Source organism: Alistipes muris, from assembly GCF_943193205.1.
In the GTDB taxonomy this organism is placed as follows: Bacteria; Bacteroidota; Bacteroidia; order Bacteroidales; family Rikenellaceae; genus Alistipes; species Alistipes muris.
Genome location: NZ_CALPDD010000007.1, coordinates 57,524 through 115,194, shown reverse-complemented (window position 1 = coordinate 115,194; position 57,671 = coordinate 57,524). Strand labels below are relative to the sequence as shown.

The window sequence follows — 57,671 nt, the reverse complement described above, 5'->3', positions numbered from 1 at the left end:
AGCATGAACATCTGTCGGATTGAATCAATTTGTTATCATACGGATTATTAAAAGTCACGGAAAGTATGATCGACGAGGCAATAAACCGAGTCAACGACCGAATTGCCGACAAATACTCGCTGTAAATTGCTGATAAACAATCGGGCGTCATGGAAAACATTGAATTCTATGATGCCCGTTTTTTTGTCCTCCATCTTTGCACTATCAAAAATTGCAAAGTATGAACGAGAACAGAGACGAACAGATTAACCGGATTCTGAATATCGTGATGGAAATTCTGGAAGACGTGCGCACGCTCCGCACCCGGCAGAACGTCCTGATGGGCGACCCGATGCTGGAGTTCCCCGAAGTGTGCGAGATGCTCAAACAGAGCGAGCGGCAGGTGCGGCGGTTGCGCGAGAGCGGCGAGCTGGTCGGCTTCACCATCGGCCGCCGAAGAATGTATCTGCAATCCGAAGTGGACGACTTCATTCAGCGGTCGAGGAAGCAAAACAAACACAATAAATAATATCGCTATGGAAGAGAAGAAAAAAGAGGCTTATGTCCTGATCGGCGTCGAACGAATGGAGGAGCTGCTGAAAACTCAATTCATGATGAGCCAGAGTGTGCTGCTGTTCGAGTATCTTTGCAGTCAGAGCCGATACCCGCTGTTTCTGTCGGCCAAGTCGGCCTGCGAGGTGCTCGGCCTGAACCCCGAGACGTTGGAGCAATGCCGCCGCAAGCGGACGATCCGTGCCCGGGTCGTCGGGCGGCAGTTCCTCTACAATGCCTACGACTTGGTTGCGCTGTCGTGCAAACTCAACCAGCGCAAGATTCAGCGGGTGCTGCGCAATATCCCGAAGGTTACGGTCCATTAGTCAGTAGGCCATCCCGGAGATCAGCTTCGGGATGTTTTCATTATAGACATGGGTCCGCAGCGACGGTCGGCCCTCGGGGCAATGTAGCGACCGGCTCCGATACACCTTACAAAATCTTTTCCGCACAATCTCCACCCCTGCGGGTCGTATTGCACGGAAAAGATTTTGCCGGTGTCGCCGGTCGCACGTGCTCGCCCCGAAGCCGACCGTTCACTGTCGCAGTGCATGGTCGGGAGATTGTTTAATCAAAACATGTACGACCATGAAAACTCGAAAATTCGAGATTGCGGTGGCGGGCTATTCCGACTACCGCTTCAAGACGCTGGCCCGGGACGGAGTGGAGGCTGTCGTCAAGATCAAATGCTTTCTGCGAAAACCGAATGCGGAGTGTACGATTCTGCGTCCTTTGTCGAACGACCACCTGCGGGAAAACGAATCCTGCCGCGGGCAGGTAGCTGCGCGATGATGAAGTGGATCGACCAGACGCTCTTCGACGACCTCATTCTTACGAACAGCGACCAGGCGGAACGAACAATACGGGACATTCAGCCGCTAATGGAAGAGGTCTTGCCATTTATTGCTGACGCTACCTTACAGTTCCGTGTCTATCACGACGAGACAGACCTCACCAACTATTTGGACAGCGTGAGAATCTGTTTCGTAAGAAACATGATTCTTTTCAGCGTATCCAAACAAACTTACCCGAAAAACACATACCGGATATTGTGCTGCAATGACGATGATCTGCAATATACCGACAACTATTCCAGGATGAAAGCACACGAGGGCCTCGTCGAGCCTCAGCGGATCGGGAAACTCTCGAAACGCAAGGTCGAGGAGTGGGTCGAATATCAGACGCAGTACTATCGGAATCTGGAACGGATCAATGAGGAAAACGTACGGGCGATTCGCGCGCATATCGCCCGACTGGAGCAGATTCCGGATGTGCTTTGGGGCAAGGACCGGCAATCCGGAACCATCGAACGCTATGGCCTCAGTTACTCGTTCCAGGTCGAGCGCACGGGGGTTTCTGAAAACATCAGGTTGTTGCGCTTCGGTCATTCGCTCGATGCATTTCTGGAGATGGCGCGCCCCTATGAATCGGAGCTGCCCGGCAAATCCGAAGCGGCGAATTAGATTTTCCGAAAAAAGCGATTCATGAAACGATTCGAAGTGAAGGTCCGATATACTTTCGACGGACATTATGTTGTACGGGCGGCATCCGAAGCGGATGCTGCCCGTATGGTTTCTAATCAATGCGGGCTGACGCTCGGCGGGGATATCCATACGGCCCTTGACGTTATAGCATGCCCGGATTGGGAGTTTCCTATTCGGCCCGATATGCGGGTTTTATCCATAAAAGACAAAAGTGATGGCACGTTATGATTTTTATCAGGACCGAAAATATACGGTCTGGGAGCGGACGCTTTTTACGGTGGAGGCCCGAAGCCGGGAAGAAGCTATTGCAAAGGCCGGTTCGATCATTCAGAATGATGTTCATACCGTCGACGACGAAACGATCTGCGTCGGTAACGCTGAAATATTATACGATACGCTTGAGGATTTGTCGGTTGAAGACAATGGCGGCAATGCTACGAGAGAGATTTACATGGTCGCACCGCACCAAGATGCGCTGCTTGCCGACAATGCGGATGAAGCTGTGGCGGCCGCTTCGTAGGGCGTAAGGCGGCGCATCGAGCCGCCAGCCTATGGCAAGGCTCCGGCATCGGTTCCGTAAGCCTAAAATTATCAACGGATTCGCAGGCCCGGTTTTTGCTCCGCATAAGAAAAAAGCATCATGCCGTCCGATCCGAAAATACTGAAAATCTTCCGGCCCGAGACCGACTCTCCGGCCCGGATCCCTTTGGCCGAAAGCCCGGTCCATGCGGGTTTTCCTTCGCCGGCCGAAGATTTCCTCGAAGGGTCGCTCGACCTGAACAACCTGGTCATCAAGCACCCCGAAGCCACGTTCTTCGCCCGTGTCGAGGGCGATTCGATGATGGGCGAAGGGATCGTCGAGGGCGACATCCTCGTCGTAGACAAAGCCGCCGAACCTTATGACGGCTGTCTGGCCGTCGCCTTTATCGACGGGGAGTTCACGCTCAAGCGCGTACGCATCGAACCCGGGCGCATCCGGCTCGTTCCGGCCAATCCGAATTATCCCGCCATCGAGATCGGTCCCGACGAGGAGTTTTCGGTCTGGGGCGTCGTGCGCTGGGTCCTCAAACAGGTCTGAGAATGTACGGGCTGTGCGACTGCAACAACTTCTACGCCTCGTGCGAGCGGGTGTTCGACCCCTCGCTCGAAGGTCGTCCGGTCGTCGTGCTGTCGAACAACGACGGCTGTGTCATCGCCCGCTCGAATGAAGCCAAACGGCTCGGGATAAAGATGGGGCAGCCCTACTATCAATTAAGGGAGCTGATCGGGCGCGAGGCGGTAGCGGTCTTCTCGGCGAACTTCGCGCTCTACGGCGATATGTCGCGCCGGGTCATGTCACTGCTCCGAAAATCGGTGCTCGCCATCGAGGTCTACTCCATCGACGAGGCGTTTCTGGACCTGACAAGTGTCGATGAAAGCCGTCTCGACGAACTCGGGCACGGGCTGGCCCGCACGATACGCCGGCACACCGGCATCCCGGTCAGCATCGGTATCGCGCCGACCAAGACGCTGGCCAAGATCGCATCGAAGCTCTGCAAGCAGTATCCGAAGCTGAACGGCTGCTGCTACATGCACCGCCCCGAGGACATTGAGAAAGTGTTGAGGCGGTTTCCCATCGACGACGTATGGGGCGTCGGGCGCCGATGGGCACAGCTGCTCGAAAAGAACGGGGTGAAAACGGCGTGGGACTTCACGCAGCTGCCGCAGGCGTGGGTCCGGCAACGCATGCACGTGGTGGGCCTGCGCATGTGGAGCGAACTGCGGGGAGAGCCTTGCATCGGCTTCGAGGAGTTCCCCGCCGACAAGAAGCAGATCGCCACGACCCGCACATTCGACCGCGACATCGACGACTACGAAGAGCTGCACCACCGTATCGCCCAATACGTTGCTTCATGCGCCGAGAAGCTGCGCAGGCAGCGAAGCCTTTGCGGGGAGATCAACGTCTTCATTCTCACCAACCGCCACAAGGAGTATCTGCCGCAGCACTACGAAAACGGGCTGGAGAAATTATCTGTTCCGACCGACAGCACGCTGGAGCTGACATCGCATGCGGTGCGGCTGCTGCGCCGGATTTTCCGGCCGGGCTTTGCCTACAAACGAGCCGGAGTAATACTCTCGGACCTGCGGCCGAAAAGCGGCATCCAGGCCGATCTGTTCGATGACACGGACCGCACGAAGCACGACCGCCTGATGGAGGCGGTCGATGCGCTCAACGACAAGTTCGGGCGCCACAGGCTCGGGACAGCGGCCGAGGGCTTCGAGCCGTTCAAGATGAACCAGAACCACCTGTCGCAACGATATACGACGGACTGGCGGCAGATTATAAAAGTAAAGAGTTAGCCTATCAAGGTCTTCTGTTTTCTTTCAGGAATTCATCTGCATGTTGCTTGGCCTCTTGGTAAACTGAATATTCTCCGTTGAACATGCCTTGCTTTATAGGAGCCCAATTATGCTCATTGGCAGATGCTGCGGAAAGAAATGTATCGAAAGGATTATTCGGATAGGTATAGTTTCGTCGTATTGACCGCCTGTCGAATATCCCCGTCGGAACCCAATAATGGCCGCAGAACATTCCAACTATATGGCAATAATTGATCCCTAAAAAATACTCAAAAATATCGAATGTACATTCGTAGTCTCGCGAGTCGGTGAAAAGATGCGCAAAGGTCTGTTTTAATTGTTTCTCGATAAAAATGCTGAAAGGACTATAGCGTCGTTGACTTCCGTAAAGGATGGGATTGATTGTGTTATCATCAGTCCACAAATTGCAATTCACTTCCTTGATTAGAAATTCCTTCCCGTATTTTGTTGGCACTTTGATATGAAAAACCTTATCAAGCAATGAATACTTTTCATAGAGAATACAGGAAATTCCGACTACGTACATCAGGTATAGCGAAGCCAGCTTTTGTAGTTTTATCGCATCTTCCGAATAATTACATATTGTCGGTAATCCGGAGGATAAGCGGATAATGGCATTAACGATTGCTTCTTCATGTTCGGGTTTGGCCCACCGCACCGCCGTAATGCACATCGGCATCAGTTTTTCGATGGCATCGAAATGCAGTTCATTGAACTTGTCGAATGTCTTTTTATCGAAATGATTGTAGTTCAATTCTTTTGCGATCTTCTCGAATGCGGCCTGCGCCTCCTGTTCGAACAAATCTGTGTATTGAATCACTCCATTGGGATCAGCGATATATTTTTTGATTCGGGCAATAGCAATATCTTTAGTCAACGGATGGTCGGAATCGCATCTGTCAAGCGCATCGACCCGCTCGTATAATTCGGAGAAAAAACTATCCGCACCTTCGATAGGAACAGTATTCCCTTTGCGGTATTGGGCTATATCGCGAAGTCCTTCCGGGAGTTCTCCGACATAACTGAAATACGAAGCATACCGAAAATTGTCAGAGTTGCGCATAATATTGACCAATCCTCGGTCCCACTGGGCGGACCATCCGCATGTTATCAATCCGAAATCGTCGAAAATGCGGCGGAGATATTCCGACATTTCGGCAGAATAGTTATCCAACTCATCCTCTGTGTTTCGGAATCGGCAATCCAAATAGTCTCCGTTGATTTTTACAATCGTAAGATCGCTATGCACCAGCGGCGTCGCACCTTTAATATCATCCTCGAAATAGATGACTTGGGGTGTTATTCCCTCTTCTTGGAGTGCGGTTTCCAATAAACGATCGAAGTTCGTTGTCAGAACAACTCTTATATAACCCTTTTTTGCCAGTTTGGCAATGGCGTAGTGTGCTTTGGTCGGTTTAGACTGCTCTTTCCCATTCGGTTCAAAGTAGGGTTTCATGAGGCCAACACGCTCGGTTTGAGTTTTCACGAATTTCTCTAAAACCGATGAATAACCGACCGGACAGCCGTACTTTTCTCTAAACCACTCTTCCAGATTATCGCTATCGGATACATGATTCTGCGCGGCCAACTTTTTCAGCAAATCGGTTACGATGTCCCAACCGGACGGCAATCCGGAGGCTTTGGATATCCCGGCCCCCAAAAGCAGGGCATAGGCTCCTTTGTTCGAGTAGATCGAAAACGCAAGTGTTGTAAGTATCGAAGAGTTCATTTTATCTTATTTTTCAGTAAAAGTAATCATTCTTTTCTGATTTTCCATTGATTTATTATCCCCTCCTCGGTTGCCCTCGGGGAAGATAGGTGCGCGCCCGGGGTGTCGGGCACCCCTCGCCGGCTGCGGGCGAAAAAATCATCCTCGGCGCGTTGCGCGCTGCGGTATTTTTCCGCCGCTGCGCCGCCGTCGCGCACCTGTTTTTCTCCCCGAGGCAACCGACCCGTTCGGGAGTAAGCCCTCATAACATATTCGATAATTTCCTGCACGACGAATAATAGAATTTGTGCAGGAGTTGAAACGTGAGACACACGGTAAAAACTGTTATGTGTTATGCAAATCGCACAAGTGAAATCGGAACGGTCGAAGAAAGAGAAGGCGCGCAAGGTCGCCGCAGAGCAGCCGGTCGGGGCACCCCTTCCGAAGCCCGAGCAGCATTCGGCGGAGCCGGAGCACCGGGTCGAGCGACCGGCCGAAACGGTTCCGGCAGCTTCGGGTTCGGAGCACGCAGCGAGCACTGCCCCGCAGCCGTACCCTGTGCTACTCCTCGATATGGAGAAAATCGTCAATAGTTCGTTCAACCCGCGCAAGAGTTTCAGTGAAGAGTCGTTGCAGGAGCTTGCGGACAGCATCGCGCAGGTCGGCGTGCTCCAGCCCATCTGCGTGCGGCCTAAGGACGAGGAGTTCGAGATCGTCTACGGCGAGCGCCGTTACTGGGCTGCCGAGCGCGCGGGGCTGAAGATGATTCCGGTCGTGGTCCGCGAGCTGAGCGACGCGGAGGCCGAGGACGCCGCCATCACGGAAAACCTGCAACGCGAGGACGTCAAGCCGCTCGAAGAGGCTGCGGCCTACAGCCGGGCGTTGGATTCGGGCCGGCATACGGTCGAGTCGCTCGTCGGGAAGTTCGGCAAGTCGGAGGCCTACATCCGCTCGCGGCTGAAGCTCTGCGCGCTGATCGACCCGCTGGCCGAGCTGCTCGACCGGGAGGAGATTTCGGTGGGCGTCGCCATCGAGATCGCCAAGTACGACGACAAGATCCAGCAGGAGGTCTTCGACGAGCACTTCTCGGAGAGCTGCCGCTCTTCGTGGAAGAACGCCCGCATCAAGGAGGTCGCGCGGCGGCTCTACCAGCGTTACATGACACAGCTCGATACCTACCGCTTCGACAAGTCGGAGTGCCGGAGCTGCATGAGCAACACGGCCAATCAGGTGCTGTTCCGCGACTGCACGGACGGCTGCGCCGGGTGCCAGAACATGGAGTGTCTGATCCGCAAGAACGAGGCATTTCTCACGCAGAAGGCCATCGACCTCCAGCACAACGACCCGCGCACCGTCATCGCGGGCGACGACGATGCCCCGGCTTCGGTCATCGAAGCGCTGCTCGAAGAGGGCTATCATGTGGAGCCGCTGGAGTATTCGTACTATGAAATGACGTCGGGGCCGCAGCAGCCGACGCCGCCCGCGCCGGAGGCGTTCGACGAGATCAAGACGTACAACGACGCGATGGCCCGCTACCAGCAGGCGCTCGAAGTCTTCGAGGAGGAGAGCCGCGAGCTGGAGTTTGGGATTTCCGAAGGTCGCATCCTGAAATACGCCGTGATCGGCGCCCTCGACGTGGCGATTCTCTACGCCGAAGCCGCGGGGCAAAACGACGGGGAGCAGACGCTGAGGGGCGACCGCACGGTCCTCGTCACACGGGTTCCCGAATCGCCGCGCGAGGGGCTGCTGCGGAAGGACCACCGCAACCGGCAGCTCTGCTACGAGCGCATCACGGGCGATCTGAAAAAGATGCTTCGGGAGGTGAAGGTCTCCAACAAGCCGCTGGCCAAGTCGGAGACGCAGCTGTTCCACTACGCGGTGATGCGCCAACTCGGCGACCGGCAGGTGCTGCAATGCGGTTTCAAGACGGAATCGAAAGGGCTGGTGACACGCGAAGAGCGCTACGCCGCAGCCGGCCGACCGACAGAGAAGCAGCGGGCGGCCCTCATGCGGCAGTTCATCGTGAGGTTCCTGTGCCAGACGGCTCCCGACTACAACTGTACGGACGAGACGCTCGACACGCGGCTGCTGTGCGAGTTCGTGGAGATGAATTTCGCCGAGCAGACCCGGCCGATCATGGAGAAATACAAGGAGCTGTACGACAAGCGCAAGAGCCGGCTGGACGAGCAGATCGACGCCCTCGATGCGCTGGAGCGCGAGCGGGAGCTGCGCGCGTCGCTGGAGGCCGCGACCGATTCCGAGCCGGCCGAGATTCCCGAAGCCGCGCCCGACGAGGAGCCGGCCGTCTACGAGCCTGCGGTAGTACCGTTAGAGCCGGAGATCGACTTCGACTTTAGTCTGCGACCGGCGCACGCCGAGCTTCCGGCAGCCGCATAGGCGGCCAATCAGATGTTTAACCGACGGGGCAATCGACAAGGTTGCCCCGTCCCATTTCCACGACCATGAACAAGACCATTGAGACGATCGCTCCGCGACTGACGGAGCTGATGATTCGAAAGATAGAGACCCTGACCGAGGAGTGGCACCAGCCGTGGGTCGCCGACACGTCGGGGCTGCCGCGCAACCTGCGCGGGACCCCGTACCGTGCGGGCAACATCCTGCTGCTGGCGATGCTGACCGAGCTGGAGGCCTTCCGCGCTCCCGTATTCATGACCTTCAAGCAGGCGAAGGAGAACGGGCTGAGCATCCGCCCGGGCCAATCGGCCTTTCCGATCTACTTCTGGAAAATGTACATCCGCCACAAGGAGACGCGCAAGCAGATCGACATGGAGGTCTACCGGCAGCTCTCCACGACCGAGAAGCTGCAATACGACCTGCGGCCGATTCTGCGCTACTATACGGTCTTCAATATCGACCAGACCGACATGGCGGAGGCGGACCCCGCTCGCTATGCGGAACTCACGAAAACGGCAGAGCCGGAGGACCGCTCCGACGGCTTCGTCTGCGCAGGCATCGACGCCCTGCTGGAGGCGGAGGGATGGCTCTGCCCCATCGAACTGGAATACAGCAACAAAGCGTTCTACAGCCGCATGCTCGACAAGATCGTCTGCCCGCTCAGGCGGCAGTTTCCCTCGGGCGTGGATTTCTACGACACGCTGCTACACGAGGTCGCCCACAGCACGGGGCATCCTGCCCGACTGAACCGGCCTGCGCACCTGTTTATCGGGGATTCGGCCTATGCCCGCGAGGAGCTGGTGGCCGAGCTGACCTCGGCCCTGTGCGGCGCGATACTGGGCTTCTCGGTCGCACCGAGGGCCGAGAACGCCGCCTATCTGAAGCACTGGCTCACGCAGCTCAAAGAGGAGCCGACCTATCTGTTCGACATCCTCGTCGACGTGAACAAGGCCGCGCGGATGATTATCGACCGCATCGAGCCGGACACGCGCCGGGAACCCTACGCCGCGGCGGCATAGGCGTCCGAAAACTGTTTATCAACCGGTCCCGCGGCATCGCTGTCGCGGGACCTTATCATTTGCATTATGAGCCATCTGATTATCAAATTCATCGGCATCACCCAGGACGACCGGGTCATTATCGAACGGGCATCGAACAACCTCCGGCCGCTGGAGTTCCGCACACTGGAGATCGAACCGCTGACCGCCCTCTACCGTGAAAAGGGGCTGAAGGCATTGGAAGAGGAGCTTCTGTGGCTCTTCTTTCAGGGCATCTGGCAGCAGCACCACGACGGACGCTTCGCCCGGGCCATCGAACGCTACAGACAAGCGGAGCAGGTCGATTCGTATCCGGAGTACCTGCGCTGTTCGGGAGACGACGCGTATCGAAAGCAGCGAATGAAATACATAGCGGATAACTATCTGCAAAACATCAACATAGAATGAAAGCAAAAGTATTGCACTATGCAGCGGATCGCGACGATAAGATCGTCGCGACCTATAAGGAGGTAACCTTCATCGGCAAGCACGTCGGCTGGTATGTGGAGGACAAAGACGAGAAGCACGAAGGGCGGGACAACATCGCCATCGTCGAGCGTGTCGACGGGATTTGTTTCGTCGCGGAGTTTCTGTCGAGAAACGCGGCGTTCGACAAGGAGCACCTTGCGGCCGTCGAGGACGAGGCCCGCAACCTGCGGGCGGCCATGCAGAAGCGGATTGCGCAAAAGCAATGGATTCCCCTGACCTACGTCGCGGCATACGAGGCGCTGGGATGGGACGCGCGGCCGCTCAAGGAGCACCGCGATCAGATGCGCCGATTACGCGAGGCGGCAGACCGGGAGCGGAAGCTCGCGCAAGCCGAGCAGGCCGGGCGAGCGCGGCAGGAGCAGGTGCAGCGCGCGGAAGAGGCTTTTCGACGCGGCGGGTTCATCCCGGCGGAACACTTCGTCGGCCTGTGCCGCAAGCATGGGGTCGAAATCCACCCCCGGACGCTCGGGACCTTACGAACCCGAATCAAAGAGCTGTCCCGAACCCAAATCCTATGCAGGGGCGGCGGCCGTGGAACACGCATACCCTCGGTGGACGGTTGCAGCCGGCTGATCGACCATTTGACGGAGAAACTGAAATAGAGGCTATCTGCCGAATACCATCATTCCAAAACCCGAATTATCTCATTATGAAAATCATGTGTCAGGAACACTACGACGAGGTAGTGCGTTATGCAAAAGAACTTGGGGATGAATCCCTGCAAGCGTGTCTGGCCAAACTGAAATCATGGGAGCAAAACTCCCGCCGGCCCTGCGAAATCGAATTGTACAGGGACTTCGCCCCTTATTCGGTTCTGTTCAAACAGCGTTACCCAGACGGCACGCTGGGTATCGTCGGTGGGCTGGTCTACCACGGCATGCCCGACCGGTCGGGGTGCTACACCATGAACCGCGAGGACCGCTGGCAGACGCATACGTAACAGCGGTGCGGAGATTGCAAATTAGCGGCAGTTTCCATATTTTTGTATCGAAAAAATGATCCGACGATGACAAAGCAGGAAATTGTAAAAGAGGTGGCCAAGACTACCCGGCATTGAGGGCGTGACGGTCGCAGCCGTCGTGGAGGAGTTCATGGAGCAGGTGCGCACGTCGCTGGTCGCCGGCGAGAATGTCTACTTGCGTCGCCTCGGAACGTTCTTTCTGAAGCACCGTGCCGAGAAGACGGTCCATAATATCACTAAGAATACGACACTGATCGTCCCGGCGCACGACGTGCCCACGTTCAAACCTTCGCCCGAGTTTAGATCGGAACTTCAATAAATGGATAAGTCCCGCCTAAAAAGCGGGACTTATCCATTTATTCATATTTATAAAAAAGAGGCTTTTTCTCTTTTTGCTTTGAATACGCTTTCCAATGTCCTGATTCGGCTTGGCGAAATAAAACTATAGTTATAGCTAATAACAAGATAATAAATGATATTACGATAACGGCAGGATGGTCTTTAAGCCATAAAAACTTACAATCGCATATTTTACACAATGAGAATATAAATAGTACTATCCAAACAAATGTCATTGTGCCGCTTGTAATTTGATTAATTTTGGATACGGAAAACGGATAGCCTCCCAACCCCCAAATCTTAATTTGATTGGGATATTTTAATATCTTAAATATGGGTCCATAATGTTCATTTATAAGTATTCCAATATGGTCTTCCCAGTTTTCCTGCCAATATTTACTTCCTCGATTTGCAAGATACCATCCTAACGAAAATATAGTTCCACACATTGCAAGAACAGCTAATATGGTAAATGTTGCAAGAGAGGCATCAGATTTAGTATATACCAAAGCAAATGCAGCAATTATTGCAGCACAAAATGCCCAATAATATGTCGTTCGTTTCCAATACAGCTCGATTTCAAAATTCCTTGTTGCAAGAGCAATCTCGCAAAGTTTATCATTAGGAAATGAATCCACTTTAGAACCACTGTTCCATTTGGAAAATTCTGTAAAATACGATTCTTTATTGAAAATGTCTTTCATCATTGTTTGAGTATGAAAAGTTTTTCAAAAATATGAAAAAACGACCTAATATACAAATTAGGTCGTCAGAACTATTACAACACTTTCGCCGTCAATAGTTCTTTTGCGCCGATCTCGACGGTCTGATGCCGTGCGCCATTCCTCTCGACGATTTCGAGCAGCAGGACCTTGTCGGCCGAAAGGGTCAGCTTCGGCAGGGCGAAGACCGCCCGCTGCTGCTGGCGCCCCCGGACGATTGCCGGATCGTTGCAGGCCCGGATGATGTCGAACGGCTGCCGCTGCTGCGCCGTGCGCTTGGCCAGCTTGCGGTCAGCGACGACGAATCGGCGACAGTCCACCTCGAACGAAATGTTCGTCTCGTTGCGAATCTGCGTGTGGACGTAGATCACGTCGCCGGAGATGTAGATGCCGCGCACCTCGACCTCGATGCCGTATTTTTTGGAGCGGATGCCTTTCAGGTCCTGCCGGTTCTGCCGGTAGATGTCCGACAGCATCCGTTTCACCGTCGCGGGCTTCTCGCGCCCGACTTCCTGCAACAGCACCCGTCCTTCGGCCGAAGCCTCGTTTGCGGCCGAGGGGTCGGATGCCGGGATTTCGAGCGTCGAGACGGCCGGATTCTCGGCATAGCACGCATCGAAGGTGTAGAAGCCTCCGTCTTCGGTGATGACGGTGAGGTTCGTTTCGGTGGCGAAGTCCCGCACTGCGGCCTTCACGCGCACGACGTTCTCGGCTCCGTCAGCCTTGCCGGCGAGGAGGTCCATCGAGCCGATGTCGATGTAGGTCACGGGTGCGGGGAAGAGCAGATGTACGGTCTTGGTGTAGCCGACCTCGATCCGAACGGGCCGAATCGGCTGCGGGGTGTCGCGCTCGATGGCGGCCGCGGCGCTCTGCACGATGACCAGCCCCGTCAGCAGGGCCGGATAAAAGAGGGTTCGTTTCATGGCTTATTGTTCTTTGGATAGTAACAACACTTGGTGGTTGGCTTTGAGCGTCACCTTGATCTCTTTGAGCTTCTCGGCAACGTAGCGGGACGAAGCCTGCAAGGCTCCGCGCGAGAGGTCGGAGACGATCTGCTGCCCGGCCGAGCGAGTGACGTTGATGCTCGTCCCGACGGTCTGGCCGATGGAGGCCAGCGCCTCCTTCATGGCCGCGCGCTCCTTCGAGTTGGGGACGTTCAGCCCCGGCTGGCCGTCCGTGTCGTAGGCGACAGCCTCCACGGCGAAGATATGCCCCGCATATTCGATGCTCGACACGACGACCCGCAGCCGGGCGTTGTCGATGGTCGCCTGCCCGTAGAGCGGCGTGTTGCGCGGTATGACGATGCCGTCGATGCGCACAGGCTCCGACAGCCGCAGCCGCACGGTGCCGCCCACGCGCACGACCTGCGTCTCGGCGATGCAGGCCCGGACGGTCGGTGCGGCGCGCGGCGCCTCGTCCCGGCCAGCCGTGATGAACCCGACGTTGCGCTCGGCCGAGAGGTCGAACGAGGGATCGAGCGTCGAGGCCCGCAGCCCGCCATCACGCACGGGACGCATGACCGACTTGCGGGTCTTGTCTTTTTTCGGCTCCGGCTCTGCCGCGTCGCCGCCCCCGAGGTACTTCTGTGCCAGCCGGTACTGCTGCTCGGCCAGCTCCAGCGCATCGGGCTGCCGCCGCTCGGCGTCGAGCTGCGCTTGCAGGGCTGCGACCTGCTCCTCGAGCGCGTCGACCTCGGCGTTGCGCTGCGGCGCGCGGTAGAAGTCCTGCACCTGCGCCTGCATGGCGCGGTTGGCCGCCTCGGCCCGCTGTGCGGGATTGTCGGCCGGAGGCTGCTCCGCGGCTTGCAGCCCGTCGTCGAGCAGCGAGAAGGTGTTGTCGCCGAGCGTCGAGAGACGCGCGCTGTGCGCCTCCTCCGTGCGGACCCGCTCCACGGCTTTCTGCTTGCTGCCCTCGATGGCCTGCGCCTTGCCGTCGGGCACGGTGACGTTGATGCCGCCCGCGCCCTCCGCCTGCTGCGCGGGCGTCGGACGGAATATCAGCCACAGGACGACCAGAAACAGGCTGCCCAGCACGGCCGAGAAGAGCAGGACTTTCTGCCGGCGCTGCCGCTCGAAGTCGGCGGCGGGGTTCTTCTTTTCTTCTTCCATTGCGATTCGTTTTTTAGCGGTCGAAGGTCGCGATGTCGCGGTTCTCGACGATGTTCAGCTCCTCGACCATGAAGCCTTGCGGGTTGTTGTCCGAGCGCACGGTGTTGACCAGGCGGCAGGTCGTGATGAGCGTCCGCTCGGTGACGTTGCTCTCGCGCAGGATGCGCTGCCGGGCGTAGGTCCTCACGTCGTAGGGGTACTTGCCGAAGTCGCACACGATGCTGTCGACCTTGACCATCTGCGAGATGTTGCCCGCAATCAGTCGGTTAAAGAACCCTTTCTCCTGTAAGACCTTGTAGTAGGACAAGGCGCTGCGGTCGGCCATCAGCAGCGCGCGGCCGATGTTGGATTCGATGGCCGCCTTGTCGGGCGAGAGGGTGAAGAAAAGCTCGTGAAAGCGCCGCACGTGCTCGCGCGCCTCCACGGGGCGGTTCTGCGCCAGGTCCTGCGAGAGGGCCACCATGAGCGAGCGCCCGTTGTCCAGCACATAGATCTTCTGCCGCTGCCGCTCGGCGAAGCGGTACGAGAGGACGACCGACACGACCGTCACCGCGGCGCAGATGCCGGCGAAGACGAAGCAGTAGAGCCGCAGCTGCCGGAACGAGGTTTCGATGTTTTTCAAACACTTGAATTCCATAAGAGGTCTATTTTTTAAGAATGAGTTTCACCGCTTTCGACAGACTGCTGCCTGCGGCGCCTGCCGCTTCTTTCGTTCCGGCCCACGCACGGCCGGCCACGGCTCCCGCGCCGCCGCTGAGGATGGAGGAGAACTGCGCCACGGTTCTGTTGTAGGCCGAGAAACCGTTGGCCTGCACGATCCATGTGGAAATGGAGGGGATGCAGAAAAAACCGCATATGCCGACCAGCATGAAGACCAGATAGATCGAGTTGCTCGCATCGAAGTAGTAGCTGTAATCCTGCGCCATCAGCTCGGCGTCGTGCCTGAGGGCGAGCGTCTGCAAGCGTGCGATGATGGCCGAGAAGAGGTCGGCGATAGGCAGCCACAGATAGATGGAGATATACTTCGAGATCCACTGCACCAGCGTATTCTGGAAGCCGTCGAAAACCGAGATGGCGAAGGCGATCGGTCCGAGGATCGACAGGACGATGAGATAGAAAGTGCGCAGCACGTCGAGAATCACCCCCGCGGCCGAGAAGAGCAGCTCCAGGAGCCATGCCACGGCTTTCAGCAGCATCCCCTTTACCGACCACGACGACCGCTCGCGGTTCATGTTGTCGAGCGTCGTCTGCGTCGCGTCGTCCATGCCCAGCTCGCCGAGCCGCCGCTCCATCTCCTCGTCCTCGGCGTAGTAGGAGTCGGCGGGAAAGCGGTCGCGGCTCTGCGCTTCGAGGTCTTGCCGCTGTCTCTGCCAGGCCTCCATGTCGAGCGTCTGTCCGACCATGAGCGAATGCGTGGCCTGCACCAGCGGCGAGAGGATGCCGTTGAGCGTGCCAAGCACCAGCGGCTGGAAGAACAAGATGCACAGCCCGATGGCGAAGGGCCGCAGCAGCGGAAAGAGGTCGATGGGTTCGGCCGCCGCCAGCGACTGCCAGACCCGGTAGGCGATGTAGAGCAGCGCCCCGATGCCGGCGATGGACGACGCTACGGAGGTCATCGGCTGGCACAGCACGAGCATCTCCTCGTAGAGCAGGCGGAGAATCCGATGTAGATTGTCCGCCACGGAAAGCATCTGTACCATTTACCAGTAGCGCTGTTCTTCAGTACCGTAGAGCGAGAGAATGCGGTCGACGTTGCCCCGCTCGCGCGAGCGCAGCAGGGAGATCGAAATCTGCTTGCGCGTGTAGTAACGCGCCAGGTCGCGGTGTCCGCGCAGCACGCCGTAAACCCGCTCCACCACGTCGATGCGGTCCTTGTCCGTGAGGCTCAGGTCCGTGGGGTTCACGATGTCCTGCAACTCGCGCAGGGCGCCCGCGGCGTCCTCGATGATCTTGGCGTATCCGACGGCGATGGCGCCGAGTTCCGCGGGCGAGAAGTTCTCGTCGGCGAGCATCCGGCGGTAGCCGTCCATGTAGATATCGGAAATCTCGCCTACGAGCAGGATGCACCGCTGGACCTTGCGGGCATTGCGAACGAGGTTGCTCACGGCTTTCAGCGCGTCGTAGTACTTCTTCGACTGCTCGTAGATTTTGACCGTCTCCTGAAAACTCTGCAACATCGTCTGCCCGTTCTTGGCGGCCTCGGCGATCTGCTGGGTGGAGTTGACGATACCTTGTGCGAGGTTCGAGGGGTCCGAGACGACCCACTGCGCGCGGGCCGCGCCTGCCCAGACGAGCAGCACGGCCAGCAGCGGAATGATTCTTCGGTTCATGGTCTCTATTCGTTGAAGGGATACTCGTCGACCGGGATGGCCTCGTCATCGGGCGCGGCAATCGTATCTTCGGCGACGAAGCGCCCGTAGCAGCCGATCGTGAGCGTGTCGCTCGCCGCGTCGTAGACGATTCGGCTGCCCTCGTCGGCGCCCAGCCAGAGCCGGTGACGGCGCAGGGTCACGAGGCCCTCCTGCACCACGCGCTTGTAGCAGAGCGCGTGGTCGTAGACGACGGCCCGCCACATGCCGGACCCGAGGCGCCGGATGACGGCCGAGAACCGGTTCTCCGTCGAGAGCCACGAGCCGCAGATGCGGTCGACGTCGAGCTGTTCTTCGAGGTCGACGATGGCTCGCACGACCTCCGTGCGGGTCTTGATCTCCCGTTGCAGAGCCGCGACGGCACTGCCGGGGGTGGTTTTGTTATCGTTCATGATTTCAGGTTTCGGTGATTCGGGTAAAGGTTCGCCCGCCCGGCATCAGCAGCAAGGCATCCGCCGCGGGGGTGTAAAAGAGATCTATGCGCGCTCCCGCATCGTCCGTGTAGTGGATGCAGAACGCGTAGCGCAGGCGGTAGGTTCGACCGCGGCGCGGGCCGTCCGGGCGCCGGACGGTGATGCGGTAGCCCTCCTCCGCCGGAAATATCCGCAGCAGCGCGCCGTCGGGCGCCGTGGCGCGCCACCACCCGACGAGGGGTTCGATCTTGCGCCGCTCGGGGTCGTCGCACAGCCGCCACACGACGAAGGGCGCGGCGATGAGCACCAATGCGACCGTCAGGGTCTTCAGCAGCTTCTTCATCGTCGCACGGTGTCGGTTTCACGCTCGCGGGCCAACTGCCGGATCGCCGCCTCGATGTCGCCGCCCAGCTGCTCGGCACGCGCCATGACCTGCATCTTCTCCGTCTCCTCGGTCGTGTAGCACAGATACTCTTCGGCCGAGACCTCCGTGGCGTAGACCGCCGACTGCACGCCGCCCAGACCTATCCACACCTCCTTGTAGCGGCGCGAGGGGTCGTTCGAGAGGTTGATGGAGAGAATCTGCGACTTCTCCTTTTCGGTCAGGCCCAGCAGCGTCTGAATCTGGTCGAACTTGTTGGCGTACTTGCGCTGGTCCAGCAGGATCTTGCAGTCGGCGTTGTTGATGATCGACTCCTTGACGACGGGCGACGAGATGATGTCGTCGACCTCCTGCGTGACGACCACCGCCTCGCCAAAATACTTGCGGACGGTCTTGAAGAGGTACTTCACATAGCCGGCCATGCCCTCTTTGGCGATTGCCTTCCACGCCTCCTCCAGCAGCAGCACCTTGCGGACGCCCTTCAATCGGCGCATCTTATTGATGAAGGTCTCCATGATAATGATCGTCACCACGGGATAGAGCACCTTGTTGTCGGCGATGTTGTCCAACTCGAAGACGATGAAGCGCTTCTGCAACAAGTCTAACTGCTTGGCCGAGTTGAGCAGATAGCCGTACTCCCCGTCCTGGTAGTAGGGTTCGAGGACGTTCAGGAAGTTTTCCAGATCGAAATCCTTCTCCCGCACGCGCTTCTGCCGGAGCAGCTTCCGGTAATCGCTCCCGACGAACTCGTAGAACGTATCGAACGACGGCGCGATCCCCGGGTCGGCCTTGAGCTTCGAAAGGTAGAGGTTCACGGCATTCGACAGCGCCACCTCCTCCGAGCGCGTCGGGGCTTCGTCGTCGCGCTTCCACAGGGTCAGAATCAGTGTCTTGATCGACTCCCGCTTTTCGATGTCGTACACCCCATCCTCCGTGTAGAAGGGATTGAATGCGATGGGGTTATCCTCCGTGTATGTAAAGTAAACGCCGTCCTCGCCCTTCGTCCTGCGGTGGATCAGGCTGCACAGCCCCTGATAGGAGTTGCCCGTGTCAACGAGCACGATATGCGCCCCCTGCTCGTAGTACTGCCTAACGAGGTGGTTGGTAAAAAACGACTTGCCGCTGCCCGACGGCCCCAGCACGAACTTGTTGCGGTTGGTGATGATGCCCCGCTTCATCGGAAGGTCCGAGATGTCCAGGTGCAGCGGGATGCCCGACAGGCGGTCGACCATGCGGATGCCGAACGGCGAGAGCGACGAACGGTAGGAGGTCTCCTCGCAGAAGAAGCACAGCGCGTGGTCGAGGAAGGTGTAGAAGGTCTCCTCCGCGGGAAAGTCGGCCTCGTTGCCGGGGATGCCGGCCCAGAACAGAACCGGGACGTCGACGGTGTTGTGGTGCGGTGTGCAGCCCATCATCGCCAACTGCGCGCCGACTTCGTTGCGGATGCGTTTCAGCTCCGCTCGGTCTTCCGACCACGCCACCACGTTGCAGTGGCAGCGCACGGCCTGCAATCCCTGCGAGTGCGCCTCGTTCAGGTAGAGGTCGATCCACTCCCGGTTGATGGCGTTCGCGCGCGAGTAGGCAGACAGCGAAGTCATGTTGCGCGCCGTGGCCTCCAACTGCCGCAGCACCTCGTCCGAATCCTCGATGAAGATATACTGGTTGTAGAGGTGGGAGCAGCCGAGCAGCAGCCCCGCCGGCGCGGCGAACGAAAGCCGGCAGTCGCTCCGGTCGGTTGAGAGCCGCTCGTAGCGCGCATCCGTGGCGACCGTCTGCGGCAGATAGTCCAGATCGGAGAGCGTATGCAGGCACAGATACTTGTCGCCGATGCGCATCTCGCCCGCATCGAGGCGGATGTCCTCGCTGACGGCCGCCTGCCGCTCGTCCGACAGCGCGAAGTAGCGGGCCAGCAGCCCCGCGTCCTCTTTCGTGCCGACGATCTCGTCCGCCGTGAGCCGTTCGAGGGTCAGCAGCCCCGAATCATTCAGGATGCGCTCCATCTGTCCTACGGCGTCCATGAAGCGCGCGACGGCATCCCCATCGCGCATCGACTTCGGAAGCATAACGCCCCGACACAGGGTCGAGAAATCGCTTTGGCGCCGCAGCTGCTCCCGGGTGGTCATCGTGACGAACAGGCAGCACGTATGCTTCAGGTAGGGCCGCTCGTTGAAGTGCCACTCGAAAGAGCGGTCGAGGAAGCTCCGCTCGCGCCCGTCGTCGGAGAGCGCGTAGCGCTCCTCGGTGAAGCGGTCCTGCTTGTGCACGACGGTATGGGGCGGCAGCACCTTCAGCGCCTTGAGCCACGCGGCATGGAGCGCCTCGTACTCGGCGCCCGTGACGGTGAACAGCTCGGGCAGCGTAACGCGGAACGCCACCGTGAGGTCGGCGTTTTTCGACAGGATGCAGTCCTGCTCGACGGCCAGAAGCGGAAACTTCGCCTCCAGCGTAGAGGTTTTCAATCGTCCTCGCATGGTCTTAGCGTGTCGGGATGAGACGCCGGATGCTGCGGCGGTGGATAATGCGGCGCGGGTGCCGCTTCGAGGCCCGGAGTTTCATCAGCCCGTGCGGCCCGAAGGTGCGGTTCAGGTAGAACGTGCCCCAGACGAGGCCCGTTCCGGCAACCGCGGCCAGGAGGATGCAGGCCGTCTGCGACACGCCGCTCATATACATGACGACGAAGAGCAGGAACACGCCGACCAGCCCGCCGACGAAGAGAAACAGATATTGCGCCGTGAGGCCCTTGAACTCGACCTGCCGGCCCACGCCCTTGTTGATCCGATACTCGGCCATACGTCAGAGGAAGAACGAGCGTAAGACCGTGGCGGCGACCACCAGAAAGATGCAGGCGAAGAACCACCCCGCAGCGGTCTTCGAGACGTCCGGGTCGCCCGACGAGAACTTCGAATAAACTTTAATACCGCCGATAAGGCCCAGCACGGCAGCAACGGCGTAAGCCAGCTTCGTGATGGGGTCGAAATAGGAGGTGACCATATTGGTCGCCTCGTTGATCCCGGCCATGCCATTGCCCTGCGCTGAGGCGGAGAGCGCGGCGAAGAGCGCCGCGAGGCTCGGAACGATTTTCTTTTTCATGTCGTAGTTGGTTTGGATAAGGGTATGAAAAGGGCCGCAGGCTGCTTTCCGAAAGAAGCTGCGGCCGGCTGTAACGTCGTTCGTATGTGCGGCTGCATCAGCCGTATTCGTTATCCCATCTCATGCGTTGCGGTGTTTTCGGATTTATACGTAATTGCGCATGTCGAAATTCTCGATCGCGCGCATCTCTTCCTGCGTTGCGTCGCCCGTCAGGAGCCGCTCGCCCTCCTCCAGCGTGCCGAGCAGCGAGACCACCTCCGGGTCGCGCAGCTCAGCCTTTGAGGTCGGAGGCTCCGCCGGGTAAGATGCCGGCTCTTCGGGTTCGATCATTTCGCCCTCCTCGCCGATGGCGGGGTGCACGACAAGATCGCTCCAACCCTTCATCTGCGGCTCCGAACGGGCTTGCCGTGCAAATATAGCGGCCCCTTCGACGGATTGTTTCCCGCCGGCCGCCGCCGGCCGCTTAGGGCCGTTCGCATAGCGGCGCGTGATGACCAGCGCGGGCGGGGGCATGGCTTCGGCAGGTTCCGCGCGGTCCGTTGCCGACGGGCGGCCCCTGCGGCAGAGAAAGGCCTGCGCCCCGTCGATGAAGATCGACAGTAGCTGCCCTTTGAAGAACATACGGTCGAGGCAGACCAGGCACGCGGCGATGATGATGAATGCGGTCATGGCTTTTCGTTTTTCAGATGATGTTTTTCGAGTTCTGCTCCTTGTGGATGCGGTTGATGTCGTCCTTGTAGAGTTCCAGATGATGCCGCAGAATGTTGTCCACGTAGGCTGTAACCGTCATATGCTCTTGTCCGATCTTCTTCACTACCTCGGTGATCATTCGCTTGATATGGGCGCTGACGTATATCGACGACCGGCTCGTGCGGGTATTGTCCTGCGGCAAGAGAAAGGTCTTCTTGAAGTCGGGCAAGGGTGCCCGGCGTCGGCGCGGCTCCGCGGCCGATGCGGCCTCCGGTGGCGGAGCATCCTCGGGCTGCGGCTCGGCGTCCGTGTCCACGACCACGTTCTCCGTCAGCGGGGCCTGCCCGCCGATCATCTGCCGCACCAGCTCCTCGTCGATGCGGGGATTCTGCTTTTTAACCATTGTCGGTCATGTTCAGAATCGAGAGTATCTCCGAGGCGAGGGCGTCGAGCTGCGCATCGGCGGCGAAGGAGCGTTCGGGAGCCAGCAACGTCGAGCGGCCGACGCCCGTGCCGTCCGCCAGCAGCTCCTTGTTGAACTTCGACCGATACGGCACATGGGTCCACATAAGCGGCAAGCCCAGCTGACGGATCACCTCCTCGTATTGCCCGTAGAGCGGCGTGCGCTCCCGGCGGTCGATCATCGTCCAGAACAGATGCACCCCCGCAAGTCGCACGGCGCCGTTTTGCACCAGCGTGAGGTGAAGCGTCCGCGCGAACGACAGCGTGCTCTCCATAACCACCTTGTCGGCCTTCATCGGCACGAACAGCCGGTCGAGCGACGAGAGGCTGCCGATGACGCCTTCGGCATTGACCGTGCCCGGCAGGTCGTAGAGGATGATCGACGGCCGGTAGCCGCTGCTGCTCAGAAAGCGGCCGACCTCCGTCCCGGCATCGGCAGGCATGCACCGCACCACGGGCCAGAGCTTGCGGCCCGTCTGCCGGAACTGCCGCACCATCATCAGCTTGTAGTAGTCGCTCTGCTCCACGGCCGCGAGTTCCCGTTCGCGTTGGGCGTGGATGCTCCACTGCGGGTAGTCGCAGTCCACGACCAGCACGTCGCGCCCCAGCGAGTAGTGCAGGTGGCTGGCGAGCAGGGTCGTGAAGGTCGATTTGCCGACACCGCCCTTCTGGTTGCAGACGGCGATGCGCACAGGCACGTTGGGTTGTTTGTTGTTCGATTCCATAACAGACAGGTTTAATGAATGATTGATCGCTATACCGGTCTACGTCGCCGTTTCCATACGGATACATTTGTCGGTTAACGGATTCGCAGGTGTATTTCTTCGGGTATTGGCTGATATATCGGTCGGGTGGTTTGGATATTTATCGGTGTATTGGTTTGCCGGTATATATATTCGTTGGTTTACATATACCAACAAACCATTCTTTGCATCCGCATAGATTCGCATGAACGCCGATTGAAATATCGGTCTGTCGGTTTGCATGCCGCAAGATAGGGCCCATTTCAACCCGCTGTAATCCATGTCCGCTCCGGGCCGTCTATGGCCGTTCGGCGGGCTTTTGCACCTCCCGGAATCGTCGTAATATTGCACCCGGAGCGCAGCTCGCCCTCACGACGGTACACGACCCGCATCGCCCTGCCGCGTCGCAACGCAGCGGCAACCATCGACGGGGAGAAACCCTTGATTTCGGAAAGCCGATTTTGAAGAATTTCGGAGGATTGTTTTGTGTCCGATCCATACCGTCGCCCGACGGTAGCGAGCTGTGTTTTTGTCCGACAAACTGCCGTTTGTCCGACAAAAACGCTCGCCCTGCGGGGCCGTTGCGGCGCTCCCGAGTCGCGCCACTTTTTGATTGATGATGATAATGGGAAAAAGAGATGAAACCAAGCCGCGGAGCTACAAGTACTCCTTCCGCCTGAACGAAGAACAGAACCTGCAATTCGGGCGGATGCTTACCGAGGCCGGATCGGAGGAGAACCGCAGCCGCTTTATCGCCCGCCGCATCTTCGGCGAAGCCTTTACGGTGGTCAGACGCGACCCCTCGAAGACGGAGTTCGTGGCCCGGCTGAACGACTTTTACTACCAATTCCAGCGCATCGGCAACAACTACAACCAAGTGGTCAAGGCCATCAACACGCACTTTTCGTCGGCAACCATACCTCGGCAGATTGCTGCGCTGGAGCAACGGACGAGCGAACTGAAGGCCCTGAGCGTAGAGATTCTGGACCTTGCCAAACGGTTGGCGAAGCAGTGGTAGCCAACATCCGCTCGGGCGCGACGGTCGGCGGCGCGCTCTACTACAACAAAGAGAAGGTCGACCGGGGCGACGCCGAAGTGCTCTTTACGCAGGGCATGCTGCCGCCGCTGGCGGACGACAGCCGGCTCGACATGGAGGCCTGCATGGAGAGTATCATGCCTTACCTCAAAGCCAACCGGCGCACGACGAACACCGTTTTCCACACCTCGCTCAACCCCGCGCCGGAGGACCGGCTGACCGATGAACAGCTCCGGGAGGTTGCCGCCGAGTATATGGAGCGGATGGGCTACGGGCGGCAGCCCTACATCGTTTTCAAGCACAAGGACATCCACCGCGAGCACCTGCACATCGTCTCGCTGCGCATCGACGCGGCGGGGCGCAAAATTCGGGATTCGCACGAAAGAGAGCGTTCGATGACGATTCTGCGCGATCTGGAATGCAAATACGGACTGCATCCCGTCGTGCCGGGACAGGAGCAGGACGCGGCGAACGAACTGCGGAAAGTGGACTACAAGGCGGGCAATATCAAGCAGCAGATTCAGTCCTCGGTGCGGGAGTGCCTGAAACGATACCGGTGCGCATCGTTCGGGGAATTTAGGACGCTGCTGGAGCTGTACAACATGCAGGTCGTGGAGATGACCGGGACGATCGAGGGCCGCGACTATGCGGGCATCGTCTACGGCGCGCGGGGCGACGACGGCTACGGCCGCGGCAAGCCCATCAAGTCGAGCCGCATCGGACGGGACGTGGGATATGAAGCCTTGCAGCGGTACTATGCCCGCTCGAAAGAGACGCTGCGCGAGCCGGGCGCCTTGGACGAGCTGCGGAGCAAGGTGCGCAACACCGTCCTGACGTCATGGTCGAAAGACTCCTTCTGCCGGCATCTGCGCGAGAAGGGCGTCGACGCCGTATTTCGGACCAATCCGACGGGCCGCATCTACGGCGTGACGTTCGTGGACCACCGCAGCGGCATCGTCGCCAACGGCTCGGCGCTCGGAAAGCTCTACGCGGCGAACGTCTTCAACGCGCTTTACGGGCGGTCGCAGCAGTTGGCTATGGACCCGTCGAGACGGCCCGAGGCACGCTCGTGGCAGGAGGCCTACCCGGCCTCGCACCCCGCCCGGGAGATACTGGAGCTGTTCGACATGCAAGTCAATGAGGAGCGCCAACTGGAGCAACGGAGAAAGAAAAAGAAGAGAAAAAACAGTTTTCGTAAAATCCAAGCTCCTTAACATATTAACCTCCTGTATTAGACAGGCGATTTTTGAGAATCATTGTCTCGAACTCGTCCCGAATTGTTATCCTTGTGAATAAGATATGCTTTTTGAGATAAAGAGAATTACATATAGATAGCTTTCAGCTGTTTATTCCGAATCCGAAATCGGGCTCAACAAGGCGCAATGTCTTATCTCCCGTGTCAACAATTTTTCGGGAACGACTGGACGGCAGAACCGCACTGCTATCCCTCTCTGGTAGGAGAAACGGGAAGCGACGATATGGCGAACATATTTATTACCTGTACGGATAATACGAAATCCCGGCTCGCCTTGTGGAAAATACTTAAACAAGCTCGCGAAATGAGCCTTTACGACCGGCAGAAGCCCCTCTACTGGATGGATTTCGGGAACGGTCAGACATTCGGTCAAGTACTGCTGGGAACGATCTCCCGAAAGATCAAACAACCGCACTCCGAAAAATACGAACCGGTTGCCGCGCTTCCGGTCATTACCGAATACACCGACCATGCTCGGGTGAAAGCCGAAGATTCGGGACCGAGCTGCTCGTTGGCCGAAGCACTGGAAAAACAAGACCTTTTCATCAATTCGACATTGGCACAGCTGGGCTGCAACATACTTTGGAAAATGTTCCGGAACGGCATGATCGAACACCGAGGTGCATATTTGAATCTTGATACTCTAAAAGTCAATCCGGTTTTGGTATAAGGATTCCATTATGAACCTTATAACGATAAAATGTAATCGGATGTATCGGCCTTTGTACAAAAAATATTATTTTTGTATAAATTCGATTCTTGTAGGAAATGATGAAATATCTTTATCTCGTAATATTACTATGTCTCTTTTATGGGTGCAATACGGCTTCGGAGATGGCGCTGAATCAGGCCGAAGTTCTGATGCAGGAAAAGCCTGATAGCTCATTAAATATTCTGGAGCAGATCGATCCCGACAATTTATCGCGTAGGAAAGACAAGGCAAAATACGCTCTGCTTTATTCACAGGCTCTCGATAAAAACTATTTTGACAAGACGAACGATTCCTTGATTCTCGTAGCAATCAACTATTATCAAGAGCATGGAACCGAGAGGGAAAAGATGCTTGCATATTACTATCTCGGCCGGGTGCAATATAATGCCCACGCCTACCAAAATGCCATTATTTCATTTCTGCAAGCCGAAGAATATGCTCTTCATGCAGGAGATTATCTTTATTGCGGTCTGATATATCGGAATATTTCCGATATATATAATGATACATACAACACCGCGGAAGAGTTGAAATATGCACAAAAAGCCTACGATTGTTTTTGCCAGGCAGACGCATCATTGCATAAAGATTATGCTTTATTGGCATTGGGAATCGCATATGGCAACGCATCCGATAGAACTAAAGAAAAAGAACTTTTGGAACAAACCATCGTTTTAGCTCAGGAGCGATGTGATACTGCGTTGTGGGGAGCATGCCTGAGTAGCTATGCCTTATGTCATGAAATCATACGAGATTATCGAAAAGCTAAAGAGTCCATATTGGCGATAAAAAACAGGTTAATGTTGCCGATAGATCATTCGGATTGGTCTACTCTCGCACATTGCTATGTTCAAGAGAATAAGACGGACAGCGTGGACTTCTGTTTGAATGAAGCATGGCATTCGGCCGCCACGTCGGCTGACAGCGCTAAGATTTCGCTTCGGATATATTGGATCGAGAAAATACGCAATAATCCGCAAAAAGCACTCAACGCATTGGAATATTGCAATGATTTTCAGATTACAGTATCTCGGCAAATGCTCCAGCAATCAGTAATTACTACTCAGCGAGACCATTTCCGCAGCCGAGCCGATGCCGCTACGTATAAGTTGAAAGCGAACCATCGCTTGGGAATCATTGTTATCCTATCTATCTGTCTTTTTGCAGGAGCAGTAATTTTTTGGCTGTACAGACGCATTCAACGGAAGAATACAGAAATAGAACGATATATGAATATCGCGAGCGATATTCAAGATGTATTGCAGAGCAAGAACACCGAGATGTCTCACTTGGTCACACAGCTTTTCCATGAAAAGTTTGAGCTTATAGACAGCTTGGGCTGCACCTATTACGAGCGTCGGGATACTCCGAACGAGCAAATCGCGATTTATAATGAGGTCAAACGGGCGATTCAGAATTTAGGCACCGACAAACAGACGAAGAGCGAATTGGAACGGATTGTGAATCTTTGCAACGAGGACATTTTGAAGAAAATCCGAGCGCAGATACCGGAGATAAAAATGGCGGACTACGACTTGTTCTGTTATCTTTGTGCCGGGTTTTCATACCGCGCCATCAGCATTTTCATGCAGACAAAAATAGATAATGTCTATAACCGAAAATCCCGTCTGAAAATGCTGATTGGTAATTCCGCAGCAGCATCCAAAGAAATATTTCTGCAAAACATCAGATAAACTTCTGATATTCAGTGTATCTATCAAGATACCCTTCCCCGTAAAGGAAAAGGTATCTAATAATCAACACGTTACGCATGTGATAGAAAATCGACATCTATCGCATGCGTAATTTATTTATTTTCAAAATATTACATCTGAACAATGATAGAATTTTTTAGCCCATTTTTTAGTCTTTATACTTTATTGTCTTGTACTTTTGTAGTATAGTAAATTAAATGCAACCCTAATGAAAAAAATTATTCTCGCAATTTGCCTGATAATGGGCATTGCAACTTCTCGAACTGTGCAAGGCGATGAAAAACAGGGCGACAGAAGCATTATAGTTCAAGACAAAACAAGAAAGTTAGGCCCCCGTAGTGTAGTATTGTTACCTGTCTGTTGGTACCATGGTTTCAGCAACTCGGTCGTGGTTGAATTTCCCGAGGATGATATTTCATTTACTGCAATGATCATCAATATTTCGACCGGCGAACAGTGGTTCGAGATGGGAAATAGCTCTATAGAGATAATCATCTCAGGTAATCCGGGTGATTATGTGATAGAGATAGAAACGGATTCCGACAGATCTTTTTATGGCAATTTCACATTATAGAAGTGTATTCAACTATGGCTTTGCCGGCCGTAGCAAATAAAAAGCCTTCCCGCGAGGAAGCCGAACCGAGCCTGAGAACTCACATGTCCAACAAAATCGTAGAAAGGCATCGCAAAGGTAGCAAATCTTTTCAGAATCGCAGTGCGATAATGAAAACGGCGGTTCCGGAATATCCGTCGAGAAGCAAAAGTCCGAACGAAATTAAAAACTTGAAAAACAACAAAAACTTACAACTATGAAATCGATGAAGAATTTCGCTGCACAGCAGCTCTCGAAAAAGGAAATGAACAACGTGAAGGGCGGTATGGAGCTTTTTTACTGCACATGGGGAAATGGAAATTCCAACTACTTTACAAGGGAACAAATTGTTCAAATCGCAATACGAGAAGAAACAATAAGAATGTCTTGTGTCCCTGCATGATAAATTTGCATCCGCCTGTTGACAACAACAGGCGGATGCAAAAAATCACAATTCCATGAAATCCATTCTTACCATTATTTTGCTGTTGTTCGGATTGCCGGTCTTTGCCCAGATCGACCCCGGGCAGATTTCGGGCATTACGGTGTTGAGCGATCCTTCCGAACTATATATATTCTTCTGGGATAAGGCGATCAGGGATACCGTCGATACGGCGCGTGTCGAAGTCGTCTACAACTTCCGTTGCAGGCAGGGGGAGCAGTGCCAGGATTATGTCATGATGCTGGAAGTGGGCGTCCGCCATACGAAATATTACAGTCCTCGCCTGCAATTGACCGACGACATCGCCATGAAGGTGGCAGCCGGACTCATCCGGGGCAGTTCGTCTCCGGGCCGTGATAATCGGGAGCAATATACGGCCGAGGAGCTCGCCATCGATTCGATGGCCGGCAAGAAGGAGTTCAACAGCGAGATTTGGGTCGATCTTGCAAACGGCGTTTTAACCGAGCGTTGCCATGATTACCAGCATCGCAATCTGAGTCTGGAATACAGCGAACATCGTCCGCAGTGGGAGTGGCAGCTGCTTCCCGAGTCGGATTCCATTGCGGGTTACGCGTGTATGACTGCCAAGGCGGTATTTCGCGGGCGGGAATGGAAAGTGTGGTTCGCACCCGAGCTGCCTTTCAACGCCGGACCGTGGAAATTTCTCGACTTGCCTGGGTTATTGCTCCGCGCCGAGGATTCGCAGGGCGATTATGTGTGGGAGTTCCACCAACTTTCGCAGCCGACCCGACCCCTTGTTTTCTATCGGGTGAAGTCGCGGGTGTTGCGTCGGAACGAGTGGCGCAAGTACATGCAGCGGCTCCACGATTCTCCTTTAGCCGTGTTAGGTGACAATGGAAGACATCTGTTTTACACGAAAGGCGCCAGGCAGCTGACCAATGATTGGACGATTCCCTACAACCCTCTCGAACTGGAATAGCGTATGATGCGTGCCGGGTTGTTTTTATAGTCGCTGCTCGTCTGCGGGGCACTCCATGTGCAGGTCCGTATCGTACCCCTCGAATTGGAATAATAATGAAGTATCGCCATGCGCCGTTTGTTCTCCTTGTTGTTTGTCTTGTCGTCGTGCGTCTCCGTTGCCTCGGCTCAGATTACCGTTTCGGGTACGGTCCGCAGTACTGGCAGCGGCCGGGCCGTGGAGAGCGTGAACGTCATGTTACTGGACACCGGGCGGCGCATCATGTACGGTTATGCGATTACGTCGGACAAGGGGGCTTATTCGATTCCGTGCAGCGCCAAGGTCGATTCACTGGTCGTGGCCGTCACGGGGTTCAACATCGCGGCACAATCCCGGCTCATCGCCGCACGGACACAGACGGTCGACTTCTCCGTAACGTTTTCCGAGTTGAGAATTCGTGAGGTCACGGTCAAAGCGCAACCTATCGAGCGGCATTCGGATACGTTGAGTTACAACGTCGCTTCGTTTGCCAACGTTACCGACCGCTCCATCGGCGACGTGTTGAAGAAGATGCCCGGCATCGAGGTGGCCAAGTCGGGCGAAATCAAGTACAACGGCAAATCGATCAACAAGTTCTACGTCGAGAACATGGATATGCTCGGCGGTCGCTACGGCATCGCTACCAACAACATACAGGCTAAGGACATCGCCCGGGTCGAGGTCTTCGAGAACCACCAGCCCATCCGGGCGCTGAACAAGCTCGTCAGTTCCGACCGCGCGGCCATCAACCTGCGGTTGAAGGATTCGGCCAAAGGCACCTGGAACGGTACGCTCCAGCTCGGTGCCGGGTACAAGCCGTGGATGTGGAATGCCGAGGCTGCTGCCATGTATTTCGGGCGTAAATTTCAGACGCTCGATACCTACAAAACCAATAATTCGGGCGACGACGTCGGCCGCGAGTTGCAATCGTTCTTCGATGGTTCGGATGCCGCGGCATCCCTGCTTGGCGTGCACAAACCTACACAGCCGGCTTTGGAGAAAGAGCGCTACCTCGACAATCAGGTGCACAGCGTCTCGGCCAACGCCATCGTCAAGCTCAAAAAGGAGTTGGAGCTGACGACCAACGCCTCCTACCTGCATGATTTGCAGAATTCCCGGGGAGGTTCGGTTACCACCTATTTCCTGCCCGATGCTCCTCCGCTCGTCGTCACGGAGCAGACACTCGCCGCACACCGCATCGACCGCACGGAGGTCGACTTTCTGCTGCGCTCCAATACCGACAAGCGTTATCTGCTTGAAAAGATTACTTTCGAGGGCGAGTGGAACCGCGATTGCGGCCGGGTACTCAGCGACGACGAGCAGGTAGACCAGCGCTTCCGGTTGCCGCGCATCACCCTGCGGAACCGTTTCTCGGCCATCCGGCGCATAGGGAAAACGTCGCTCAGTTTCAGCAGCGACACCGATTTCGGGTCGCAGCCCTCCTCGTTGCGCGTCACGCCCATGCTCTATCCCGAAGTGTTCGATTCTCCAATCGGTTATCCCGATGCCTTGCAAAGGCTCGACAGCCGCCGGTTCCGCACCCGCAACTCCGCCTATACGTCATATACCGTCCGGCGGTGGAGTTTCTTTCTGAGCGCCGGCTTCAATGCGCAGCTCGAACGTATGGATTCGGAGCTCTCGCCTATGAATGCCGACTGGCGGACGCTTCCCGCAGCGGACAGCATGCGCAACGACATCCGGTGGCGCAAGCTCGACGTGCTTGTGGGGCCCTCTGTCACTTACCGTGTCGGCGACAAATTCTCGGCCACGCTCTCCGTGCCGCTCGATTTCATGAGCCTGCGCGCCGAGGACAAGATAAGGGAGACCGTCGTTCGGAGCAACCGGTTGTTCGCGGCGCCGTCGTTCTCGCTCCAAGCTACCGTCACATACAACCTCAAATTCTCGGCCCGAGCTTCATACAACGAGTTGGTGGGTGGTCTGTACGATACCTACGGCGGTTATATCATGACCGACTACCGCATGATAGCCAGCAGACAGGGCGACGTCTCACGTAACCGGAGGCAGAACTACACCGCCTCGCTCTCTTACGGCAATGCCATCCGTGCCTTGTTCGGGTCGGTTGACGTCAGCTACTACCGTTCGAGACGCAATCTGATGTACGGTACCACCTACGAGGGTTCGTTGAGCCGCATCGAAGCTGTGGCGATGGACAACCGTTCGGAGGGCTACAACCTTGCCGCCAAGGTCAGCAAACGCTTCGACGGCATCGCCACCACGGTCAACCTTTCGGGCGGCTTCTCGCAGTCGTGGAACGAAGTGCTGCGGCAGGGAGAACTGCTGCTGACACGCTACGACCGTGCTACGGCAGGATTGTCGTTCAACACGCGCTTCACGCAGGCCGTGCGGTTCGATTACGGAGGCGAATACTCGCGCAGCGAGAGCAGGGCGGGCAGTGAGAAGCTGCGCCCCATCGATATGCTGCGGCAGCATGCAGCGCTCGATTTCATCATCCGCAAGAAATTCATCTGCCGTATCGGCGGCGAACACTTTTACAACGCAGCCATCGGAGGTCGGGACCGCAACATGTTCTTCCTCGATGCGTCGCTCTCCTACAAGAGCAAACGCGTGGAATACATGCTCGAAGGCCGCAACCTTTTAGACACCGGAACGTTCCGTTCGATCTCGCAAAGCGACATCACCGACTATGTCTACTCCTATAAACTCCGGCCGGCTTCAGTCATGTTCAAAATTAAGTTCAGCCTGAAATGATACTCCCTCATGAAGAATCCTGTACCTCGATTGCTTTATCGCCTATTCCATAGAGCGGGAATCAGAATAAGCCTCTTGAAAATAGAGGATGCTTATTCCCATCATCCGTTGCCGCATAGTCTGCGTTCGTTGAGCGACACGCTCGACGCACTGCATGTGCCCAACATGGTGTGCCGTCTGGAGTTCGGACAGCTTTTCGAGGTCGAGGGACCGTTCATTGCAGTTGCCGGTAACGGAGAATATCCGTTTTACCTCGTCGAAAAGCTGAATAAGGAGCAGCAGACCATTATGCTGTGTGCTGCATCCGGGAAGTCTGCTATCTTGACTTTCGAGCAGTTCAGAGCGGTATGGGACGGAACGGTGCTGTTGGCCGAAAAGGGCGAAGAGACGAAAGAGGAATCGCTCCCTATATACTGTATCAAACAAGCCTTAGCCTTTGTTGAACGAACCTCCGGCTATTGGCTGGCCGGATTGTTCGTCTTGTTGCTCGGCAGCGGAATGCTGCATGCCCTCGAATTTTCGGATCTGCGGTATGTTGTAAAAATCATCGGTATCGCGGTTTCGCTGGCAGCCGTATTCAAGGCTTCTTTCGACCCGCATCTCGCACAGCGTTTCTGCCGGCTTGGCAAACACTCCGACTGCAACGAGGTTTTCCGCTCGGCCGGGGCGAAGATTTTCGGCTGGGTATCGCTTGGAGAGTTGTCGTTGGTCTATTTTACCGTATCGCTTATTTGGGGGCTCTTCATAGCCCGAGAACCGGACGGTGTTTTTCCGTGGTTCGATATGCTGGCTTTGTTCTTTGTCGGCTACTCGTTCGTGTGGCAGATTTATCATCGCAAATGGTGTCCGCTGTGTCTGGCGATAGATGCGGTATTGGTTGTCGATTTCATATCGGAAATCGCAATAACACACGAATTGCGTTCAGGTTCGTTCTGTCCCGACTGGCTGACTTTCGGGTTGGCGTTTGCAATCGGAGTATTGTCCTTGCGTTGGCTTGTCGCATCGTTGGAACGGGCACAGGAGGTCGAATCGCTGAGTTATAAACATGAACGACTGCTCGGTTCGCCCGAGACGTTCTGGCATTTGCTCGCACAACAACCCATAACTGCCGTTGAAAGTCGGACGGCCATGCCGATAAGCAATGGTGCGGACGCCGAACACACGTTGACCGTCGTAATGAACCCGTCGTGCCCCAAATGTGCAAAAGTACATCGGGTTCTGAGTGAATTGGAAGGCTACCGAATCGGGCTGATTTTCGTCGTCAACGATGGCGACAAACATTCCCACGATGCTACGTTACGGTTGATTTCGGCCAGCCTTGAACGAGGATGGGAAGAGACGGAACGGATGATCGCCGAATGGTACGAGTATCACGAATTACCGGCCAAAGCGTCGATTCATCCCGATGCGGAGGAGATACTGAACAAGCATGTGAAATACTGCCGAGCGACCGGTATTTCGGGTACACCGACGATTCTTGTCGATGACCGTCGACTGCCCGATTTATACGATGCAACGGACTTGAAATACCTATTATAACAGATACGGGTTATCCGATTGTTGTTCGCTGCGGCTTTGCCGGCCGTGGCAAATAAAAAAGCCTTCCCACGAGGAAGCCGAACCGAGCCTGAGAACTCGCATGTCCAACCAAATCGCAGAAAGGCATCGCAAAAATAGTAAATCTTTTCAGAATCGCAGTGCGATAATGAAAACGGCGGTTCCGGAGCATCCGTCGACAAGCAAAAGTCCGAACAAAATTAAAAACCGAAAACAAAAATTACGACTATGAAATCGATGAAAGATTTCGCTGCCCAGCGGCTCTCGAAAAAAGAAATGAACGACGTGAAAGGCGGAGCAAAGGTCAGTTGTGATTTGATGATTGGCGAAGATATTTACAATCTCGGAGAGATTGAATCGTCTGATTATCGAGAGGTTCAACAGCGACTGCAAGAGGCCTATGGTGACATCGGCACTATTGAATGTCAACCTTGGCTATTGTAACACTCATCTGTAATTCACAATCCTATTAAGGGTTGTGAATTGTTCGAAAAGCAAAACAAGCCCATGAAATTTTCGTTGCTATTTTTTAATTTCGTCCTCTGTTGCGTTGTCTGCAAAGCCCAAAAGCCGATTCCATCACGGCTCGATCCACGAAATTATCCCAACGGCGTGGCGATGATTAACGATTCGGAGCTGGTGACATTCGGCTCCGACATTTCGGCATACGACACGTTGGATACAGCTCGTTACATGGCAACATATGATTTCACCTATCCGTCCAATGTCCGTCTTTCCGATCCTCCGCTGACCGACCGCATGACACTGGAGATCGGCAATCGGAAAACAGCCTTCTACAGCTTGGACCTTTTCAAGGACGACTCATTGTACACGTACCGCTGGAGACAATCGGGGAGGGCCGGTAATTTCAACTCCAACCATGTCCGGTTTTTGGTCTACGGAGATCGGCAGTCGCAGGAATTGGAGGTACAGCAGCGTATGCCGATGAAATCGGGACGTGTGGTCACAATCCCGGGAGAGGCCATCCCGCAATGGACGATCGACACACTCACATGCGAAATGCTGGGTTATCGATGCTTGCGGGCTACGACGCATTACGGCGGACGAGACTGGACAGTCTGGTTTACGCTGGAGATACCGTTCTCGGTCGGCCCGTGGAAATTGTGGGGGCTTCCCGGCTTGGTTCTGAGAGCCGAAGAGGTGCAGGGGATGTTCTCTTTTATCTGTACCTCCGTGATGGTTGCTGAGCGGCCGATTCGGCGCTATCGATGGCGCAGCGGCAAGCCGATCGACCACAACGCGTGGCTGAAACTCGAGGAGCGGATGCACCGTTCACCATACGCGATGTTTGGACAGGATACGCAGATTGTCAACATAGGTGATTCTCCCGGATTGATGGACGAAAATTGGGAGGTCCCTTACTGCCCGCTCGAACTGGAATAATGCGTGTTGTCCCACGTTGTTCGCTGCGGCTTTGCCGGCCGTGGCAAATAAAAAAGCCTTCCCACGAGGAAGCAAAACCGAGCCTGAGAACTCGCACGTCCAACCAAATCGCAGAAAGGCATCGCAAAGGTAGCAAATCTTTTCAGAATCGCAGTCACGCTAATGAAAACGGCGGTCCCGGAGCATCCGTCGACAAGTAAAAGTCCGAACAAAATTAAAAACTTGAGAAACAACAAAAATTTACAACTATGAAAACCATGAAGAATTTCGCTGCACAGCAGCTCTCGAAAAAAGAAATGAACGAAGTGAAAGGCGGACGTTTGTGCGGTCCTTTCCAATATGAATTTTCCTGTACATTTCATCTTCATGGTGGAGGAAGTGTCTCCGGACGAGTTTGTGCCTCCGATGGATTTTCCGCAGTGATTAAAGGAGGTTTGGAGATCGAAAAAAGTTTAGGTGGCGGTGCTATTGCTAATCAAACATGCCTTTGACGGATTTACTATATTTTGACATGGAGCATTGCTCCATGTCAAAATATTCACGAACTCTAAGATATGAAAAAATTCTTTTTTATTTTCGGAATGTTTCTGGCTGCATCGTGCCATTCAGGTGATATCAACGTAGATATTGCATTGGATTCGGACATATACGAGGAGAACGACCGGATATATCTTTTCGCACAATACGGAAATCAATTGGCATTGATCGATTCTTGCCGAATCACAGACGGCCGAGCCCTTTTTCGGGGAAAGATTCCACAAAAAGAAGTGCTTGCCGAGATTATGATTCCGAATAAGACAAGCCATATTTTACTGGTAGCCGAGGGTGAAAATATAAAGTTGCGTGTCAATAAACAAACGCGTTCTTTTTTCCCGATGTGCGAGGGCTCTTACGCAACGAAACGTATAGCGGAAATCGCCCGGCGATACCGGGAAATCGGTTATAGTAAACTGGACTCCCTGAAACGGTTGCATGACGAGCTTCCGGCCGATCATCCCGATTGCGAATCTCTCGCACGAACGATCCGCACCCACGAACGGGAATTGTCCGACTTGGTTTGCGATGCGCTGACCAACGACCGAAGCGTATTATTGGCCATTACGGCAAAAATGTGGTTTTGCGACTCGAATCCGGCGATTCCCGACGACAGCATGGCGCGGATCGTCGCCGGCATTTGTCGGCGATTTCCTGATGATCCGAATCTCGCTTCCATTGATCCCGAACGTCGGGCATCGCCGCCGACGTTGGAGAGTATGAAGGCTTTCAATCTGAAAGCGCAGTTGACCGGGCGTCCGTTGCCTTATCCGGATATGAAAGCGACGAAACAGCCCGAATCCATAGACTATGATGCTTATCCTGCTTACGGGATAGGCGACATCGTACAACCTTTTTCGCTCGTTGATCTATCCGGAACCGAGCAGAATATCGCTGATTATGATACGGAATTTCTGCTCGTAGATTTTTGGGCTTCGTGGTGCCGCCCTTGCCTTCATGAAATTCCGCATCTTTTAGCTGTCGGACAACGCTTCGACAAAGTTCTGACCATTTATGCCGTATCGCTCGACGAAGATTCGGAGACTTGGAAAAAAGCGGTCGAAAAAAACGGTATGCACCCGTTTGCCAACGTCCATCTATCCAAAGACATGCCGTCATTCGCCGAATTGGTAGCTCGATTCGGCATTCGAGCCATTCCTCATAATCTCTTGTTGAATCGCGAACGTCGAATTATCGCGGTCGATTTGCGAGGCGAGGCACTTGAGAAAGAAATGGAAAAGCTGATCGCACCCAATCCCCTCCCAAACTTGAATAATTAAGAACATACATGCCTTTTCCCCACTACACCCAGCTTGATGCGATGGATTGCGGGCCTACGTCGTTGCGGATCATCGCCCAGTACTACGGCAAGCACTATTCGTTGCAAAGTCTCCGCGAGAAGTGCCATATCTCGCGCGAGGGCGTTTCGTTGTTGGGCATCAGCGATGCCGCCGAGGCTATCGGGTTCCGTTCGACAGGCGTCAAGCTCTCTTGGGAGCAGCTGCGCGACGAGGCCAATTTGCCTTGCATCGTCCATTGGAACCAGCAGCACTTCGTCGTGGCCTATCGCATCGCCAGGCAGCATGGGCAGTGGTGGGTATGGGTTTCCGATCCGGCATCCGGATTGTTGAAATACAGCGAGGCTCAGTTCCGCAAGGCTTGGGAGCAAAGCCGCGAGCTGCCCGACCTTGCGGCCGTCCTCTCCGAACATCGGGCAGAACGCCCTGTTGCGTTGCCCGGCACTTCCGGTAGCAAAGGCATCGCCCTGCTTTTGGAGCCGACGCCGGCATTCTATAAGGAAAAAGGCGACGAGGATAAGCGCTTGCGGTTCGGTCAGCTGTTGCATTATCTCCGCCCCTATAAAAGTTACCTCATCCAGCTCACGTTGGCTATGCTCACCGCCAGCGTGTTGAGCCTTGTCTTGCCATTCCTCACCCAGTCGGTCGTCGACAAGGGTATCGGCACCGGCAATCTGTCGTTCGTCGTCATGATGCTTGTGGCGCAGGTCGTGCTGGTGCTGGGGCAGTTGGCCAATAACCTGATCCGTTCGTGGTTGATGCTTCACATGACCGCACGCATCAGTATTTCGCTCATTTCCGATTTCTTGGCCAAGCTCATGCGTCTGCCGATCGCTTTCTTCGACAGCAAAATGGTTGGCGACATCATGCAGCGCATCGGCGATTACGACCGCATCCAGACATTTCTGACCGGTTCGCTTCTCAGCATGGTCATGGCCGTCATTTCGTTCGTCATCTACGGTGCGGTCATGGGCGGTTACGATCTGACGATTCTCGGCATATTCCTCGTCGGCAGTGCGCTTTACGTGGGTTGGATCCTGCTCTTCATGAAGCGTCGCCGCAAACTCGATTACATGCGTTTTCAGGAGGCGGCCGCCAATCAGAGCAGCATCGTGCAGCTCATCAACGGTATGCAGGAGATCAAGCTCAACAACTGCGAGAAACAGAAGCGGTGGGAGTGGGAGCGCATCCAGGCCCGGTTGTTCCAAATCTCGATCAAGGGACTTGTACTCGGTCAGACGCAGGAAGTGGGCGGTACGTTCATCGATCAGACCAAGAACGTCGTCATTTCGTTTCTCGCCGCTTCGGCCGTTATCAGCGGTGACATGACCCTCGGCATGATGGTCGCCCTACAATACATCATCGGACAACTGAATGCTCCGCTGTCGCAGTTCATCCAGTTCGTGCAGGCGACGCAGGATGCCAAAATCTCGCTGGAACGACTATCCGAAATACAGGAAAAGGACGACGAAGAACCTGCCGACGAGGAACGCATCCGCGAGATACCGGAACATGCCGACATCGAATTCCGCAACGTAACGTTCCAGTACGACGGGCCGCACTCGGCCAAAGCACTGGACGATGTTTCGGTAACGATTCCGGCCAATAAGGTTACGGCCATCGTCGGCGCCAGCGGTTCGGGTAAAACCACCATGCTCAAAATGATGCTGGGTTTCTATGCGCCAGCCAGCGGCGAGGTGTCGCTGAACGGTCGCAAGGTCTCGCAGTATAACGCTTCGTGTTGGCGCCGCGCCTGCGGTACGGTGATGCAGGAGGGTTACATCTTTTCCGATACCATCGCCAATAACATCGGCGTCTCGGACGAGCGGCCCGATATGGAGCGGGTGCGGCGAGCTACGGCTATCGCCAATATCGATTCGTTCATCGACGAACTGCCGCTCGGTTACAATACCAGGATCGGTGCCGACGGCCACGGCTTGAGTGTCGGACAGAAACAGCGATTGTTAATTGCCCGGGCTGCCTACAAGGACGCCGGGTATCTCTTTTTCGACGAGGCGACCAATTCGCTCGACGCCAACAACGAGCGGACGATCATGGAGCGTTTGGAACAGCTTTTCAAAGATAAGACGGTCGTCGTCGTGGCGCATCGTCTTTCGACTGTGAAGAATGCCGATCATATCCTCGTCCTCGACCACGGCCGCATCGTCGAACAAGGTACGCACGCCGAACTGACGTCCAAGAAAGGATATTATTACGAGCTGGTCAAAAACCAGCTGGAATTGGGAAATTAAAAGAGGAAACATCATGCCGCAACGAGATAATTTTTACAGCGAGGAGGTTCAGGCCATTATGGGCAAGGCTCCGGCGTGGGTGGTGCGCTGGGGTATCACGGTTGTGCTGGCTATTTTTGTCGGCATTCTTGTCGGATGCTGGTTCGTCAAGTATCCCGACTTGATCGAAGCTCCGACTTCCATTACAACCCTGAATCCGCCGGCCGACCTCGTCGCACGTTACGACGGACTGATCGACACTTTGTGCGTCGCCGACGGAGAGTCGGTCGAGAAAGGGCACCTTGTCGCCGTGCTCCGCAATGCTGCTTCGTGGCGTGATGTAGAGTGCCTGTCTGCACGTCTCGCTGCCGCAGATTCTTTGTCTCCGGCTGAAATGATTGCTCTTCCGTGGCTCGACGAAACATACCAGCTCGGAGAGTTGCAGAGTACCTTCGCTGATTTCCAGAACCGATGCCGCGATTATCGGCATTACCTCGCTGTTGACAACATCGCACAGAAGAAGCAGTTGCTCTCCCGACAGATCGCCAAGAACCGCGAATATTACGCCAAACTCGAAAAGCAACGGCGCCTGCTGATAAAAGACCTCGACTATGGACATCGCATGTTGGAGCGCGATTCGGTGCTGCTGTCCGAAGCCGTCATCTCCTCGGCCGACTTCGAGACAACGGCGCAAAACTACCTTTCCAAGCAGAACTCTAAAGCCGGATTCGACGCTTCACTCACCTCTACCGAGCTACAAATTATCCAAGCCGAGCAACAAATCATCGAGTTGACAATCCAACAGGAAAATGAAATTGCGGAATATGAACGCAGTCTTACCCAAAGTTATCAGCAGTTGACGGCTCAAATCGCACAATGGAAACAGCAGTATGTCTTGGAGGCTCCGGCGGCAGGCCGTGTAACGTTGATGAATTATTGGAGCAAGAACCAGCATGTCGCCGTGGGCGATAAAATCGCCAGCATCGTTGCCGACGGTACGACCGAGGTGATCGGACGCCTGCAAATTTCCTCGGCCGGCTTCGGTAAAGTGAAAAACGGACAGACCGTCAACGTGAAGCTGAACGGTTATCCTTATATGGAGTTCGGAGTGTTGCGCGGTCGCATCCGGTCGTTGTCGGCCGTTCCTGAGCAGGTGCAGACAGCGAACGGTACAGCGATCGTCTATCTCGCCGAGGTCATTTTTCCGGAGGGTATGACTACCACTTACAAGCGCGATCTTCCGATGATTCAGCAGATGGATGGTTCGGCCGAAATCATCACCGACGACATGCGGCTCATCGAACGCTTCGTCCAGCCTGTCGTTTCACTCTTTAAAAACCGGTAAGATGTTAACAACCTTCCTCCTACGGTTTATTCTGCTCTTTCTGCTTGTCGCCTGCGGCACGGCTTATGGTCAGAACAGCGAAGCATGCGATCAAAGCGCCAACGAAGAAGTACCCGCTAATGCCGGCCCGTACGAAGCTGCCGATTCGACGATCCGCATCGACGAAGTCGTCATAAAGCATCGGTTCATCGAACTGCAGGCCGGGCGTTACACGGTATCGCTTGCCGGCAACCCCTTGGCTAAAAATCGTTTCTTGGGTGAGGTGCTGCCTCTGCTGCCGGGCTTGCGACGCGACAATGGCACATACAAGGTCGACGGAAGGGACGTCATAGCTATCTTTATCGACGATCGGCCGGCTTCGGCAGCCGAATTGAACGCGCTGCTGGCCGAGAATATCAGCTCGGTCGAAGTCCGAAGAGCTTCCTCCGGCGCACAGGATGCCGCTGAGCGAGGTGCCGAGTTGCGTGTCCGTCTGCGCCGGCTCTCGGACGGCGGTTATATGGGCAATGTGAATGTTGCGGTGGCAGTGCGGGACGACGGGTTCAGCAACATATCGTTCGACATGCCCGTAGGGATGAAATACGGCAAGTTCAACCTCTATAACTACGCCGCTTATCGTTATTTCAACGAAGTGCACCGCTACGGCAAACACTCGGAATACGAACGGCCTGTTCCGTTGGAAATTGTTTCCGACGAAGAGGAGCGAACTCTGCATCATACGGTCACGGAGCGGTTCAATCTGCTCTACGAAGCGACGACACGCCACAGCGTAGGATTCTCGGGCAACTTCAGCTATGCGTCGAGTACGCCGAAGATGATTTCCCGCAGCACGAGCTGTCCGTCCGCTCCGAAAGTATCAACATCGCAGACGCATTACGAATCGCGCGGAATGCTCGACGACATTGCATGGCAGGCGACCGCCTCGTATCTGTTCCGCATCGATTCGCTCGGCTCCGAACTGAAAGTCAATGCCGACTACCTGCGTCATACGACCGACAAGAAATATGGCTATGATAGCCGTACGGACGACGATGCGCCCGGCCACACCCACGAAGAAATGCATCCCTCGACCGATCTTTTCCGCAGCAAAGTCGACTGGGTGCAATGTTTCCACGAATCAATGTCGTTGAATACCGGCGCCGAATACTACCGTTACGGCATGCGACGCAGCTCCGAAACCACCGATGCCGGACAGCCTGCCGAAACCGAAAAAAGTCTTTTCCGCTATCGGGGACAGGGCACTGCACTCTATACTGAATTCAACGGCTCTTGGAAAAACTTCGATCTGTGTACCGGACTGCGTCTGCAATGGGATCGCATCGACCATTTCACGGCCGGCGACGATCGCTGGCACCGGAAAGACTATTTGCGCCTGATTCCCAACATTTCCGTCTCCTATGCAATCGAACCGGAAAAGGGTACTTCTTTCTCCGTGGACTACACGCGCGACGACGGGTACATCCCCTACGAACTGCTTTCGCCTTTGAAAGTGCGTGAAACGGAGTACACCTACCGCATAGGTAATCCCGATCTGACGCCCTCGCACGGATACGATCTCGGGGCGGTGTTGACCCTGCGCGAGAAGTGGACGCTGGGCTACAACCATTCGCGGGGCACCGACCTGGTCGAAAGTCTGATATTCATCGACCCCGATGACTCGCAGCAAACTTTCACACGCCCCGAAAACTGCGCGATGCAATCCTCGCACAGTCTCGATCTTTACTATACTGCTCGGATGAGCCGATGGCTGCATGTCAACTGGAACCTTTCCGGGTACCACACACGTTATGCCTATCGGGAAACGAACATCACGACCCGCGGGATAGGCATCTACCTTACAAATTCCATCCGTTTTGCGGAAAGTTGCGGCATGACCATAAGTTTCAATGCAACGACACCGCACAAGAAGCTGGAATACCGCCACAACGCAACCTATGCTCTGAATGCTTCTATCTACGCCCGGTTGTTCAAGAACCGGATTCATGCGGAACTGGCCTGCATAAATATCATCGCGAACACAAACGTCGTCGATACTTGGAACCGCGAAGAAACGTACATCTCCCGAATGAAATACCTCTCCAGCACCCGCTCTTTCCGCTTCTCCGTGAGCTACATCTTCAACAATTACCGCGGAACGAGCCAACCCAAACGCACCCGAACCCTTCAAGAAATCAAAAACGAATACAAATAGGAGGAAACCGAAAATCCTTGAAAGAGTAGGTAAACTAAAAAATTTTTTTATGAAAAAGTTTGAAGAACTGCCTCGATCAGAGGTTATCCAGACTTTGAGTCGGGATGAACAAGGTCATTTGACCGGCGGGTTTCTCGATCTTCCTGTTATTTCGGACAGCATCGACCCTCGTGTAAAAAACAAGGCCGGGCAATGTGAAAACATCAACTGTTCGAGTACGAAGAACAAAGCGTCGGATGGTTGCTCGAATTCGAATTGCGACTGCACTTGCAGCCAAATCAATGCGACATGCGTACCTAACCGTCTGTGTTAAATCATTATTTGACAAGGCACTCCTTTCGGGAGTGCCTTTATCGGGGAAATTATATGAAATTAAGCAAATACACTCTTTTCTTCAATGATGAAGACCGATTCATCGTTTACAACAGTTTGTATGATTCAATTATGATTTGCACATCTCAAGTTGTCGCTTTGATCCGAGATAATGAGGAATCGGTCGACTCTATTGAGAACATTCATCCCTCTTTGTTCAACTATTTGGCACAGAAAAAATTTATTGTTGCTGATGATTCGGATGAAGTTCAAGAGTTCATCTCTTCATTAGAACGAGAATTCGATGATGAGCGGGAGTATTCGATTACAATCAATCCGACAATGAACTGCAATCTCAAATGCTGGTATTGCTACGAAGAACATCTCGCACACAGCATGATGTCATCAGAAACAATGGATTCGATATGCAAATTATTGCAGTCTATTTTTGCGGAACACAAGGCAAAATCCCTGCATTTGAGTTTTTTCGGCGGCGAACCTCTTTTAGGCTTCAACAAATGTGTGAATCCGCTGATACAATACACAAATGAATTATGTAAAAGACATGACGCTGATTTTTCTTTCAGTTTTACAACCAATGCCGTGCTTTTAGCCCGAGATCTTTGCGACATTTTGTATGGTTATGGCCGGAACGTTTCCTTTCAAATACCGTTCGATGGAAGTAGAAAAGTGCACGATTCCATCAAACACACTTATAATAGGGAAGGAACATACGATACCATATTGGCCAATCTGAAATACGCATTGTCTAAAAATTTTCATGTTACGGCCAGATGCAACTATACTCGCGATTCCGCTGAGTCGTTTTCTGATTTTATAAATGATATTGCGCCTTTACTAAAGCAATACCCCGAAACCCTGAAAATTGCTTTCCAGCAGGTTTGGCAAGATGCCGAAAACGGAAAAGCATCGGAGATCATCGAAAAACTGGAAGCAAGAATCAATAACATAGGGGGCCGTTATTACACTCCGACAATGGATTCCAGCAGATGCTATGCGGACAAAAAGAATTCTTTCGTAATAAATTATAACGGAGACATATATCAATGCACCGCACGGGAATTCACTGAGATCAACAAGGAAGGCATATTGCAATCGGATGGCACGATTCTTCATAATGATCGCTATCGCTTGAGAATGGAAAGTCGTTTTTCCAATCCGGAATGTTTGGAATGCAAAGTTTTTCCTATATGTAATTTATGTACTCAAAAAAGAATCGAACGGGGAAACGACAAATGTCTTTGCTCGAACTATCCGAATTATAAGGACGATCTTGCAATATCTCGGATTAACTCATTGTATAAGTTTACCCGCATGAACAAGTCCGAATGAGAAAAATGATCTTTTCCGTATCGGTGCTCTTACTGCTATGCGTCCGGACGAACGCTTCGTCCAATCCGTTGTCTCACTCTTCAAAAACCGGTAATGTTATGCGTTTGCTAATCGTCTTATTCACCTTATTCGCATCCGTTGCCGGGCATGCACAAGAGCATTGCTGGACGCTGGACGAGTGCATCGCCTATGCTTACGAGCACAATATCGAAATCAAGGCGCAGGAGCTCGCGGCTGAGGAGAAGCGTATTGCACTCTCGGAATCGAAGTGGAGCTATGCGCCCGATATTTCAGCGTCGAGCAGTTATTCGCTTTCGACGGGCCGTGTGCTCGACCCTACGACCTACGAGTTCGTCGAACAGCAAACCGTCGGTGGCAACAGTACCTCCATAGGGGCGAACATAACCGTATTCAGCGGCCTGCGGAACATGTACAATCTCAAACGGGCCCAACTCGACCTTCGTTCGTCGCTGCTCTCCGTAGAGCAAACGCGCAACGATGTACGGCTGAATATTACGGCTTATTATTTAGAAATTTTGTGTGCTGAGGAGACGATCCGCGATGCCGAGCAAGTCGTTTCCGAGCTGAAGGTGCAGGTGGAGAAAACCGCAAAAAAAGTCGAGGCGCATAAGGTAACGATGGCCGATCTGCTTCAAATCCAATCGCAGCTGGCCGATGCAGAGAACGATGTGCTGACCGCCCGCAACAATTATGACATCGCACGACTGAACCTCTGCCAGCTCCTCGAAATCGATGATTATACATCGTTCCGCACGGCAGCCCCCGATGTTTCCGAACTTGTCCGTAACGGCATGACAGACGAACCGGCAGCTATTCTCGATGCTGTACAGTCGCTGCCCGAAGTGGAATCGGCGCGTGTCGGCATCGATCTCGCCCGTCGCAGCCTGCAAATCGCACGGGCAGCCTATTGGCCGACTATCTCGCTTTCGGCAGGTTATGGTTCCAGTTATTCGGATGCCCGGCAGAAGATGTTCCGGAATCCGGACGGTACCTATCGCTACGAGGCTTATCCGTTCTTCGAGCAGTACAAGGACAACGCGAGCAGTTATGTATCGCTGTCGCTCAATATCCCGATATTCGGCAAACTCACGACCCGCAAAAACGTACAGCGCCAGAAACTGGCCGTCCGACAAGCAGAATATGCATTGCAAACCGTCGAGAAGCAGGTAGCCAAAGAGGTTGCACAGGCGCTGATCGATGCCCGCACGGCATGGGCCCGCTATCTCGGGGTGCAACGCTATGTCGAATCGGCCGAAGAAGCGGCCCGGCAGGTCGGCCGCAAATACGACCTCGGTGTTGCTACGATTACCGATTACAATGCTGCCGTTACTGCGGCAGTCAAAGCCCGGTCGCAACTCCTGCAAGCCAAATACGAATATCTGTTCAAGATACGGATGCTCGAATATTATCGAAATAAATAGGTCTGCAACAATGAAAGGCTCCAAAGTTCTTGACAACTGCGGCTTCATCACATTGCTTCGCACTTCACTCGACACGCAGTTTACCATTCAAGAACAAATGTTGCTGGATTTGGAGTACGATCGCTTTCTTGCACGTATCGAAAGGTTTGTGCAGAGCAATAAATCGAAATTGGAAAAGCTGCGCATTCTGACAAGAACAGGCGAAACGCTGGAACGGTTGAAACTGAATATCAAGGACCAAACTTCGTTACGATACCTTTATGCTCAATCCGCAGGTTCAATCTTGGATTTTGAAAAACGGGCCATATTGTTACAATTGAAATATCCCGGTCTGAGCGAAGGTGCCGCAGTGCGCAAAGCTCCGTTCCGGTTATCGAAAAAATACACACCGACCGATCTGATGGAAATCATCACGCCTCTGCATGCCATCGGATTCTTCTGTCTGCCCGATGGTTCTCCGGTCTCCTTTGCCGAACTCACAAAAGAGTTGGAGACCTTGTGCGGCATCAAGTTCAAGAATCCCGAGACCTGCCGCTGGGCTGTTTTGAACCGTAAAACCAAGCTCACCAATATCGTCGACACGCTCCGCCGTACTTTGCTCGAATTGAGCGTCAAGTAACGGGGACGGCCCTTGACGGCCCGAAGAGGCCCTCTGTCCCGTTTCGCCCCGGTCATTCTTACCTTGCCGGCAAAAACGCCATGCAGCAGGAAGATGATTTGAGGTCGCTGGAGAATATCATCCAGTTCATACGTGCGGTGAGCTGTCTGTTTCTCCTTTTGAATGTCTATTGGTTCTGTTACGAGTGGTTTTCGGCGCACGGTCTGACCGCTCCGGTCGCCGACCGAATCCTGCTCGGATTCCAGCGCATGACCGCCTTGTTTTCCTATTCCGTTACGACCAAACTCTGCGCATTCGTACTCCTTGCGCTGAGCTGCTACGGCACGAAAAGCGTCCGCGACGAGAACATATCCCGCAGAGATATTGCAGTTACCGGGGCTGTTGGATTGCTCCTCTTCTTTTTCAACGATTTTCTGCGTTTTCTGCCTTTCGGCTCCGGTGTTCGGTTTTGGAGCTACTCCCTTACGCTCGTTGCCGGGTACTTGTGCCTGCTGGCCGCCGGGGTCTGGCTCGGCCGGTTGATGAAGCAGCGGCTGGCCGACGACCCGTTCAACAACGAGAACGAGAGCTTCGAGCAGGAGAGCCGCTGCCTCTCCAATGAGTACTCCGTCAATCTGCCGACCCGATACTACTACCGCGGACAATGGCGCCGCGGCTGGATCAACGTCGTCAACCCATTCCGAGCGACGATGGTACTCGGCACGCCCGGCTCGGGCAAATCCTACGCCGTGGTGAACAGCTATATCAAGCAGCATATCGAGAAAGGTTTCTCGATGTATATCTACGATTTCAAATTCGACGACCTGTCCCTGATCGCCTACAACCACCTGCTCCGGCATCTGGACGCCTACAAGGTCCGCCCCCAGTTCTGCGTCATCAACTTCGACGACCCGCGCAAATCGAACCGCTGCAATCCGATAGCACCCGAGGCGATGACCGACATATCCGACGCCTACGAATCGGCGTACACCATCATGCTCAACCTGAACAAGACATGGATTCAGAAGCAGGGCGACTTCTTCGTCGACTCGCCGATCATCCTGCTGGCGGCGATTATCTGGTATCTGAAAATCTACGACGGCGGCCGCTATTGCACCTTTCCCCACGCCATCGAGTTTCTGAATAAACCCTACGAGAAAATCTTTCCGATTCTGACTTCCTATCCCGAGTTGGAAAACTACCTCTCGCCCTTCATGGATGCCTGGAAAGGGGGCGCGCAGGACCAGCTTCAAGGGCAGATCGCAAGTGCTAAAATCCCGCTCTCGCGCATGATTTCGCCCCAGCTCTACTGGGTCATGACAGGCAACGATTTCACGCTCGACATCAATGACCCGGCCCAGCCGAAGATTCTCTGCGTGGGCAACAACCCGGACCGGCAGAATATCTATTCAGCGGCGCTGGGGCTGTATAACTCGCGCATCGTCCGTCTTATCAACAAGAAGGGCAAACTCAAGTCGTCGATCATCATCGACGAGCTACCGACCATCTACTTCCGCGGGCTGGACAATCTGATCGCCACGGCGCGCTCGAACAAGGTCGCCGTATGCCTGGGCTTTCAGGACTTCTCGCAGCTGGAGCGCGACTACGGCGACAAGGAGGCCAAAGTAATTCAGAATACGGTCGGTAACATCTTCTCGGGGCAGGTCGTGGGCGAAACCTCGAAAACGCTCTCCGACCGCTTCGGCAAAATCGTCCAGATGCGGCAGTCGCACTCCGTCTCGAACGACAGCGTGACGACCTCGACCAACACCCAGCTCGACGCCTTGATTCCGCCCTCGAAGATCGCCAACCTCACGCAGGGCATGTTCGTCGGGGCCGTGTCGGATAACTTCAACGAGCGTATCGAGCAGAAGATTTTCCATGCCGAAATCATAATCGACAACGCGAAAGTCAAGACCGAGACGGCTGCCTACGTCCCGATCCCCGAGATGACCTCTTTCGTCGATGATGCCGGCCAAGACTGCATGGAGGAGGTCATCGAGGCGAACTACTACCGCATCAAGACCGATGTGGAGCGGATCGTCGCAACGGAGATAACGCGCATCGAAGCTGACCCGGAACTCTCGAAGCTGCTGCCGAAGAAAAAAGAATAGGACTGTTCTGACAAACGACCGACAATTTGGCTTATGCCGACTGACATATTGACATGAAAATAAGCGTTTTTACATTTGGCATATTTCATGAAGAAATGAAAAAGCGTAGGCGGCAACCTACGCTGAAACCTCTCAGTCGGAGAGAGGTCCAATACAGTCCTCACTGTAAATGGATGTACAAAAGTAACAATAATTGTTCCCAAAAACAACTTTTGGCGTCTCCTCAAAATCCGACCGGTATCATACACACCGGAAAATGTTGACAGCGTTCATTCGGCTGGGGAATTCGGATGACCTAATCTTTGTTATTATGGCCCAAACAGATGCCGGAAAAAAGAAGGTATATGTACATGGCTATACGACCGATGATGGGAAAAAAGTTCCCAATCACTACAGGTCAACGCCTAATACCTCGGATGGCCCGAAGAAACCATCCAAAAAGTAATTCATGCGAAGGAGTGCCATAGTGCCTCCTTCGTTTTTATTAAATCTCAATAAGCAAAAAATGGAAATAAAAATTTCTACTACCCGAGGGAAAAGCCTCATTCAAAAAATTTTTGAGCATGTCGAAAGTGATGCTCGCACGTGGACGATAAAAAAAAGCCAAGAAGGCCTTAAACTCTTAACACATAGTCCTAAACAATGGTGCGATCATGCTCTCTTGAATCTTACAGCTACTGATACGCATGTAATCGTGGAGATAAGGTATTGGAAAAACCAGCCAGTTCCGTCCGATAGTGACAAGGCTATCTATATCGGCCGTTTTATTGAGATGCTGCTCGAAGATTTCAAAGATGATTTCGAGACTATCGAAATTATCAAATGAGATTAAAGTTTATACAAAGTCTCTTCATAGTATTCGTTTGAATCCGACCCGCGAGGTCGGATTTTTTGTTTTCGTTCTGTTATTGAACGGCCCTTGACGGCATGGAGCGGCCAGCAGAAACGAGCTGGCTGGCAGCCATCTATATTCGCGGCATAAACCATTGTTCCACTAAAACAATTCTATTATGTCAGACGAAAAACAGATTCCGGGACAAGCGCCCGAACAGGCCTATCCCAAGTACAAGGAGACGCTGCTGCTCTACGATGAGAGCAACCATGCCGTGCAGGCCGTCTCCGACCTCCGACACTCGGGCAACGATTATCGGGTCATCACGACGCAGCCTCTTTCGGAGAACGCCCCGGCTTTCTTCCAGCTCAAGGACAGCCCGGCCGCCGCAGCCTTCATCGCCGGCTTCAAATCGCAGAAGGACAAGGAGAATTTCCGCTTCCTGCGGGTCGCGGCCGATAAGGTCGGCGCGGTCGTGCAGGCGCTGCATAACCTCACGAACGATCCGAAAGACGAAGCCGGCCTGAAAACCCTCCGAGACCATACCGTCACCTCTTACCAGCTCGACAAGGTAAAGTTCGACACGCCCGACCTGCACCTCCAGGAGTTGCAGCAGATGGGCATCATCGTCTCGCCGCAGGAGCTGGAGGCGATGAAGCTCGGGCTGCCGACCAAAGAGATCCACGATCTGAACTTCAAGCTCGGCAATATGTCCGTCGTCGGGCAGTTCGCCCTCAGCCCGTACAGGGACAAAAACAAAGAGGTGCAGATCGGGCTTCAGAGCGTGCTGGCCCGCCCCGAATACGAACGGGAGGAGTACAAGCTCGCTTTCTCGACCAGCGACAGGGAGACGCTCGCCGCAGGGCGGACCCTCGACCGTCTCGTCGAGCTGCCGAATCCCCACACGGGCGAGAAGGAGTGGTGCCACGTCGGCCTGAACCGCGCGACCAACCGCTTCGTCACCGTGCCGCACCGCGAGGTCAAAGAGATCGGCTACTTCAACGGCGTGCGCCTGACCGATGCCCAGAAAGAGATCGCCATGACCGGCGGGCGGTTCCGCGTCGAGGGCTGCCAGGCCCGCAACATCCCGGACCTGACCTATGCCGGTACGGTGCAGTTCGACGTCTTCTCCCGCGAGTATCGGATGACCGACTATGCGTACAACCGGCCCTACATCCCCGCGTCGCTCGACAAGCAGCTCGACGACCGCCAGCGCACGGCGCTGACGGGTCCCGACGGTCTGGACTGCTCGAAAGAGAAAGAAAAGCCTATTCTCGGCAAAAACGGCAAGCCCTACACCTGCGTACTGCGCATCGACCCGAAGACCAACGGCGTCGTCTTCGACTTCTCCAACCAGCGGCGTCAGGAGCAGGAGCAGGAACAGAAACAGCACAACCAGCAGGCCCGGAGCGAGGAGCCGAAGCAGAGCCGCGGTCGTAAACGCTAATGCAGCCCGGCAATGGAACGACGCGATGAACCGTGGTTTCGTCAGCGCCTCGAACGGTTTCTGCGCGAACGGCATCCGCACCGACAGTTCAGAGAAGCGACGATTGCCAAACGAAGCCGCCTCGCTTACGAGACCTATGCCGATCGCATTCGGGACGGCTGTGCCGCCGAAATCGCACTCCGCAAGGCCGACGAACAGCTGTTTCGCGGCTGGCTGTTCTCGAAGTTCGATACGGTGAGCCTGCTTCTCGCAACCGACTATCCGCAGATAGACAAGCGGCGGCGTTACGGCCTGACGATCCGTTTGCTCCGGCTTCTGGCTCCGATATTCTCGAATTACCCCGTCGGAGACCATTTCGCCGCAACGCCGGAGTTCGGGCAGCTCAAAGAGGAGCTGCGGAGCGCAATTCGCCGGTGGATCGTCGAGGCCGGCATCATGGAATAGCCCAAATTTCTTTTAATCAATTCTTTCAAAACGATGAAAAAACACCTTTTTGCCGCGGTGGCTATGGCCTCCGCACTCTTCACTGCCTGCGACAAAGACAGTGACCCGATTCTTCCGCATCCTGCCGATACGGAGGGCGCGCGGGTCTCGGTCACGCTGACCGAATCCGAAGACGCTCATACCCGCGCGTTCTTCGATACGACGGCCACGGCCGAGGCGTGGGAAAAGTCGCTCTCGTCGCTCTCGGTCTTCGCTTTCGACAACGCAGGCTCGCTGATTGTCCGCCGCGACTTCACCTCCGCCGAGCTGGCGGCCAGGTCGGCCGTCTTCTCGTTGCCCAAGTCCGCCGCCGGCGCGACCTGCACTTTCTGCGCCGTAGCCAACCTCGACGCCTCGTCAGTCAAGAGCCGTGCAGACCTGATGGCCCTCGTCGAGCGGTCCGCGGCCGATTACAACGGCACCTTCGCCGAGGTCTCCTCGAAGGCCCTGCGCCCGGGCGGCTTCGTCATGTCGGGCATGAAGATGCTGACGGTCGGGGCGGTAAACTCCACGACCAACGTAGGCATTTCGCTCAAGCGCACCGTCGCGAAGGTCGCCCTTCAGACGACGATCGACCCGGAGTTTTCGCAGAAGTACGGCGGCACGCTCACCATCCGCTCCGTGAAGCTCTCCAAAGCCGCCTCGCAGTCGCTCGTCATGGCTGAGTCCGCGCCCTCGCCCGGCGCGATGACCTTTACCCATACGCAGACGCCCGCCGCCGCGTCGGGGAAGTTCAACAGCCTGTTCTACCTCTACGAGAACGGACCTCAGACCGCCGGCAGCCGCGCACTGCTGGAGATCGGTGCCACCTACGACCTGGACGGCAACGCCGCGACCACGGACGACCGTTCGGAAGTGACCTACACGGTCGAACTCGCGGGCAAGGCCGCGGGAGAGATGCTCCGCAACGGCTACTACCGCATCTCGGTCAACATCACGGGCCTCGCAGGGCAGGAGTGTGCCGTGTCGGTCACTGTCGCCGATTGGGAGACGCCCATCACGCAGAACGTCGATCTTGGCGCCTAACCTGTTTCACTTGTCCGCCGCTTCCGTCTTCGGGCGGAGGCGGCTTTTTCTTAAACCCCCGAAACTATGAAATCCCGTTTTTTGATATTCGCACTCCTCACGCTCTGCTGCGGGCTGAGCGGCTGCATCTATGAAGAGCTGCCGGAGTGCAGTCCGCAGAAGAAAGTCACGGTCGAGGTCCGCATCGCGCCCGAGAATCCCGACCGCATCACCCGCTCGCCGGACGAGAATACGATCTCCGACATCAACCTGCTGCTCTTCGGCCCCGGCGGCGCGCATGCGGTCTACTCCACGACGCCGCACCTGCGCTTCGAGTGCCTGCCGGGAGCGTACACCCTCTATGCCGTTGCCAATGCCCATACGGATATGCGGAACTTCACGGCCGAAATGCTGGAGACCTTCGCGGTGCCCGACCGCCCCGAGTTCGACGACCTCATGATGACCGCCGTGCAGCAGATCACGATTCCGGCCCGAAGCGGGACGGTGGAGCTGCCTCCGCTGGAAGTCCGCCGCGCCGTTGCGCGGGTCGACTACGACATCCAAGTCGACGAATCGGTAGCCGACATCGAAATCCGCGCCGTGCGGGCGGTGAACCTGCCGGCCCATTACCGACCCTTTGTCGAGGGGTTCAGCCCGAGCGTCTTTCTTGACCGGGAGCTTGCGCCGGCTGACGGGGACGGAGCCTCCGCGCAGGGATCGTTCTACATGCTTCCCAACTGCCAGGGCGTGCGCTCGTCGATCACAGCACCCGGGCAGAAGAACCCCGACAACGCGCCCGGCAATGCTTCCTGCCTGCATATCCGCGCCGTGCGCAGCGGCAAGGTCCTCGACTACTACGTCTATCTGGGCGAGAACGACACCTCGGACTTCAACGTGCGGCCCAACACCGTACAGACGCTCCACATCCGAATCCTCGGCGACAACGATCTGCGGCTGCGCCAGTACGCCCTCGACGTCGAGATGGCGACCCGCAGCGTGCCGCAGGACGGGTTCATGCTCGAACCCCTCGCCGGATTGCTGGACATTCGTCTGAGCGGTCATTACGAAGATATGCAGGTGCGGGGCCTCCTCTCGCTCGAAGAGGGCGATGCTGCGTATTGTCGGTTTTGCGGCGACCGGTATGTCGCACCGCAAGAATATGACTTCGCAGCCGGCACATGGAGCGGTGCGATGTCCTATTTCCCCGAGACCTTCACCCGCGATAATGCCCGGCTGAAGTTCACGCTGACCGTCTCGGACAAGTACGGCGAGGTCGGGCGATATGAGTTCGAGTACGCTTTCGCCTATCTTTTCCAAGTCTACCGCACCTGGCACAACGGCCCGCGCAGCGTCTGCGGGCATATCGAATCGGAGGATGCGCTGGCCATCGTCGAGCATGAAACACTTTCGGCCGTGTACGATACCATCTATTGCACGAGCGAGCCGGCGACGCTCCGGGCCGTACCCGACGCGGGCTACCGCATCGACTGCTGGTGCACAGCCCCCAGTCATCAGGGGGAGGTCTCGTTCGAGGAGACGTATTGCTGCGACCCGTTGGACGGGCCGACGCCGCTCTACCTCTACTTCAAACCGTTCATCCCCTCCCTGAACGGTTCATTGCGGCAGGATCCGACTACGTGCGGGCAGGTTATCGACACGCCCACGACCGAATATCCAGTACCGTCGACCATTAAATCCTTTAACCATGAATAACCGATTATTGATATTGACCCTGCTGGCGGCATTGTCGGGCTTCTGGGGATGCGCCTCCGGCGCGGAGGAGGAGTGCGCTTTTCCGTCCATGCTCGACGTCCGGCTGACCGTGCATCCCGAGCGCATGACGGCCTCGACCCGTTCGACGGATGAAAACAACATCCGCGATCTGAACTTCTACCTCTACGACACGGCAGGGAATACCGTCCTGCATCGCTACCAGAGCGCCGCGACCCTGCGTTTCGAGTGCCCGCCGGGCGACTACACGCTCTGCGCCGTCGCCAACATGCACCGCGACATGGGCGACCTTTCGCCGGCAGAGCTGGCGGCCTGTGCTGTCAGTTACACCTCCGACTATGCCGACCTGCCGATGGCGGGACGTCTCGAAACGACGATCCACGCTTCGCAGGGAAAAACCGTTACGCTCCCGCCGCTCGAACTCCGCCGCCGGGTCGCGAAGGTGGCCTACCACATCGCCGTCGCGCCCGCCGACATCGAGCTGCACTCCATGCGCGTATGCTCCGTACCGAAGTCGGTCTCTCTCTTCGACGACGACATGCCCCCGGCCGGTGGCTACGCGGACACGCCCGGCACGATGCTTTCGGGGCGCGGGGCCTCGGGCATCCTTTACCTGCCGCCCAACGCGCAGGGGACGAATCCCGCCATCACCGACCCGCGGCTGAAGAACCGCGATAACGCCCCTGAGAACGCCACCTATCTCCTGATCCGCGCGACGCGCGGCGAGAAGGTGCTGGCCTATCGCATCTATCTGGGGGAGAACGCCACCTCGGATTTCAACGTGCGCCCCAACACGAGCCACACCCTCGACATCACGATCCGGGGCGACAATGAAATCGATACACGCGTGAGCGGCTACACGGTCGACGTGTGGGATACTATCGACAGCGACAGCCACAACGGTTACTGCATCGCCGGGCCTGCGCACCGTCTGTTTGTCCATGTCGAGGAACAGAACAACGATTCGCAGCTCTCCTGCCGCATAGTCGCGTCGGCAGGCGACAGCCGGGTATTCTACGTCGACGGCAGGCAGGTTGGCGCATCCGGTACTGAATTAACGCTTGCCGACGGGAAAAATGAATTTGCGATAGACTATACACCGACCCGATTCGACGCAGCCAATGCGACGCTCGAATATGCCGTCATTGTCTCCGATGAATACGGCTTCACCCGAACGTTCGGGTTTTCGCATCGCTTCGCCAACCAGGTACTTCTGTACGCCCCGTTCAAATCCGTCGAAACCAAAGGCGCGGTCTTTTCACAGGCAAGGTCCGACCACCTCTATGTGCTGGTCGACGGTGATGGCTGTACCATCACAGCAACTGCCCTCCCGGATTACATATTCCGGGGTTGGTACTCGGATGCCGCCTATAAGGTTCTTGTCTCGACGGCCGCGAACTACCATTACAAACCCCAAAGCCGCATCCGTTCATTTTATGCCGAATACGAAACGACAGTTACGCCTCTCGATACGAGCGGTACGGCCAACTGCTACGTCGTCCCGGACCTGAACCGTCATTATTCGTTCGACGCCCGAGTAATGGGCAACGGCAAAAGCACGCTCAACATTACGCCGCGACCGCTCACCGGCACGAGGGCCAAAGTTCTCTGGGAATCTTCCGCAGCCCGTGGCGATGTCATCCGCTCCGTCTCGCTTTCGGACGGGCGCATCGTCTTCGAGACCGGAACGCAGTACGGCAATGCCCTCGTCGGGCTGTTCGACGCTGCGGGCGAATGCATCTGGTCATGGCATATCTGGGCTGCCGATTACAATCCGAATGCGGCTTGTCACACCTATGCTTCGGGAGCCGTATTCATGGATCGCAATCTCGGCGCCCTGACCACCGATTGTTCCCGGTCCGAAGCCCGCGGCCTCTATTATCAATGGGGCCGCAAAGACCCGTTCGTACGCTCGGATACCTCTGCGGACGGATTGGGCGCAGGCTCGGCATTGTCCGGCTACGAAATCATCTATCTGGACCCAGCCCAGCACGAATTTGATAGAATCATGACCATCGGCTGGGCTACACAACACCCTACGACTTATATCGACTGCGCATCATTTCGGGAGGGCGACGACCGGGCCGACGTACTCGACTGGCTCTATACCTCTCATCCGAATCTTTGGGGCAACAGAACGACGGGCAATGCCTCGATCAGCATGATTAACGAGAAAACGATTTACGACCCCTGCCCACCGGGCTGGCGCGTACCCCATTTGGAAGCGTTCAAGGATATCGAATGGAAAGGTTACGGCGACTACGCTTCGATCTATTATCGCGGAATATTCTCCACGGACTATCCTTTGACCGGATTTTATTTCAACCGCCAATATCATCACCCCGGCGTGGGTTTTACCCATACGAATGCCCCTTACGTAAGATCGAGTTCCGGAAGCGTCGGATTCAAGGAGTGGGAGTATAGTTTCCTGTCGTTCGACAAAGACGTACATAATTCGTCCTATTTCAGATTCGCGGCCATGCCGGTACGATGCGTCAAAGAGTAAACGAAAACCATGAAACGACAAACAATCATGCTGTTCATGCTGCTATTTGCAGCACTGTGGAGTGCCCCGCGCAAAGCCGCGGCACAGATCTTCGCCGTGCGGGCCAACGCCCTGGCGGCCCTGACCGGCACCCTCGACCTCGGGGCCGAAGTATCCGTTGCAGACAAATGGACGGTCGAAGTATCGGGCTACTGGAATCCGATACGAACCGAAAATCTTTCGACCCGCTTCCATGCAGTACAGGTCGGCGGCCGCTACTGGGCCTACGAATCCTTTGTCGGCCACTTCGTCGGTGCGCACCTTTCGTATGTCGGCTACGACCTCGGCAACCGCACCCGCCGCTACGATGGCCGGGCATTCGGCATCGGCTTGAGCTACGGCTATTCGTGGATGCTCACCACGCGGTGGAATGTCGCCATGGAGGCCGGCATCGGGCTGTTTCGCACGCGCGACACGCGCCGCGACCCGACCGTCGGGGACTGGGACGACGAATATCTTTACCACTATCGCCGCTGGACGCTCTTCCCATCCAGACTGGGTGTGTCGTTCTCTTACCTCTTTTAGCCATGAAGACGAAACAGATTCTATTGGCGAGCCTTATCGTCAGCGCACTATGCCTGTTCTTCGGCTGCTCGGTCACCGGGCCGCTCCAACGGCGTCAGGTGGCACCGAGGCTGTCGCAGCTCTCGCGCACCGAGCGGCAGGAGCGGCAGTCCGACTACCGCCCGCAGGTCGTGAAGCTCCAACGCGACAGCAGCACCTTCTACCTCGCGCCGGTCGATACGCTTGCGGACGGCGAGCGCGTGATGTCGTTTGAAATCGAACAAGTGACCGTCGCGGCGAAGATGCGCTCCGTACCCGAACGCAACGGGCGCGTGGTGCTCGACTTCATCGTCTCGCTCCCGAAGCAACTTTTGGGAGGCAGCCGCAGCGTGGTGATCACACCCATACTGCATAAGCCCGATGGACGCATGGAACTCGAAGACCTCGTAATCCGGGGCGGGAGGTTTTCATTGCTCCAGCAACGCGACTACTGGCAGTACGAAACCTATGTCGAACGTTTCCGTCCCGACACCCTCGGACGCGAGGCCGCGTTCAACCGCTTCGTGAAGTTCCCCTACCCGGAGGATGCGCGGCTGGATTCGGTCGTCGAACGCCGCGGCATGATGACCTACTACTACTCGGAAGAAGTCCCGACCGACGAGTCCTCGAAGCGCATGACCGTGACGCTCGAAGGCAAGGTCTTCGGCATCGACGACAGCAGCTACCGACTGCCGCCCTCCGACACGCTGGACTACGTTGTTACTTCGATGCTCTCGTTCGTGGACACTTTGTTGCAACAGGACACGGCATACATGCGGGGCGTGGAACTGTTGAAAAAACGCAAGTATGCGGAAGCATTGTACACCCTGAACAGCTACAATGACCGCAATACGGTTGTAGCGCATCTTTCGCTTGATTACAATGAACGGGCTTTGACACTACTCGCCGCGCTGCCCAAAGACGCCGTGACGGAGTATCTGCAGGCCATCGTCTGCGCGCGG

54 protein-coding genes and 3 pseudogenes (1 of these 57 cut by a window edge) are annotated in these 57,671 nt (G+C 55.5%); 42 read left to right on the top strand and 15 right to left on the bottom strand.

Annotated elements, in window-relative coordinates; all coding sequences use genetic code 11:
* Positions 1-220: 220 nt before the first annotated feature.
* From NFR47_RS05640 to NFR47_RS05605, 8 genes are all read left to right on the top strand, one after another.
* Positions 221-508, top strand: a complete 288-nt coding sequence (locus NFR47_RS05640; protein ID WP_251214596.1) for a helix-turn-helix domain-containing protein — start codon at positions 221-223, stop codon at positions 506-508.
* A 7-nt stretch (positions 509-515) separates the two neighbouring features.
* On the top strand, positions 516-857 hold the full coding sequence (locus tag NFR47_RS05635; RefSeq protein ID WP_251214595.1) for a hypothetical protein: 342 nt from the start codon (positions 516-518) through the stop codon (positions 855-857).
* Positions 858-1,119: 262 nt separating this feature from the next.
* Positions 1,120-1,323, top strand: a complete 204-nt coding sequence (locus NFR47_RS05630; RefSeq protein ID WP_251214594.1) for a hypothetical protein — start codon at positions 1,120-1,122, stop codon at positions 1,321-1,323.
* Positions 1,320-1,994: a hypothetical protein gene (locus tag NFR47_RS05625; RefSeq protein WP_251214593.1), complete on the top strand. Its 675-nt coding sequence runs from the start codon at positions 1,320-1,322 to the stop codon at positions 1,992-1,994. The genes NFR47_RS05630 and NFR47_RS05625 overlap by 4 nt, the downstream gene beginning before the upstream one ends.
* A gap of 21 nt (positions 1,995-2,015) precedes the next feature.
* Positions 2,016-2,243, top strand: coding sequence for a hypothetical protein (locus tag NFR47_RS05620; RefSeq protein WP_251214592.1), 228 nt, complete (start codon positions 2,016-2,018; stop codon positions 2,241-2,243).
* Positions 2,230-2,535, top strand: a complete 306-nt coding sequence (locus NFR47_RS05615; RefSeq protein WP_251214591.1) for a hypothetical protein — start codon at positions 2,230-2,232, stop codon at positions 2,533-2,535. The genes NFR47_RS05620 and NFR47_RS05615 overlap by 14 nt, the downstream gene beginning before the upstream one ends.
* Before the next feature lie 120 nt (positions 2,536-2,655).
* Entirely contained in the window at positions 2,656-3,093 is a 438-nt protein-coding gene (locus NFR47_RS05610; protein WP_251214590.1) for a LexA family protein, read from the top strand.
* 2 nt (positions 3,094-3,095) lie between these two features.
* Positions 3,096-4,355, top strand: a complete 1,260-nt coding sequence (locus tag NFR47_RS05605; protein ID WP_251214589.1) for a Y-family DNA polymerase — start codon at positions 3,096-3,098, stop codon at positions 4,353-4,355.
* A 4-nt stretch (positions 4,356-4,359) separates the two neighbouring features.
* Here the strand turns inward: NFR47_RS05605 and NFR47_RS05600 are convergent, their stop codons facing one another.
* Positions 4,360-6,105: an SIR2 family protein gene (locus tag NFR47_RS05600; protein WP_251214588.1), complete on the bottom strand. Its 1,746-nt coding sequence runs from the start codon at positions 6,103-6,105 to the stop codon at positions 4,360-4,362.
* 552 nt (positions 6,106-6,657) lie between these two features.
* On the opposite strand from NFR47_RS05600, the gene NFR47_RS05595 reads away from it, so the two are divergent.
* From NFR47_RS05595 to NFR47_RS05570, 6 genes and pseudogenes are all read left to right on the top strand, one after another.
* On the top strand, positions 6,658-8,481 hold the full coding sequence (locus NFR47_RS05595) for a ParB/RepB/Spo0J family partition protein (protein ID WP_251214587.1): 1,824 nt from the start codon (positions 6,658-6,660) through the stop codon (positions 8,479-8,481).
* A 65-nt stretch (positions 8,482-8,546) separates the two neighbouring features.
* On the top strand, positions 8,547-9,518 hold the full coding sequence (locus NFR47_RS05590; RefSeq protein ID WP_251214586.1) for an ArdC family protein: 972 nt from the start codon (positions 8,547-8,549) through the stop codon (positions 9,516-9,518).
* A 66-nt stretch (positions 9,519-9,584) separates the two neighbouring features.
* The gene (locus NFR47_RS05585) at positions 9,585-9,944 is read left to right on the top strand and encodes a hypothetical protein (RefSeq protein WP_251214585.1); all 360 of its coding nucleotides are present in this window, start codon (positions 9,585-9,587) and stop codon (positions 9,942-9,944) included.
* Positions 9,941-10,627: a hypothetical protein gene (locus NFR47_RS05580; RefSeq protein ID WP_251214584.1), complete on the top strand. Its 687-nt coding sequence runs from the start codon at positions 9,941-9,943 to the stop codon at positions 10,625-10,627. Before NFR47_RS05585 ends, NFR47_RS05580 begins: the two co-directional genes overlap by 4 nt.
* A gap of 47 nt (positions 10,628-10,674) precedes the next feature.
* Positions 10,675-10,965 (top strand): DUF4120 family protein, encoded by a 291-nt coding sequence (locus NFR47_RS05575; protein ID WP_251214583.1) that lies wholly within the window; start codon positions 10,675-10,677, stop codon positions 10,963-10,965.
* Between the two features lie 66 nt (positions 10,966-11,031).
* Positions 11,032-11,305 (top strand): annotated as a pseudogene (locus tag NFR47_RS05570) (HU family DNA-binding protein).
* 37 nt (positions 11,306-11,342) lie between these two features.
* Here the strand turns inward: NFR47_RS05570 and NFR47_RS05565 are convergent.
* The 14 genes from NFR47_RS05565 to NFR47_RS05500 all read right to left on the bottom strand — a co-directional run bounded on the left by NFR47_RS05565 (position 11,343) and on the right by NFR47_RS05500 (position 22,286).
* The gene (locus NFR47_RS05565) at positions 11,343-12,032 is read right to left on the bottom strand and encodes a RipA family octameric membrane protein (RefSeq protein WP_251214582.1); all 690 of its coding nucleotides are present in this window, start codon (positions 12,030-12,032) and stop codon (positions 11,343-11,345) included.
* 71 nt (positions 12,033-12,103) lie between these two features.
* A complete protein-coding gene (traN, locus tag NFR47_RS05560; protein ID WP_251214581.1) occupies positions 12,104-12,970 on the bottom strand; it encodes a conjugative transposon protein TraN in 867 nt (288 codons plus the stop codon).
* Between the two features lie 3 nt (positions 12,971-12,973).
* Entirely contained in the window at positions 12,974-14,155 is a 1,182-nt protein-coding gene (gene traM / locus NFR47_RS05555; RefSeq protein WP_251214580.1) for a conjugative transposon protein TraM, read from the bottom strand.
* 13 nt (positions 14,156-14,168) lie between these two features.
* Positions 14,169-14,792: a conjugative transposon protein TraK gene (gene traK, locus NFR47_RS05550; protein ID WP_251214579.1), complete on the bottom strand. Its 624-nt coding sequence runs from the start codon at positions 14,790-14,792 to the stop codon at positions 14,169-14,171.
* Positions 14,793-14,799: 7 nt separating this feature from the next.
* Positions 14,800-15,855 (bottom strand): conjugative transposon protein TraJ, encoded by a 1,056-nt coding sequence (gene traJ / locus NFR47_RS05545; RefSeq protein WP_251214578.1) that lies wholly within the window; start codon positions 15,853-15,855, stop codon positions 14,800-14,802.
* Complete coding sequence (locus NFR47_RS05540) at positions 15,856-16,485, bottom strand: DUF4141 domain-containing protein (RefSeq protein ID WP_251214577.1); 630 nt, start codon at positions 16,483-16,485, stop codon at positions 15,856-15,858.
* A 5-nt stretch (positions 16,486-16,490) separates the two neighbouring features.
* Positions 16,491-16,916, bottom strand: coding sequence for a hypothetical protein (locus NFR47_RS05535; RefSeq protein WP_251214576.1), 426 nt, complete (start codon positions 16,914-16,916; stop codon positions 16,491-16,493).
* Between the two features lie 4 nt (positions 16,917-16,920).
* On the bottom strand, positions 16,921-17,280 hold the full coding sequence (locus NFR47_RS05530; RefSeq protein ID WP_251214575.1) for a hypothetical protein: 360 nt from the start codon (positions 17,278-17,280) through the stop codon (positions 16,921-16,923).
* The gene (locus NFR47_RS05525) at positions 17,277-19,790 is read right to left on the bottom strand and encodes a TraG family conjugative transposon ATPase (protein ID WP_251214574.1); all 2,514 of its coding nucleotides are present in this window, start codon (positions 19,788-19,790) and stop codon (positions 17,277-17,279) included. Before NFR47_RS05525 ends, NFR47_RS05530 begins: the two co-directional genes overlap by 4 nt.
* 4 nt (positions 19,791-19,794) lie before the next feature.
* Positions 19,795-20,109 (bottom strand): DUF4133 domain-containing protein, encoded by a 315-nt coding sequence (locus NFR47_RS05520; protein WP_251214573.1) that lies wholly within the window; start codon positions 20,107-20,109, stop codon positions 19,795-19,797.
* Between the two features lie 3 nt (positions 20,110-20,112).
* Positions 20,113-20,409, bottom strand: coding sequence for a DUF4134 domain-containing protein (locus NFR47_RS05515; protein WP_251214572.1), 297 nt, complete (start codon positions 20,407-20,409; stop codon positions 20,113-20,115).
* A 144-nt stretch (positions 20,410-20,553) separates the two neighbouring features.
* Positions 20,554-21,078: a hypothetical protein gene (locus NFR47_RS05510; RefSeq protein ID WP_251214571.1), complete on the bottom strand. Its 525-nt coding sequence runs from the start codon at positions 21,076-21,078 to the stop codon at positions 20,554-20,556.
* Positions 21,079-21,091: 13 nt separating this feature from the next.
* Positions 21,092-21,502 (bottom strand): DUF3408 domain-containing protein, encoded by a 411-nt coding sequence (locus NFR47_RS05505; RefSeq protein ID WP_251214570.1) that lies wholly within the window; start codon positions 21,500-21,502, stop codon positions 21,092-21,094.
* Positions 21,495-22,286 (bottom strand): ParA family protein, encoded by a 792-nt coding sequence (locus NFR47_RS05500; RefSeq protein WP_251214569.1) that lies wholly within the window; start codon positions 22,284-22,286, stop codon positions 21,495-21,497. The genes NFR47_RS05505 and NFR47_RS05500 overlap by 8 nt, the downstream gene beginning before the upstream one ends.
* Before the next feature lie 643 nt (positions 22,287-22,929).
* Between NFR47_RS05500 and NFR47_RS05495 the strand changes: the two genes are divergently transcribed.
* The 28 genes and pseudogenes from NFR47_RS05495 to NFR47_RS05360 form a co-directional block, all read left to right on the top strand.
* A complete protein-coding gene (locus tag NFR47_RS05495) occupies positions 22,930-23,322 on the top strand; it encodes a MobC family plasmid mobilization relaxosome protein (protein ID WP_251214568.1) in 393 nt (130 codons plus the stop codon).
* On the top strand, positions 23,316-24,554 hold the full coding sequence (gene mobB, locus NFR47_RS05490; RefSeq protein ID WP_251214567.1) for a conjugal transfer protein MobB: 1,239 nt from the start codon (positions 23,316-23,318) through the stop codon (positions 24,552-24,554). The genes NFR47_RS05495 and mobB overlap by 7 nt, the downstream gene beginning before the upstream one ends.
* Before the next feature lie 130 nt (positions 24,555-24,684).
* Positions 24,685-25,265: pseudogene (locus tag NFR47_RS05485) on the top strand (PRTRC system ThiF family protein); the annotation flags it as partial.
* A gap of 164 nt (positions 25,266-25,429) precedes the next feature.
* Complete coding sequence (locus NFR47_RS05480; protein ID WP_251214566.1) at positions 25,430-27,001, top strand: hypothetical protein; 1,572 nt, start codon at positions 25,430-25,432, stop codon at positions 26,999-27,001.
* A 229-nt stretch (positions 27,002-27,230) separates the two neighbouring features.
* A complete protein-coding gene (locus NFR47_RS05475; RefSeq protein WP_251214565.1) occupies positions 27,231-27,596 on the top strand; it encodes a hypothetical protein in 366 nt (121 codons plus the stop codon).
* A gap of 232 nt (positions 27,597-27,828) precedes the next feature.
* Positions 27,829-28,017: pseudogene (locus NFR47_RS05470) on the top strand (TIGR04149 family rSAM-modified RiPP); the annotation flags it as partial.
* Positions 28,018-28,072: 55 nt separating this feature from the next.
* Positions 28,073-28,996 (top strand): GLPGLI family protein, encoded by a 924-nt coding sequence (locus NFR47_RS05465; protein ID WP_251214563.1) that lies wholly within the window; start codon positions 28,073-28,075, stop codon positions 28,994-28,996.
* Positions 28,997-29,104: 108 nt separating this feature from the next.
* The gene (locus tag NFR47_RS05460) at positions 29,105-31,744 is read left to right on the top strand and encodes a TonB-dependent receptor (protein WP_251214562.1); all 2,640 of its coding nucleotides are present in this window, start codon (positions 29,105-29,107) and stop codon (positions 31,742-31,744) included.
* Positions 31,745-31,753: 9 nt separating this feature from the next.
* Positions 31,754-33,283, top strand: coding sequence for a vitamin K epoxide reductase family protein (locus NFR47_RS05455; RefSeq protein WP_251214561.1), 1,530 nt, complete (start codon positions 31,754-31,756; stop codon positions 33,281-33,283).
* 246 nt (positions 33,284-33,529) lie between these two features.
* A complete protein-coding gene (locus tag NFR47_RS05450; protein ID WP_251214560.1) occupies positions 33,530-33,745 on the top strand; it encodes a hypothetical protein in 216 nt (71 codons plus the stop codon).
* Positions 33,746-33,808: 63 nt separating this feature from the next.
* Positions 33,809-34,705 (top strand): GLPGLI family protein, encoded by an 897-nt coding sequence (locus tag NFR47_RS05445; protein ID WP_251214559.1) that lies wholly within the window; start codon positions 33,809-33,811, stop codon positions 34,703-34,705.
* A 248-nt stretch (positions 34,706-34,953) separates the two neighbouring features.
* Positions 34,954-35,196: a hypothetical protein gene (locus tag NFR47_RS05440; RefSeq protein WP_251214558.1), complete on the top strand. Its 243-nt coding sequence runs from the start codon at positions 34,954-34,956 to the stop codon at positions 35,194-35,196.
* A 63-nt stretch (positions 35,197-35,259) separates the two neighbouring features.
* A complete protein-coding gene (locus NFR47_RS05435; protein WP_251214557.1) occupies positions 35,260-36,519 on the top strand; it encodes a TlpA disulfide reductase family protein in 1,260 nt (419 codons plus the stop codon).
* Positions 36,520-36,527: 8 nt separating this feature from the next.
* On the top strand, positions 36,528-38,789 hold the full coding sequence (locus NFR47_RS05430) for a peptidase domain-containing ABC transporter (RefSeq protein ID WP_251214556.1): 2,262 nt from the start codon (positions 36,528-36,530) through the stop codon (positions 38,787-38,789).
* 13 nt (positions 38,790-38,802) lie between these two features.
* The gene (locus tag NFR47_RS05425) at positions 38,803-40,113 is read left to right on the top strand and encodes an HlyD family secretion protein (RefSeq protein ID WP_251214555.1); all 1,311 of its coding nucleotides are present in this window, start codon (positions 38,803-38,805) and stop codon (positions 40,111-40,113) included.
* Between the two features lies 1 nt (position 40,114).
* Positions 40,115-42,304: an outer membrane beta-barrel family protein gene (locus tag NFR47_RS05420; RefSeq protein WP_251214554.1), complete on the top strand. Its 2,190-nt coding sequence runs from the start codon at positions 40,115-40,117 to the stop codon at positions 42,302-42,304.
* 366 nt (positions 42,305-42,670) lie between these two features.
* Positions 42,671-43,969, top strand: a complete 1,299-nt coding sequence (locus tag NFR47_RS05415) for a radical SAM/SPASM domain-containing protein (protein WP_251214553.1) — start codon at positions 42,671-42,673, stop codon at positions 43,967-43,969.
* On the top strand, positions 43,966-45,411 hold the full coding sequence (locus NFR47_RS05410; RefSeq protein WP_251214552.1) for a TolC family protein: 1,446 nt from the start codon (positions 43,966-43,968) through the stop codon (positions 45,409-45,411). The genes NFR47_RS05415 and NFR47_RS05410 overlap by 4 nt, the downstream gene beginning before the upstream one ends.
* Positions 45,412-45,421: 10 nt before the next feature.
* A complete protein-coding gene (locus NFR47_RS05405) occupies positions 45,422-46,030 on the top strand; it encodes a hypothetical protein (protein ID WP_251214551.1) in 609 nt (202 codons plus the stop codon).
* An 80-nt stretch (positions 46,031-46,110) separates the two neighbouring features.
* Positions 46,111-48,123: a conjugal transfer protein MobC gene (gene mobC / locus NFR47_RS05400; RefSeq protein WP_251214550.1), complete on the top strand. Its 2,013-nt coding sequence runs from the start codon at positions 46,111-46,113 to the stop codon at positions 48,121-48,123.
* Between the two features lie 505 nt (positions 48,124-48,628).
* Positions 48,629-48,949 carry a hypothetical protein gene (locus NFR47_RS05395; RefSeq protein ID WP_251214549.1) on the top strand — a complete coding sequence of 107 codons (321 nt, stop codon included), beginning with the start codon at positions 48,629-48,631 and terminating at the stop codon, positions 48,947-48,949.
* A 184-nt stretch (positions 48,950-49,133) separates the two neighbouring features.
* Positions 49,134-50,402 carry a DUF3945 domain-containing protein gene (locus NFR47_RS05390; protein ID WP_251214548.1) on the top strand — a complete coding sequence of 423 codons (1,269 nt, stop codon included), beginning with the start codon at positions 49,134-49,136 and terminating at the stop codon, positions 50,400-50,402.
* A gap of 12 nt (positions 50,403-50,414) precedes the next feature.
* Positions 50,415-50,846, top strand: a complete 432-nt coding sequence (locus NFR47_RS05385; RefSeq protein ID WP_251214547.1) for a DUF1896 family protein — start codon at positions 50,415-50,417, stop codon at positions 50,844-50,846.
* Positions 50,847-50,879: 33 nt separating this feature from the next.
* Positions 50,880-51,911 carry a FimB/Mfa2 family fimbrial subunit gene (locus tag NFR47_RS05380; RefSeq protein ID WP_251214546.1) on the top strand — a complete coding sequence of 344 codons (1,032 nt, stop codon included), beginning with the start codon at positions 50,880-50,882 and terminating at the stop codon, positions 51,909-51,911.
* 66 nt (positions 51,912-51,977) lie between these two features.
* Positions 51,978-53,603 (top strand): DUF4906 domain-containing protein, encoded by a 1,626-nt coding sequence (locus NFR47_RS05375; protein ID WP_251214545.1) that lies wholly within the window; start codon positions 51,978-51,980, stop codon positions 53,601-53,603.
* Positions 53,596-56,127, top strand: coding sequence for a DUF4906 domain-containing protein (locus NFR47_RS05370; RefSeq protein WP_251214544.1), 2,532 nt, complete (start codon positions 53,596-53,598; stop codon positions 56,125-56,127). The genes NFR47_RS05375 and NFR47_RS05370 overlap by 8 nt, the downstream gene beginning before the upstream one ends.
* 9 nt (positions 56,128-56,136) lie before the next feature.
* Complete coding sequence (locus tag NFR47_RS05365; protein WP_251214543.1) at positions 56,137-56,691, top strand: DUF3575 domain-containing protein; 555 nt, start codon at positions 56,137-56,139, stop codon at positions 56,689-56,691.
* A 2-nt stretch (positions 56,692-56,693) separates the two neighbouring features.
* On the top strand, positions 56,694-57,671 hold the 5' portion of the coding sequence (locus NFR47_RS05360; protein ID WP_251214542.1) for a tetratricopeptide repeat protein. Its footprint extends 114 nt past the window's final position; 978 of the gene's 1,092 nt are visible here — the first part of the coding sequence; its start codon is at positions 56,694-56,696; the stop codon falls past the right edge of the window.

Excerpts from the sequence above, each read along its gene's own strand:
- NFR47_RS05590 (WP_251214586.1), top strand. The coding sequence starts at position 8,547 with ATGAACAAGACCATTGAGACGATCGCTCCGCGACTGACGGAGCTGATG.
- NFR47_RS05615 (WP_251214591.1), top strand. The coding sequence starts at position 2,230 with ATGGCACGTTATGATTTTTATCAGGACCGAAAATATACGGTCTGGGAG.
- NFR47_RS05385 (WP_251214547.1), top strand. The coding sequence starts at position 50,415 with ATGGAACGACGCGATGAACCGTGGTTTCGTCAGCGCCTCGAACGGTTT.
- NFR47_RS05480 (WP_251214566.1), top strand. The coding sequence starts at position 25,430 with ATGGCGCTGAATCAGGCCGAAGTTCTGATGCAGGAAAAGCCTGATAGC.
- NFR47_RS05395 (WP_251214549.1), top strand. The coding sequence starts at position 48,629 with ATGGAAATAAAAATTTCTACTACCCGAGGGAAAAGCCTCATTCAAAAA.
- NFR47_RS05605 (WP_251214589.1), top strand. The coding sequence starts at position 3,096 with ATGTACGGGCTGTGCGACTGCAACAACTTCTACGCCTCGTGCGAGCGG.
- NFR47_RS05455 (WP_251214561.1), top strand. The coding sequence starts at position 31,754 with ATGAAGAATCCTGTACCTCGATTGCTTTATCGCCTATTCCATAGAGCG.
- NFR47_RS05405 (WP_251214551.1), top strand. The coding sequence starts at position 45,422 with ATGAAAGGCTCCAAAGTTCTTGACAACTGCGGCTTCATCACATTGCTT.
- NFR47_RS05520 (WP_251214573.1), bottom strand. The coding sequence starts at position 20,109 with ATGGCCGAGTATCGGATCAACAAGGGCGTGGGCCGGCAGGTCGAGTTC.
- NFR47_RS05415 (WP_251214553.1), top strand. The coding sequence starts at position 42,671 with ATGAAATTAAGCAAATACACTCTTTTCTTCAATGATGAAGACCGATTC.
- NFR47_RS05420 (WP_251214554.1), top strand. The coding sequence starts at position 40,115 with ATGTTAACAACCTTCCTCCTACGGTTTATTCTGCTCTTTCTGCTTGTC.
- NFR47_RS05640 (WP_251214596.1), top strand. The coding sequence starts at position 221 with ATGAACGAGAACAGAGACGAACAGATTAACCGGATTCTGAATATCGTG.
- NFR47_RS05365 (WP_251214543.1), top strand. The coding sequence starts at position 56,137 with ATGAAACGACAAACAATCATGCTGTTCATGCTGCTATTTGCAGCACTG.
- NFR47_RS05515 (WP_251214572.1), bottom strand. The coding sequence starts at position 20,409 with ATGAAAAAGAAAATCGTTCCGAGCCTCGCGGCGCTCTTCGCCGCGCTC.
- NFR47_RS05370 (WP_251214544.1), top strand. The coding sequence starts at position 53,596 with ATGAATAACCGATTATTGATATTGACCCTGCTGGCGGCATTGTCGGGC.
- NFR47_RS05375 (WP_251214545.1), top strand. The coding sequence starts at position 51,978 with ATGAAATCCCGTTTTTTGATATTCGCACTCCTCACGCTCTGCTGCGGG.
- NFR47_RS05435 (WP_251214557.1), top strand. The coding sequence starts at position 35,260 with ATGAAAAAATTCTTTTTTATTTTCGGAATGTTTCTGGCTGCATCGTGC.
- NFR47_RS05575 (WP_251214583.1), top strand. The coding sequence starts at position 10,675 with ATGAAAATCATGTGTCAGGAACACTACGACGAGGTAGTGCGTTATGCA.
- traJ (WP_251214578.1), bottom strand. The coding sequence starts at position 15,855 with ATGGTACAGATGCTTTCCGTGGCGGACAATCTACATCGGATTCTCCGC.
- NFR47_RS05540 (WP_251214577.1), bottom strand. The coding sequence starts at position 16,485 with ATGAACCGAAGAATCATTCCGCTGCTGGCCGTGCTGCTCGTCTGGGCA.
- NFR47_RS05620 (WP_251214592.1), top strand. The coding sequence starts at position 2,016 with ATGAAACGATTCGAAGTGAAGGTCCGATATACTTTCGACGGACATTAT.
- NFR47_RS05495 (WP_251214568.1), top strand. The coding sequence starts at position 22,930 with ATGGGAAAAAGAGATGAAACCAAGCCGCGGAGCTACAAGTACTCCTTC.
- traK (WP_251214579.1), bottom strand. The coding sequence starts at position 14,792 with ATGGAATTCAAGTGTTTGAAAAACATCGAAACCTCGTTCCGGCAGCTG.
- NFR47_RS05440 (WP_251214558.1), top strand. The coding sequence starts at position 34,954 with ATGAAAACCATGAAGAATTTCGCTGCACAGCAGCTCTCGAAAAAAGAA.
- NFR47_RS05565 (WP_251214582.1), bottom strand. The coding sequence starts at position 12,032 with ATGATGAAAGACATTTTCAATAAAGAATCGTATTTTACAGAATTTTCC.
- NFR47_RS05585 (WP_251214585.1), top strand. The coding sequence starts at position 9,585 with ATGAGCCATCTGATTATCAAATTCATCGGCATCACCCAGGACGACCGG.
- NFR47_RS05625 (WP_251214593.1), top strand. The coding sequence starts at position 1,320 with ATGATGAAGTGGATCGACCAGACGCTCTTCGACGACCTCATTCTTACG.
- NFR47_RS05445 (WP_251214559.1), top strand. The coding sequence starts at position 33,809 with ATGAAATTTTCGTTGCTATTTTTTAATTTCGTCCTCTGTTGCGTTGTC.
- NFR47_RS05610 (WP_251214590.1), top strand. The coding sequence starts at position 2,656 with ATGCCGTCCGATCCGAAAATACTGAAAATCTTCCGGCCCGAGACCGAC.
- mobC (WP_251214550.1), top strand. The coding sequence starts at position 46,111 with ATGCAGCAGGAAGATGATTTGAGGTCGCTGGAGAATATCATCCAGTTC.
- NFR47_RS05410 (WP_251214552.1), top strand. The coding sequence starts at position 43,966 with ATGAGAAAAATGATCTTTTCCGTATCGGTGCTCTTACTGCTATGCGTC.
- NFR47_RS05630 (WP_251214594.1), top strand. The coding sequence starts at position 1,120 with ATGAAAACTCGAAAATTCGAGATTGCGGTGGCGGGCTATTCCGACTAC.
- NFR47_RS05465 (WP_251214563.1), top strand. The coding sequence starts at position 28,073 with ATGAAATCCATTCTTACCATTATTTTGCTGTTGTTCGGATTGCCGGTC.
- NFR47_RS05600 (WP_251214588.1), bottom strand. The coding sequence starts at position 6,105 with ATGAACTCTTCGATACTTACAACACTTGCGTTTTCGATCTACTCGAAC.
- NFR47_RS05530 (WP_251214575.1), bottom strand. The coding sequence starts at position 17,280 with ATGAAGAAGCTGCTGAAGACCCTGACGGTCGCATTGGTGCTCATCGCC.
- NFR47_RS05595 (WP_251214587.1), top strand. The coding sequence starts at position 6,658 with ATGGAGAAAATCGTCAATAGTTCGTTCAACCCGCGCAAGAGTTTCAGT.
- NFR47_RS05430 (WP_251214556.1), top strand. The coding sequence starts at position 36,528 with ATGCCTTTTCCCCACTACACCCAGCTTGATGCGATGGATTGCGGGCCT.
- NFR47_RS05635 (WP_251214595.1), top strand. The coding sequence starts at position 516 with ATGGAAGAGAAGAAAAAAGAGGCTTATGTCCTGATCGGCGTCGAACGA.
- NFR47_RS05525 (WP_251214574.1), bottom strand. The coding sequence starts at position 19,790 with ATGCGAGGACGATTGAAAACCTCTACGCTGGAGGCGAAGTTTCCGCTT.
- traN (WP_251214581.1), bottom strand. The coding sequence starts at position 12,970 with ATGAAACGAACCCTCTTTTATCCGGCCCTGCTGACGGGGCTGGTCATC.
- NFR47_RS05580 (WP_251214584.1), top strand. The coding sequence starts at position 9,941 with ATGAAAGCAAAAGTATTGCACTATGCAGCGGATCGCGACGATAAGATC.
- NFR47_RS05500 (WP_251214569.1), bottom strand. The coding sequence starts at position 22,286 with ATGGAATCGAACAACAAACAACCCAACGTGCCTGTGCGCATCGCCGTC.
- NFR47_RS05535 (WP_251214576.1), bottom strand. The coding sequence starts at position 16,916 with ATGAACGATAACAAAACCACCCCCGGCAGTGCCGTCGCGGCTCTGCAA.
- NFR47_RS05390 (WP_251214548.1), top strand. The coding sequence starts at position 49,134 with ATGTCAGACGAAAAACAGATTCCGGGACAAGCGCCCGAACAGGCCTAT.
- NFR47_RS05510 (WP_251214571.1), bottom strand. The coding sequence starts at position 21,078 with ATGACCGCATTCATCATCATCGCCGCGTGCCTGGTCTGCCTCGACCGT.
- NFR47_RS05425 (WP_251214555.1), top strand. The coding sequence starts at position 38,803 with ATGCCGCAACGAGATAATTTTTACAGCGAGGAGGTTCAGGCCATTATG.
- NFR47_RS05505 (WP_251214570.1), bottom strand. The coding sequence starts at position 21,502 with ATGGTTAAAAAGCAGAATCCCCGCATCGACGAGGAGCTGGTGCGGCAG.
- NFR47_RS05380 (WP_251214546.1), top strand. The coding sequence starts at position 50,880 with ATGAAAAAACACCTTTTTGCCGCGGTGGCTATGGCCTCCGCACTCTTC.
- NFR47_RS05460 (WP_251214562.1), top strand. The coding sequence starts at position 29,105 with ATGCGCCGTTTGTTCTCCTTGTTGTTTGTCTTGTCGTCGTGCGTCTCC.
- NFR47_RS05475 (WP_251214565.1), top strand. The coding sequence starts at position 27,231 with ATGAAAAAAATTATTCTCGCAATTTGCCTGATAATGGGCATTGCAACT.
- traM (WP_251214580.1), bottom strand. The coding sequence starts at position 14,155 with ATGGAAGAAGAAAAGAAGAACCCCGCCGCCGACTTCGAGCGGCAGCGC.
- NFR47_RS05450 (WP_251214560.1), top strand. The coding sequence starts at position 33,530 with ATGAAATCGATGAAAGATTTCGCTGCCCAGCGGCTCTCGAAAAAAGAA.